Here is a 57,121-nt window from a genome sequence, read left to right as displayed (position 1 = left end):
CCATCAGGGAGGCGCCGCCGGGCAGGCCGGAACCCATCACTTTGGCGGCGCGGACCAGGATGGCGGTCTTCCAGTCGCCCTCGGCGCCGAAGCCGTAGCCGTCGGCCATCAGCCGCTGCACGGCCATGCCGGGCAGCTGGCACAGTTCTCCGAGGTCCTCAAAAGAAGTGGTGAAGGCGGCCGAGCCGTTGGCCTCGAGGAAGCTGCGCAGGCCAAGTTCGATCCGTGCGCTGTAGCGCAGCGATTCGTGCCGCGCTCCCCCGGCCTTCAGCTCCGGCACCACCTCGTAAAGGCGTTCGTACTCCGCTACGAGGGCGTCGACGTCGGCCTCCGCGGCGCCGTGCACGGCGTCGGCGAGCTCGTTGACGGACCAGGTGTTGACCGAGACGCCGAAGCGCAGCTCGGCCTCGGTCTTGTCACCCTCGGTGACGGCAACGTTGCGCATGTTGTCGCCGAAGCGCGTCAGCTTGAGCGTCCGGACGGCGGCCCAGCCGGCCGACGCGCGTTGCCACACGCCTACTTGGCGGGAGACCTCCGGGTTGGACACGTGGCCCACCACGGTCTTGCGGGGAATACCAAGGCGGGACTGGATGTAGCCGAACTCACGGTCTCCGTGGGCTGCCTGGTTCAGGTTCATGAAGTCGAAATCGATGTCTGCCCAGGGCAGTTCCACGTTGGCCTGGGTGTGCAGGTGGAGCAGCGGCTTGCGCAGCAGGTCCAGGCCCTGGATCCACATCTTGGCGGGGCTGAACGTGTGCATCCAGGCGGTCACGCCGATCACGGAATCCTCAGAGTTGGCTTCCAGCGCGGTGCGGCGGATAGCGTCCGAGTCGGTGAGGACGGGCTTCCAGACCACCTTGACCGGGACATCGGAGGACGCATTCAGCGCGGCGGCAATCTCCTGCGACTGCGCTGCGACCTGCTTGAGGACGTCCTCGCCGTAGAGGTGCTGGCTGCCGGTGAGGAACCAGACCTCGTACTGCTCGAGTGACGTGTTGTTGGCGTTGCTCATGGGAATTCTCCTGAAGGAAGCGGGTGGGCTGCGGCGCTACTGGCCGTAGACGTTCTGGTAGCGGGCGTAGAGGGAATCGATGCTGCCCTGGTCGATGGGCAGCGGTTCGCCCAGCTGGCGGGAGATATGGACGGTGCGTGCCACTTCCTCGCACATCACGGCGGCCTTCACGGCGGAGCGGGCATCCTTGCCGATGGTGAACGGTCCGTGGTTCTGCATCAGGACCGCCGGTGACGTGGAGTTCCGGAGGGTTTCCACGATGCCCTGGCCGATCGAGTCGTCGCCGATCAGTGCGAACGGACCAACCGGGATGCTCCCTCCGAACTCATCGCTCATCATGGTCAGCACGCACGGAATCGCCTCGCCGCGGGCGGCCCACGCCGTGGCGTAGGTGGAGTGCGTGTGCACTACTCCGCCCACTTCCGGCATATGCCGGTAGACGTATGCATGAGCCGCAGTGTCCGACGACGGCGAGAACGGCGGGTTGCCCCACTCGCCCTCCGCGGGGACGCCGTAGAGATCGGTGACCACCATGCTCTCGGGCGTGAGGTCGGCGTAGGAGACTCCGGACGGCTTGATGACCATCAGGTCCTCGTCCGGAACACGGGCGGAGACGTTGCCGGCCGTCCAGACCACCAGTTCATAGCGGGTGAGCTCCGCGTGCAGTTCGCAAACCTCGCGACGGACCTTTGCAATGGTTTCCAAAAGGTTGCTCATGCGGACACTTCCTCTGCGGCCGAGTCTGCCGGGACCGCCTTCTGGTGTTGGGCGCCGGTGACACCGGCGGGGGAAGCGGCACCGGCGGGGGTGGCAAACGACGGCCGCGCCGCACGCTGGATGGCCTTGAGTCGGTGCATCACGCTGTTGATGCCGCGGCCGAAATAGTCGTGCAGCGTGCGGTACTCCTGGAAGAGCTTTTCGTAGGCGGCAACATTTTCCGGAATGGGAATATAAATGCTGCCGGGCTCCGAGCCCATGGCAGCCGCGGCGGCACGGATATCCGCGTATTCCCCGGCGGCAACGGCGGCGTGGATGGCCGAACCAAGCGCCGGCCCCTGGGCGGAGCCGATCGTGGACAGCGGCAGACCGGTGATGTCCGCGTAGATCTGCATGAGCAGCCTGTTCTTCAGCAGGCCGCCAGCCACGATGAATTCCCTGACCGGCACGCCCGAGTCGCGGAAGGCGTCCACGATGGTGCGCGTGCCGAAGGCGGTGGCCTCCAGCAAGGCCCGGTAGGTGTCTTCGGGCCTGGTGGCCAGGGTCTGGCCCACCACGACACCGGAAAGTTCGTGGTCCACCAGCACCGAGCGGTTGCCGGAGTGCCAGTCCAGGGCAATGAGCCCGTGTTCGCCGATGGCCTGGCGGGAGGCCAGTTCCGTGAGGTACTCGTGGATGCCCAGGCCTGCGGCTTCCGCTGCCTGGTGGTATTCGGGCGGAACGCCGTTGCTGGTGAACCAGCCGAAGATATCCCCCACGCCGCTTTGGCCCGCCTCGTAGCCCCACAGGCCGTCGACGATTCCGCCGTCCACCACCCCGCACATGCCCGGAACTTCACGCAGCTCCGCACCGTTCATGACATGGCAGGTGGAGGTACCCATGATGGCCACCAGCTGCCCGGGCTCCACTGCCTTGGCTGCGGGCGCTGTAACGTGGGCGTCCACGTTGCCCACTGCGACCGCAATACCCTCGGGCAGCCCGGTCCAGGCTGCGGCCTCAGCCGTCAGGTATCCCGCGGCATCGCCGAGCCGGCCGATGGTGTGTGCCAGCTTGGCGCTGACAAAATCCTTGAAGTCCGGGTTCAGGGCAGCCAGGAATTCCTCCGACGGGTAGCGGCCGTCCTGGTAGATGCCTTTGTACCCCGCAGTGCAGGCGTTGCGGACGTAGTTGCCGCACAGCTGCCACACGATCCAGTCGGCTGCTTCCACCCAGTGGTCCATTTCCGCATAGGTTTCCGGGTCTTCCTCCAGCAGTTGCAGGCCCTTGGCAAACTCCCACTCGGAGGAGATGAGCCCGCCGTAGCGCGGCAGCCAGTCTTCGCCGAGTTCCGCGGCCAGCGCGTTGATGCGATCCGCCTGCGGCTGGGCGGCATGGTGGCGCCACAGCTTCACATAGGCGTGCGGGCGGTTGGCGAATCCGGGCAGTTCGTTCAGCGGCGTGCCGTCCGCCTTGACCGGGACCATGGTGCAGGCCGTGAAGTCAGTGGCGATTCCCACCACGGCGGCAGGGTCGATCCCGGCGTCGGCGACGGCCGCGGGCACCGCCCGGCGGAGGACGTCGCGGTAATCGTTCGGCACCTGCAGGGCCCATTCGCCGGGCAGTCGGGCGGCTGTTCCGTCCGTTGCGTCCGCCAGGTCGGCCGGGAGCGCGTCGGTGACCACGGCGTGGGGGTACTCGAATACGCCGCTGCCCAGTTCCTTGCCGTCCCGAACACGGACCACCACGGCCCGACCTGACAGCGTGCCGTAGTCCACGCCGATCACAAAGCTGTCTGAACCGTCTGCTGTGACGTCCATCAATTCCTCCAATAGTCTCCGCTGCTCTGCGGTTGACCTCAATTGTTAGCGCTAACAAACAACCTGTCAAGACATGGCCTCTACTGCAGGGAATGCCAACGGCAGGAAAGCTCCCGGCCGGACGGGCCGGAGCGTGGGCCGGCTCAGGCCGGCGGTGCCGTGCTTGCCCGCACCACCATGCGTGGGTTGACTACGGTGGTTCCCGCCCCGGCGCCGTCTTCGAGCAAGGCCAGCATCATGTCCATGCACCGGCGCCCCAGCTCTTCGAAGTCCTGCCGGACAGTGGTGAGGGGCGGCATGAAGTAGCCCGCCTCCGGCTGGTCGTCGAAACCCACTACGGAGACGTCCTGCGGCACCCGCACACCCGCTTCGCCGAAGGCCCTGAGGACGCCCAGCGCCATCTGGTCGTTTCCCACGAACACGGCCGTGGCGCTGCGTTCGACGGCGAGCTTCTGGCCGATCCCGTAGCCGCTTCCGGCGCTCCAGTCGCCCTCGACGAAGAGGTCGTCCGCCAGCCCGGCCTCGGTGAGCGCCTCGCGCCAGCCTTCGGCCCGTGCCGCGGCGTCGATCCAGTCCTGGGGGCCGGAGATATGGCCAATGCGCTTGTGGCCCTGCTCAATCAGATGGGCCACGGCAAGCCTGGCTCCAAGCTTCTGGTCCACCATGGCCCCGCTGAACCTGCCTTCTCCGCTCGAGCCGACCACCACAACCGGCACGTCCAGGTTGAGCACCTCCAGCGCCTGCAGCGTTCCCGTGTGCGGCACCAGGGCTACGATCCCGTCCACGCCCTGGTCCATGAAATGGCGTGCGGCATCGGCGATCGAATCAGCGCTGACCTCCCGGAGGGCGGCGATGCTCACGAAATATCCGGCATCGCGTGCCGCCTGCTCCACCCCGAGCAGCGTGTTGGCGGGGCCGTACTGGGACAGCTCGCTGGCCAAAACACCAATGGTGTGGGAACGCCGGGTCACCAGGCTGCGCGCGGCGGTGTTCCGCCGGTACCCCAACTCGGCGACCGCAGCCTCGACGCGCTCCCTGGTTGCCTTGCTCACATTGGGGTGGTTGTTGATTACCCGGGACACTGTCTGGTGGGAGACGCCGGCACGTTCCGCCACGTCTTCAAGTCGCGGAAGGCGCCGCTCGCTGCTGTAGGCCATGAAGCTATTGTGCTCGAGCCTGCAGCGCATCCACGAACACGTTCGGAATATCCTGCGGATTCCTCGCCACATAACTTGTGCCGCCGGTGGCCTCGGAAATCTTCCGGAGCGTCCCTGCGTCGGCGTCGTCAGTGATGCCGATACTGACGATCACCACGGGCTTTGCCGGATCCCGCTCGCGCTCCAGGGCCTCCAGCAGTTCCTCAAGGCTCAGGGAATCCGGGTCTTCATTGGCGCCGTCGGTGAACAGGATCACGCTGTTGACAGCCCGCGCATCGTAATTCGCCTTGACCGTCCGGTACGCGGCCAGGGTCGAGTCGTAGAGTCCCGTGGCGCCGCCGGTCCGCTTATCCAGGCCGGAGATGTCCGCCACCAGCCGCTCCCGCTGGGTGACACCGTCCACCGCTTCCCCCATTTTCCGGACGGGATCGAGCTCCACATAGTCCTGGCTGCCGCCGCCGAGGCCGATCGAGAACGCCCACATCCCCAGCGCGGCGGTGTCGGGAAACAGCTTGCTGCCCGCAATGGCCGCCTGCTGCGTGAGCTGCATGCGGGTCTGGGCACCTGCCGGGAAGTTCATCGAGCCGGAGACATCCATCACCACCAGCGACCTGAAGGGAACGGCCTGGAGGGACCAGCCCTTCAGCGTCCTCTGAGCAGTTTCCGCTGACACGGGCCTGAGGGCGGCAACGCTGCCCACGCCTTGCCGGTCCGGGGTGCGGCTGCCGTCGGCCGGCCGAAGTCCGACGGCGGCGAGCGCCTTTTTTCCGTCCTCGGTTGCCATGGCGGACGCCAGCGCCCGGGCAGCGTCGGCTGCGGCACCGCCCCGCGCCCTGCCCGCGGCAGTGACGGCCACCGGGTAGTCCAGCGACACGGAGCCGGTGTGCGGCATCGATGCTGAAAGCCCGGTCCCGGGAGCCGCCTGCGCGAACGCCAGCCAGGCCTGCTCTGTGACAATCGCGAATCCCCCGGCGGATGCCGCTGCCTCGAGCTGCTTGGCATCGGTCAGCTTTTCTCCCGTGCGCCGGCTCTCGCCCTGGGCGAGCTGGGCAGTCGCGGCCTGGAGCGCCTTCGCGTCCGCGCGGCCGGCCTCCACTTCGGCGAGTGCGCCCAGCAGCGCCACTTCGCCACTGCCGGTCACCAGCGGATCGCTGAACCTGACGCCGGGAGCCTGCAGCGCACTGAGCCATGTGGGGAACCCGGGGACCTCCCCCTGGCGGCCCACAATGACGCCGGGCGTCGAGGCGATGGAGTCCACCGTGATTTCAGGCGCCGCGGCGGTCACGACGCGCTGCACCCGGACTGCCGAATCAGCCACCCACAGGTCCGGGGCATCTTTCCCCGCCGTCACCGAGGCCGCGAGCTCAGGCTGCGTCTGCGTCTCGAAGGTGTACTTGACGCAGGCTTCGGCGGGTACCGCCGCGGCCGCGCTTTGCAGGGCCGGGGCAAGGGCGGCGTCCGCTCCGACGCGGACTTCCACGGGAACGTCACAGCGAGCGCCTGCCAGGGACGGCCGGTTCCCCGTGATCCAGAGGACAGCGCCGGCGGCTACGGCGACGGCCGCCACCACGCCGACAATCATGAGGATCCTCGGCCAGAAGAACGGTGACTTGCGGGGCAAACGGCCGTGACGCTGCGGGCCTGCTGCTCGGCGACCTGACATGGGCGCAATACCTAACTGCTGGGGATCCTGGTGGGCGGTTGGTGTTTGCCGGCCCCTGCCCCTCGCAAGCGGCACCCCAAGATTGGCTGCAAAACCGTCCCAGTATACGTAAGTGAGTGTCCGGCATCACATAGGGACCCCTGCCCGACGCAGGTCTATTAGTTCTTTCAAAAAAATTGGTTGAAGTTTCAAGTAAAACCTCCTAGACTGGAGTCATGACGCAGACACTTGATCGCCCGCCGGTACTATTCCTGAGCCACGGCGCCCCTCCCCTGGCTGACGACGCCCGCTGGACCAGCGAGCTCAGCGCCTGGTCCGGCACCTACGGCAAGCCCAAGGACATCCTGATGGTGTCCGCGCACTGGGAGAATGCGCCGGTGACCCTCAGCGCCACCTCGCGGAATCCGGGTCTGGTCTACGACTTCTGGGGCTTTCCGCAGAAGTACTACGACGTCACCTACGACGCACCCCAGGCTGCGGAACTCGCCTCCGAAGTGGAGAAGCTCGTTTCCATCCACGGCCACCATGTGGAACGTGACGAGGAGCGGGGCCTGGACCACGGCGCGTACGTTCCGCTCGTGGAGATGTACCCGGAGGCCGATATCCCGGTCCTCCAGATGTCCATGCCCACGCTGGATCCCCAGGGTCTGTTCAACCTGGGCAAAACGCTGGCTCCGCTGCGGGACCGCGGAACGCTCATCGTCGGCTCAGGCTTCACCACGCACAACCTGCGCTGGTTCAACCCGGCGGCCGGACCGGACACGGCGCCGCCTTCCGTCTCCAGCGAATTTGACCACTGGGCCGAGGAAACCCTGGCGGCCGGCGATGTCGATTCCATCCTGGACTTCCTGCACAAGGCGCCGGCGGCCCGCGAAGCGCATCCGCGCAGCGAGCATTGGGCGCCGCTTTACGTGGCATTGGGTGCAGCCTACGAATCCGGAGACCTGAACGCCAGGACGGCCATTGACGGCTTCTGGTTCGGCCTGTCCAAGCGCTCCTGGACGCTCACCGGAAAATAGCATCGGCAGCTAGTGCGGGCCAGTAGCGCGAGAGGCAAACTGTTTCCGGACAACAAAAAACCTCCGGCCTCCTGTTACCAGGAAGCCGGAGGTTTTCCACTCTTCGCTAAAAGAGTGGGCCCTGTGGGGATCGAACCCACGACCCACGGATTAAAAGTCCGATGCTCTACCAACTGAGCTAAAGGCCCCAGCTGACTGCCATGAATGCGAGCGGCGAACGCACGCAATCGGACTGTCAGCCAGTCCATTTCTGGACGTTAAATACTGTACCCCACGCCGGGGGCAGCTTTTACACACTTCGGCGCGTGGCGCCGTCGGACATTCAGCTTCGTGTGGCAGCTGCCTCCACTACTCCTTAAGCCGCCCGTCGGCAAGCTCGATAACAGAACAGCACAGGAGTAGCGTGGGGGCATGAGCGAGCAAGCAGGATCCAGGGCCTACGGCGGCGCAAACCGGCATCACAAGCCGAAACCTTTTGCGCCCATCGACTTTGAGCCGTTCGCCGGGGGCGCGGACCCTGCACGCGTTTCCGAGGCAGCGCATCTCGCCGCCCAGGCGCTGGTCCGCCACGGCCGCGACAGCGACGATCCCAAAGTCACCAGGCGCCTCGTCAAGCTCGCGGACGAGCAGGGCCTGGAAGCCATTGCCGAGATGTGGGCCGAAAGCCCGGCACGCTCCCTCCCCGGCGCGTTGTGGCGCCTGTACGCGCTGCGGGCGGCAACCATCCAGGACCCCGAGCGCATCTCCGTGTACTTCAAAGCCGGCAAGGACACGGCGCAGGTGTCCAATGTGGTTGCCGGTGCTGCCGAACCGCCGGGGGCGGACGAAATGAAGACGATGGCGGATGCCATCCTCTCCGGCGCGTTCGACGGCGAGTTCGACGTCGCGCTGGAACGTTCCGCTGCTTTCTGCCGGGTGGTGGCCCTGGGCCAGGCCACCTTGGCCGACGGTGCGGAGCACAGCAACGAGAACCACGCGAGCAAACTGACCCGCAATTCCCACCTCCTGGTGAAGACCGCGGAAGACCTGGAGCACGCGGCCAACGCCTGGCGGCTGGGCGAACTGGACTGACGGCCTGGACGGCGGGGCTCCGCGGCCGCGGCGGCTTCGTAAGTCCACCACTGTTACGCACGGAGGGGCCCGGCTGTCAATGTTGACTTGGTTCAGCCAAAGTAGAAAACTGAAACTGGTGCCGAACCGCGAAACCCCCGGGCTTCAACATTTAGCCGCCTAGAGCGGCCTACCGCCGAGAGGCGTATCCGGTTCGGCACCACTTTTATGCCCGGATACTTCTGCCGGTAAAGTAGTCCCCATGTGCGGGTCAACGTCAAGTCACATGGCCCAGGGGCCACATTCCATGCCTTCGCCTTCCCCCACCGGAACCCGAAGGTGAAGCTCCGACTCTTCCCGCAGGAGCCCGCAGGGCTGCACCTGCTCTCGCAGATGGCCCGCCAGATTGTCCTCGCCACCGGAACGCTGGCTGAAATCCTCGGTGTCCCGGCCACGGAGCACACCCGCCTCGTTGAAGACATGCACGATCACGAGGCCAAGTCCGCTGAGCTGCAGTTCGCGCTGCTGACCCACATGCGCACCAGCTTCGTGAATCCCCTGCCGCGCGAGGACATGTACGCGCTGTCCCGGTACCTCAACGAGGCCATGGAGAAGCTGGACGCCGCCGCGGAGCTGGTGGCCCTGTACAAGCTCGAACGGTTCCCCAAGCGTGCCGCGGACCAGCTGGAGATCATCGCCCGGCAGGCTGAACTCACGGTAGATGCCATGCGCCGGCTGAACAATCTGGACGATCTGGAGGACTACTGGATCGAAATCCTGCGCCTCGCCAAGCGCGCCGAGCGGACGCACCGGGTGTGGGTGGCGGACATGCTCAAGGACATGAAGGGCGCCCCATACGCCCGGAACCGGGACATCGCCAACCAACTGGTGGACGTCACCAAGGACATGCGGCGCATTGCCACCCAGGTAGGCAGCATCATCGTCAAGGAATCCTGACGTGACCGTGTTCTTCTTTGCCGTAGTGGTAGTGGCGACGGCGGGATTCACCTTCCTGAACGGCTTCAGGGACGCGTCAACGTCCGTGGCCCTGGCCGTACGGACCCGGGCGCTGACCCCCACCGTGGCTGTCCTTCTGGCCGCCCTTTTCAACTTCGTGGGCGCGTCGCTCAGCGCGGGCCTGGCGCAGCAGGTGAGCAGAAGCTGGATCTCGCTGCCGGACGGCGAAAACGGCCTGACCATCCTGGTCGCAGGCCTGCTCAGCGCCGTCCTGTGGGGCATCTACACGTGGTGGCGCGGCATTCCGTCCTCGTCTACGCACGCCCTGGTGGGAGGGCTCGCCGGCGCCGGGCTGGCCAGTGTGCTGGTAGGGGGGAACTACGTAGGCGGGGTCAACAACTCCCTGTTGTTCCAGGTGGCGCTGCCACTGCTGCTCTCCCCCGTTATCGCGTTCGTGGGCGCCTACCTGCTGGTGTGGCCGGCCACCTGGGCTGCCCGTTACACACCGCCCAACGTGGTGAACAGCCGCTCCCGCCGGACCCAGGCCATCGCAGCCGGTGCTGTGGCCTTTGGCCACGGCCTGCAGGACGGCCAGCGGACCAGCGCGGTGCTGCTGCTGGCCCTCCTCGCCTCGGGGCTGTCCGACGGCGCCGCCATGCCGGTGTGGGTGGCACTGCTCACCGCCACGATGCTGACCGCCGGAACCCTGGCCGGAGGCTGGCGCATTTCCTACACCATCGGCTACAAGCTCACCCGGATCGATCCGCTGCGCGGCTTCGTAGCCCAGCTCTACAGCTCGGTCATCCTGCTGCTGGGCGCCATCGGGCTGCACTGGCCCGTGTCCACCACGCACACGGTTACGGCTGCCGTGCTGGGCGCCGGCAGCAACCAGGGCTTCCCGGTGACCAACCGCAGGCTGGTGTTGAGGATCCTGGCCTTCTGGGTCTTCACGCCGGTGGTCACGGCGGCGGCCGCCTTCGTGCTGGAGCTCTCGCTCTCTCCCCTTCAGGACCTTTAACGCAGCATCGGTTGCTCCACAGGTGCCGTTTTGAGGTGCCAAAACGGCGGTTACGGAGCAACCGATCGCGCGGGTGGGCCCACGCCGCCAGGGTTCCCTGGCCGAGCTTGCGAGGCTAGGGTGGCGGCGGGTGGGCCCACGCCGCCAGGGTTCCCTGGCCGAGCTTGCGAGGCTAGGGTGGCGGCGGGGATTATCCGAAGCGGCCGGAGACGTAGTCTTCCGTGGCCTTCTGGGTGGGGTTGCTGAAGATGGTGTGGGTCTCGCCCACCTCGATCAGCTTGCCAGGCTTGCCGGTTCCGGCGATGTTGAAGAACGCGGTGCGGTCCGAAACGCGCGCTGCCTGCTGCATGTTGTGGGTGACGATGACCACCGTGTACTGGTCCTTGAGGTCGTTGATGAGGTCCTCGATGGCCAGGGTGGAGATGGGGTCCAGGGCCGAGCAGGGCTCGTCCATCAGGATGACCTGCGGCTCCACGGCGATGGCGCGGGCAATGCACAGGCGCTGCTGCTGGCCGCCGGAGAGTCCGGAACCGGGCTTGGCGAGGCGGTCCTTCACTTCGTTCCACAGGTTGGCGCCCTGCAGGGAGCGTTCCACGAGGGCATCGGCCTCGCCCTTGGACATCTTCTGGTTGTTCAGCTTCACGCCTGCCAGCACGTTGTCCCGGATGGACATGGTCGGGAACGGGTTGGGGCGCTGGAACACCATGCCGATCTGCGAGCGGACGGTCACGGGGTCCACGCCGGGGCCGTACAGGTTGTCCCCGTCCAGCAGGACTTCACCCTCCACGCGGGCGCCCGGAATCACTTCGTGCATGCGGTTCAGGGTGCGCAGGAAGGTGGACTTTCCGCAGCCCGACGGGCCAATGAACGCCGTGACGGACTTGGCCTCGATGTTGATGTTGACGTCTTCAACGGCCAGGAACTTGCCGTAGTAGACGTTCAAATCCTTGACGTCGATGCGCTTAGACATGGTATTCCTTCACTTGCTGGATACGAATTGAATTGTACCGGCGGACTAGCGGCCGGTCTTGGGTGCGAAGGTCCTGGCAATCAGCCGTGCGCCGAGGTTCAGCAGCATGACCAGGATGATCAGCACCAGCGCGGCACCCCAGGCCCGCTGCGAGGAGGGATCCGGGTTTGACGGCGACGTGGGGTTCAGGATCTGGGTGTAGATGAACGTTGGCAGCGAGGCCATCCAGCCGCTGAAGACGTTGCTGTTGATGCTGGTGGCGAAGCCCGCGGTCACCAAAATCGGAGCGGTTTCGCCGATCACGCGGGCAATCGCCAGGGTGACGCCGGACGCGATGCCGGAGATCGCCGTCGGGATGACCACCTTGAGGATGGTCCGCCATTTGCGGACGCCCAGGGCGTACGCTGCCTCGCGGAGCTCGTTGGGCACGATCTTGAGCATTTCCTCGCTGGATCGCACCACCACCGGGATCATCAGGACGGAAAGCGCGACGGCGGCAACGGCCCCCGTTTTGGTCCCGGGTCCCACAACGGCGAAGAAGAAGGCGGCCGCGAACAGGCCGGCGACGATCGACGGGATGCCCGTCATGACATCAACGAAGAAGGTGATGGCCCGGGCCAGCGTGCGGTCCTCGCCGTATTCGACGAGGTAGACGGCGGTCAGCAGGCCCACCGGTACGGAGATGACCGTTGCCAGCAGGGTGATCTGGATGGTGCCGAGGAGGGCGTGGTAGATGCCGCCGAGAACGGGCGCACCCTCTTCAACGCTCTTGTTGTCGAAGGCGCCGGTGACGCCGTTCATGGACGTGGTGAGGAAGCCGGGGTCCAGGAGCCCGGGGAGCCCGTTGACCAGGACCGTCCAGATGACCGAGATCAGCGGCAGCAGGGCCACCAGGAAGGACCCGACCACCAGGCACGTGGCCAGCTTGTCCTTGGCCTTGCGCCCGCCTTCCGCAGCGGCGCTCCAGCCCACTAGGCCGGCCGTGAACAGGATGGCGGAGACAATGCCCCAGCCGAACGCGTTGAAGCCGATCAGGGCCAGGATGGCGGCGCCGATGACCAGGGCGAGGCCCAGGACCACGTACGGGGCGAATTTGGGCAGCTGGCCCTTGGTGAGCGCGGAACGCTTGCGGACCGGGGTGAGGGTGGAGGTCATTTAGTTGGCTCCCGAGAATTCTTTGTGCCGGCTGATGATCCAGCGGGCAATCATGTTGACGCCGAGCGTGATGACGAACAGGACCAGGCCCGCCGCGATCAGCGTGCTCACCTTCAGGCCGCTGGCCTCCGGGAAGTTCAGGGCGATTTCAGCGGCGATGGTCTGGTTGCCGGACTGGATCAGGCTGGTTGTGAGGGCGCCGGAGGAGAGCACCAGGGCCACGGCCATGGTTTCGCCGAGGGCGCGGCCCAGGCCGAGCATCACGGCGCTCACGATGCCCGGGCGGGCGAACGGGAGGACTGCCATCTTGATCATTTCCCAGCGGGTGGACCCGAGTGCCAGTGCGGCTTCCTCGTGCAGCTTGGGGGTCTGCAGGAAGATCTCGCGGCTCAGGGAGGTGATGATGGGAAGGACCATCACGGACAGCACGATTCCGGCGGTGAGGATGGTCTTGCCAGTGGCCGACGCGGGTCCCTGGAATATCGGCAGCCAGCCCATGTTGGCGGCCAGCCAGTCGTAGGCCGGGGAGATTTCCTTGGCCAGGAACGCGGCACCCCAGGCGCCGTAGACCACTGACGGGATGGCGGCCAGGAGGTCGATCACGTAGCCCAGGCCGGAAGCCAGGCCGCGCGGTGCGAAGTGCGAGATGAAGAGCGCGACGCCGATGGCCACGGGGGTGGCGATGACCAGGGCAATGATGGCCGCGATCAGGGTACCGATCACAATCGGCCAGATGTAGGCGAAGAAACCCTCGCCGCCCTGGATCTGGTCCGGGGAGGCCACCAGGGCCGGGATCGCCTGGATTACCAGGAACAGGGCAACGCCAAAGAGCACGGCAAGGATCAGGCACCCTGCGGCCAGGGCGGCTCCGGAAAAGACCTTGTCTCCGGCGCGCCCTGCGCCCCGGGACTGTGTCAGGGAGGTGGTGGTCACAAACGATCCTCTGGGTTCGGATAGAACCGTCTGCCGTATCCGGACCGATCCGGTGTCAGCAGCGGTGAAACTGGTTGTACTTCGGACAAACGCCCAAGTTCCCTGCCCCGCCGGACGGTCTGTGACCGTCCCGTCCGGGACAGGGAACTTGGCTCAGGCTCGTGTTTCCACTATGCCTTGCTGTGCTGCGAATCCCCTAGGACTTGACCTTGATGGTCTCGATGGCCTTGGCAGCCTTCTCCTGGAGGTCCTTGGAGAGCGGAGCCGACTTTGCGGCGTCTGCTGCAGCCTGCTGGCCGGCGTCGGACACTACGTAGGTCTCGAAAGCCTTCACCAGGTCAACGGTTTCCTGGGTGGCATACGTGGAGCAGACAACGTGGAAGGAGACCAGGACAACCGGGTAGGCGCCTTCGATGGTGGTCTTGCGGTCCAGCTTGATGGACAGGTCGTTGGCGGAACGGCCCTCTACCGGCTTGCCGGCATCGACAGCCTTGGCTGCGGCCTCGGCCGAGATCTTGGTGAAGGTTTCGCCCACCTTGATCTGCGCGATGCCAAGCTTGCCGCTGACAGCCGAATCATCGGCGTACGTGACGGCACCGGGGGTGTCGGTGACGGTCTTGACCACACCGGAAGTGCCCTTGGCGTTCTCACCCTTCAGCGAGGCAGGCCATACGCCCGAAGCCTTGTCGGTCCAGGCTTCCGGAGCGGCGGCGGCCAGGTACTCGGTGAAGTTGGTGGTGGTGCCGGAGTCGTCAGAGCGGTTCACCGGAGTGACCTTGAGGTCCGGAAGCGTAACTTCAGGGTTCATGGCTGCGATGGCGGGATCGTTCCAGTTGGCGATCTCTCCGCGGAAGATCTTGGCCACGGTGACGGCGTCAAGCTTCAGTTCCTTGACATCCGGGATGTTGAAGGCAATGGCGATCGGGGAGATGTAGACCGGGATGTTGACGGCACCCTCGGGGCCGCAGGTTTCCTTGGACGATGCGAACTCTTCGTCCTTGAGGAAGGCATCGGAGCCGCCGAACTGTGCGGAGCCGTCCAGCAGGGCCTTGCGGCCTGCACCGGAACCGTCGGGCGAGTACTGGACGTTGGCGCCCTGGTTCGCGGACGCGAAGTTGGTCTTCCACACATCCATGGCTGCGCCCTGGGCGGACGAACCGATGCCGGTCAGCGTGCCGGTGACGTTGGCTCCCGTGGCGGACGGAGCACCGGTCTGGGCCGTGTTCGTGGCGTTGTCGGAACCACAGGCGGTGAGCGCGAGTGCGCCGGCTGCGATGACAGCGAGAGCCGCGTGGCGGCCGAAGCGGAGTGCCTTCACTAGATGTACCCCTTCCAGGGATTTTCTGATGCGTGCCGGACCGGAGACGTCCGAACATAAGAAGTTGCGTACTTTTTGTACCTTTATTGAAGGTATGGGCCCTAGGTAACGGGATGTGGGGACCAAGATGAACGGACGGTTAACGACGGCGGGACATCGGCTTACATGTGCAGCGTCACCATTGCGCACATCACATCTCCGGCCGTAGTGCAACGCCAGTGAATAGACTGGAACGCATGGCCCCCGCGACAGGAATTTCCGCAAGCAGAAGATTCCTCCGAGCCAGGATCCGCACCGGTATGGTCCGGAGCAGGAACTCCCTGGTGCCCGCCATTCAGATGACGGTCTGCGCTGTGGGCGCGTATGCGTTCGCCGAATACGTCCTGGGCCATTCCGGTCCGCTCTTCGCCGCCACGTCCTCACTCATCGCCCTTGGTTTTTCCCGGGACCCGCGGCTGCGCCGGGTCATTGAAGTGGGCCTGGGCTGCACCATCGGCATAGCGGTGGGTGACCTCCTGCTGCACTGGCTGGGAGCCGGGATCTGGCAGGCTGCCGTCGTACTTCTGTTCTCCATCCTGCTTGCCCGCTTCCTGGACAGCGGGACCATCTTCACCACCCAGCTCGGCCTGCAGTCCCTGCTGGTGGTGCTGTTGCCGGCGCCGGCCGGCGGCCCCTTCACGCGGAGCCTTGATGCCGTGGTGGGCGGGATCTTCGCGCTGCTCGTCACCATCCTGGTGCCCAAGGATCCCCGGCGGGAACCGCGGAAGGACGTACAGAAGCTGCTGCATGAGCTTGCCGAGGTGCTGCGTGACTGTTCGTCAGCCCTGGCGAACAGCGATTCCACCGAGGCCTGGCATGCCCTGGTCCGCGGCCGGAACTGCCAGCCGCTGGTGGATGCGATGCGCCAGTCACTGCGTGCTTCCGGCGAGGTGGCCACGCTCGCCCCGGCCTACCGGCGCCACCGCGACGAGATCGACCGGTTGGAGCAGTCGCTGGACTACATCGACCTCGCGCTCCGCAACAGTCGCGTGTTCGCCCGCCGCCTGACCAGCGCCATCAACCACGCCGCGCTCTCCGACGAGGCCACGGAGAACATCGCGGAGGTCCTGCAGGAAACCGCCGCCGCCATCGACGAACTGTCCCTGGGACTGGCCGAAATGCACGAAGGCGCCCGGCGCGCGCACCTTCGGACGTCGCGGCTGGAACTGACCGAGATCGCCGGGCGGCTGCATCCGCGCCTGCTGGACGTCCAGCGCCTCGAAGGCGAAACCGTGGTCATGCTGTTCCGCCCCCTGATGGTGGACCTGCTCGAGGCCACCGGCATGGACTCGAAGGAAGCCCGGGACATCCTCCCGCCGCTGTAACAACGACCGGCGGCCGGGCTCGGCGAAACGGGATCCCGACAGGCCCGATCACCAGTACTGTCAGACTCCCCGGATAGGGTGGAACGCATGGCAACAAAGACTTCCCGGGCGTCCAAGGCGCCCGCCTACAAGTGCGCCGAATGCGGCTGGACCACCGTCAAATGGGTTGGCCGCTGCGGTGAGTGCCAGGCCTGGGGCACTGTTGAGGAAACCGGTGCCGCCGTTGCGCGGACGACGGCGGCAACAACGGTTCTGGAGCCGGCCCGCCGGATCGCCGAGGTGGACGCCACCACGGCAGCGTTTTTGCCCACCGGCGTGGATGAGCTGGACCGGGTTTTGGGCGGCGGGCTGGTACCCGGCGCTGTGATCCTGCTGGCCGGTGAGCCCGGCGTAGGCAAGTCCACCCTGCTCCTGGACGTGGCCGCCAAGTTCGCCCGGACGGCGCAGGACGTCCTCTACATCACGGGCGAGGAGTCAGCGGCGCAGGTGAAGCTCCGCGCCGAGCGGATCGACGCCGTCGCGGATTCCCTGTATCTCTCGGCAGAGACGGACCTGGGCCAGGCCCTGGGCCAGGTGGAGAAGATCGAGCCGAGGCTGCTGATTGTGGACTCCGTCCAGACCCTCAGCAGCGCGGATGTGGACGGCAGCGCCGGCGGCGTGTCGCAGGTGCGCGAGGTTGCCGCTTCCATCATTTCCGCCGCCAAACGGCGCAATATGACCACGCTGCTGGTGGGCCATGTGACCAAGGACGGATCCATCGCCGGCCCGCGCCTCCTGGAGCACCTGGTGGACGTCGTGTGCCAGTTCGAAGGCGAACGGCACTCCAGGCTGCGGCTCCTGCGGGCTGTGAAGAACCGGTACGGCCCCACCGACGACGTCGGCTGCTTCGACCTCAACGAGGACGGCATCCTGGGGCTTACGGATCCGAGCGGGCTCTTTGTGAGCCGCACCAAGGAACCGGTCTCCGGCACGTGCATCACCGTGACGATGGAAGGGCGACGCCCACTGCTGGCCGAGGTGCAGTCGCTCCTCGCTGAAAGCCCCAATTCGCAGCCCCGCCGGGCCACCAGTGGTCTGGACAGTTCGCGCGTGTCCATGCTGCTGGCGGTGCTGCAGCAGCGTGCCGGCTGCCTGCTGCACAAGGACGATTCCTACGTGGCGACCGTGGGGGGCGTGAAGCTCAGCGAACCCGCAACGGACCTTGCGGTTGCGCTGGCAGTGGCCTCTGCGAAGGCACGGAAGCCCTTGCCCATCCGGCTGATCGCGTTCGGCGAGGTGGGCCTGGCCGGGGAGGTCCGTCCCGTTCCTGGCATCAACCAGCGCATCCAGGAAGCCCACCGGCTGGGCTTCACCCATGCCGTAGTCCCGGCCAGCCACAACGGTCCCGGCCCCATCCCGGCGGGCTTCTCCGTTCGGGAAGTTGAGCACCTGACGGAGGCCCTGAGCCTGCTTATCGGCTAGGGGTGGCCTCGCTGGGCAGCTCGGACTTCCGGGGCGCTCCGACTGAGTTTCGCCTGATCAGGCGGGCAGTAAACGTGGGCACCGCTGCGGGTCTGCGGCCTTCGATTTGCCGGATCAGGGCTTCCGCGGCCGCAACGCCCATCTCGTAGACGGGCTGGGCAATGACCGTCAGCGGCGGACTGGTCAGCCGGGTCCAGGCAAAATCGTCGTACATGAGGAATGACACGTCTTCGGGGATGGACAGGTCCATTTCCTGGATGGCCTCGACGACGCTGAGCGCAATGAGGCCGTCCGAGGCGACAACCGCGGTGGCCGGGTCCGGCATAAGCAGGACCTCCCGCGTGATGTTCCGGATGGATTCGGCGTCCCCGGCGTTGAGGCGGACCAGGTCCTCGGGAAGCGTCAGGCCGGAGTCCAGGAAGGCACGGTCCATGCCGTTGACGCGCTCCGCTATCTGCGATGAATCCAACTGGACCCCTTCGCTGTAGGGGACCGCGGACTTAAGCGTGGAGATAAACGCGATCCTCCGGTGCCCGGCTTCAATGAGGTATCGCGTGGATTCGTAGGCCACGTCCGTCATTTCCACGGTCACGGTATCAATCTGGAGACCGTCTGCGGCGCGGTCGAGGAGGACCAGTGGGCGGCCGGAATCCTGGACCCGCTGGAGGTGCTGCGTTTCGGTTGACGAGGCGGGTGCCACAATCAGCCCGTCCACCCGCTTGTCCAGGAGCACCTGGACGGCGTCCACTTCGGCCGCCCGTTCCTCGTCGGTATTGATAAGGATGACGTTGAAGCCGCTCTTCTTGGCCGTGTCGGTGATGCCCCTCGTGGCCAGCCCGAAGTGCGGGTTTTCGATGTCCCCCACCACCACGCCGATGGTGTTCGATTTGCCTGTATTCATGCTGCGGGCGAGTTCATTCGGGCGATAGGAAAGCTCCTCCGCCGCGGCCAGGACACGCTCCCGGACATCTTCGCTCACTGCCCCGTAGTTTCCCAGCGCGCGTGCCGCCTGCGCTTTGGACACGTTGGCGGCCTTTGCCACATCCGCGACTGTTATGTCCCGTCGCCTCGAACCATTGCTGCTCATGTACGCCTTCCGGAGGGGCCTTGACGGCCGGTGTGGCTTGGGTTACATTTTTAGCAACCCACTGTGAGTCCGGTCTCAATCGTAAGTGGTGAGACCGGACTCAGCAAGGGGATTTCGACAAAAGGGCCGATGGCCCCTTGCTCCCAAGATTGGACAATGCTGTGACCAAACGACTGAACTTCCGCCCCGGGGTGATTGTTGCAGCTGCCGTTGCAACCCTCCTTGCGCTCTCCGGCTGCGGCGGATCGACCCCCGCTTCGTCCTCCACATCGGCCGAGAACCCCTACGGCCTGATCCAGCCCGGCACCATCCGGGTTGCCAGCCTGGGCGATTCGAAGCCGTACACCTTCGCTGATGCGCAGGGTAACTTCACCGGCTTCGATGTTGAGCTTTTCAAGGACGTGGCCCACCGCGCCGGCGTAGACAATGTGGTCTTCACCGGCCAGGACTTCTCCGGCCTGCTCGCCGCGGTTGCCAACGGCCAATTCGACGTCGGCGTTGCCGCCATCGGCATTACGGACAAGCGCAAGGAAACCGTGGACTTCTCTGACGGCTACCTCGCCGGGTACCTGACCGTCATCACCACCAAAACCTCGGGCATCACGGATGCCAACGGCCTGTCCGGCAAGCGGCTCGGCGTGGTGCAGGGAACGCTTCAGGAAGCCTACGCGGTCAAGAACTTCACCTCGGCCAACCTGGTGCGCTTCCCGGACAACAACACCGCAATCGCCGCGGTCAACAGCGGCTCCGTCGACGCCCACTTCCTGGACTACGAGGCAGCCAAGGCATACCAGGAACAGCACGGCCTGGTCAGCGCGGCGGACATCCCGTCCTTCGACGCACCGGCCGGGTTCGCCGTCGCCAAGGGGAAGACCGCTTTCAAGGAGGCCCTGAACAAGGGACTCGCTGAAGCGATGGAAGACGGCACCTGGAAGAAGCTTTACCAGAAGTGGTTCCCCGGATCGCCGATGCCCGAGCAGTACCTGCCCAAGGCAGAACAGACGGCTACTCCCGCCCCTAGCAAGTAGTCCGACACAAGCCGATCGCCGGGCACCCTGCCCGGGCAAAGAGTCCGCTGCCAATGACCGGGCTGGCCGCCATCCGCGGCCAGCCCGGGATTCACAAGCTACCTACGTCTGAGAGCAACCATGGACTGGTTCAACACCATCATCCGTACATTTTTCGACTTCGGCGCAATGGCCGAAGTCCTGCCCCAGCTTCTTGGGGTCGGCCTCCTCAACACCCTGATCATCTCGGTCGCGGCGACAATCATCGGGGTTGCCCTGGGCATGATCGTCGCGGTCATGGGCATTTCCCCCTCCAGGTGGCTGCGCGTGCCGGCCCGGATCTACACCGATCTTTTCCGCGGCCTGCCTGCCATCCTCACCATCCTCCTGATCGGACAGGGCTTCGCCCGGCTCAGCCAGTCGATCTTCGGGCCCTCGCCTTACCCGCTGGGGATCATCGCGCTGAGCCTGATCGCCAGTGCCTACATCGGCGAAATCTTCCGGGCGGGCATCCAAAGCGTAGACAAGGGGCAGGGCGAAGCGTGCCGCGCACTGGGCATGAGCTATGCCAAGTCGATGGCCCTGGTAGTGGTGCCGCAGGGCATCCGCAGGGTCCTTCCGGCCCTGGTGAACCAGTTCATTGCCATCGTCAAGGACTCTTCCCTCGTCTACTTCCTGGGCCTGCTGGTCTCAGAGCGGGAACTCTTCCGCGTGGGACAGGATGCAGCCGTACTCTCCGGAAACCTTTCACCGCTGGTCATGGCAGGCATCTTCTACCTGGTGATCACGGTGCCCCTGACCCACCTGGTCAACTACTTCGACAACAGATTCAGGACCGGCCGGCGCCGCCCGTCAGCCCCCAGCAGCGGGCTGAACGAAGTCAAGGAACTCGACGCGGCCTCGCCGCTGATCACCGGGAGCAACACATGAGCCTCGCAAGCAACACCGCCCACACCGCGGCCGCCGCGGGAAGCCAGACATTCCACGGTTCCAGCCTGGAACTGCAGAACCTCACCATGGCCTACGGGGACATCGAAGTACTCCGCAACGTCAGCCTGACAGTTCCCCCCGGAACCACGACCTGCATCATCGGCCCCTCAGGTTCGGGCAAGTCCACGCTGCTCCGCGGCGTCAACCGCCTGCATGAACCCAAAAGCGGCGACGTGCTCCTGGCCGGCGAAAGCGCACTCCAGGTCAAACCTGACCTCCTGCGCGCCCGCATCGGAATGGTCTTCCAGCACTTCAACCTTTTCCCGGACCACACCGCCCTCGAGAATGTTGCCCTGGCGCTCTGGAGCGTGAAGGGCATGTCCAAGACCGAAGCCCGGGAACGCGCCCGCCTCCGCCTCGCCGAGGTAGGGCTCGCGGAGCGCGCCGACCACCGGCCCCGGGACCTCTCCGGCGGCCAGCAGCAGCGCGTCGCCATCGCACGCGCCCTGGCCATGGAACCCGAGGTAATGCTTTTCGACGAAGCAACCAGCGCACTCGACCCCGAACTCGTCAAAGGCGTACTGAACCTCATGGCCGGGCTCGGCCGGCGCGGAATGACCATGCTCGTGGTCACCCATGAAATGGGCTTTGCCCGCAAAGTCGCCGATCAGGTGGTCTTCATGGATGAAGGTGAAGTGGTGGAGTCCGGTACGCCTGCAGATATGTTCGACAACCCCCGCAGCGAGCGCCTTCAACGCTTCCTTTCGGAGGTGCTCTGATGCCTCGTACGCCAACAGCGCCCATCCGGACCGCCGTCGTCGGCTTCGGGGTCTCGGGGCGGGTCTTCCATGCACCGCTGATCGAGGCTGATCGCGGCTACTCCCTCGACGTGATCGTGACAGCGGATCCGGACCGTGCCGCCGAGGCGGCCCGGCGTTACCCGAAGGCCCGCGTCGTCCCGACGCCGCAGGCCATGTTCGCCCTCGCCGCTGACCTTGACCTTGTGGTCCTCGGCACTCCCCCGCTCACGCACCTGGACCTGGCCGCTACGGCCGTAGCGCACGGTCTCCATGTGGTGGTGGACAAGCCGTTCGTCACCACATCGGCTCACGGCGAAGAACTCATCTCCCGGGCGGCCGACGCCGGTGTGCAGCTGACGGTGTTCCAGAACCGCCGGTGGGACGCCGACTTCCTGACGCTCCAAAAGCTTGTGCGGGAGGGTGCCCTGGGTGACATCCGCACCTTCGAGTCGCGCTTTGAATGGTGGCGGCCGGAAGGATTCGGGAACTGGCGCGATACCGCCACGCTGACAGAGGGTGGCGGCATCCTCCACGACCTCGGCGCCCACCTGATAGACCAGGCCATCCAGCTGTTCGGTCCCGTGCAGGACAGCTACGGGGAAACAGCGAGCCACAGTTCCCATCCGGAGGGCGCCGATACCGAAGCGTTCGTGTCCCTGTTCCACGTATCCGGGGTCCGGACAAGGCTGTGGATGAACGGCATGGCCGCCCGAGTAGGACCGCGCTTTCACGTGCTTGGCTCAAGTGCCGGCTACACCAAATGGGGCCTGGACAGCCAGGAGCCGGCACTCGCAGCCGGAATGACGCCGTCGGATCCCTGCTACGGCGTTGACCCCCAGGATTCTTGGGGGATCCTGGGCATTGACGGAGATGCTGCACCCGTACCTGCCGAGCGGGGTGACTACCCCCGCTTCTACGTACAGCTCGCCGCGGCCCTCGCCGGACACGGGCCATTGCCGGTGCAACCCGCCGAATCCCTCGAAGTCCTCAGGATCATCGAAAAAATCCACGCCTTCGCGTAGCTGCGGGACCAACCCGCGCGAACCAACCGCCAACCACCGAAGAAAGGGAAGACGTATGTCCTCCACACCCTCATCCAAACGCGTCGCCGTCATCGGCGGCGGCATCCTCGGAGTCTCCACCGCCGTCCATTTGCTCCGCCAAGGCGCATCCGTGGTCCTGCTGACCGAACGCGGCCTTGCCAGTGAAGCCACCGGCCGCTCGCTCTCCTGGCTCAACTCCGCCGGTGAGCGGTCAACCCCGTACCACCTGCTGCGCCTCGCCGGGGTGGACCGGTACCGCACACTCTTCGCCTCGGATCCCGGCAGGGAATGGCTCCAGTTCGGCGGAGGCCTGATGTGGAATGCGGCCGGACAGCGGGACGAAACCGAAGCCCGCCACGCCTACGAAAAGTCCGTCGGCTACGACTCCAGGCTGCTCGCACCCGAGGATATCGCCGCCGTCACCCCCGGCATCGATTCCAGTGCAATACCGGAAAACGCCATCTTCAATCCCGGGGAAGGCTGGGTCAGCCTCCCGGACCTGGTGGAATTCCTCATGGAGGAATTCCACGCCCGCGGCGGACAACTGGTCCTCAACGCAGGAAAAGTCTCCGTAACGGTCGACGGCGGGCGGGCTACCGGTGTCGAGACAGTGGCCGGCGAGACCTACGCGGCTGATGCGGTACTGGTGGCCTGCGGCGCCGCAACGCCAGCCGTCGTGGCACCGCTCGGCGTCCAGATCCCCAACGGGTCCCCCGTCTCCATGCTGGTGCTGACAAAGCCGGTTGACCACGAAGTCCAGGCCGTTATGAACACCCCGCGGGCCGCGGTCCGTCCCAACCCCGGCAGCACCTTCGCGCTGGATCACGACTGGTACGAGGAGCACATCACCGAGCACGCGGACGGCTCGTTCAGCGTCCCCGACGATGTGGTCCAGGAACTGGCCGACGAAGCCTCCAAACTCATCGACGGCAACCCCGATCTGAAGCCTGCATCATGGAAGATCGGCTACAAGCCGATTCCCGGTGACGGCGAACCTGTCTTTGGCGAACTGGGCCAGGTACCCGGTTGCTTCGTCGCATTCACGCACTCCGGGGCTACACTCGGGCTCATCGCCGGCGAACTCCTGTCGGGCGAGATCATGACAGGGAACAAGCACCCCATGCTGGCCACCTTCCGGCCGGGGCGATTCTCCTAGGGATCGCCTAGCCACAACAAGGGGCGCCTGCCGCATTGGCAGGCGCCCCTTGTTGTCAATCATTCACAGCAGGTTGGGCCTGCTAGGCCTTCTTGGGCGGAAGCGCCAGCTTGAAGACCTTGGCCCAGGTGGAGCCGACCTGCTTCCACATCGGTCCGGTGGTGTACGGCAGGCCATAACGCTTGCAGATCTCCCGCACCTTGGGTGCCACCTCGGCATAGCGGTTGGACGGAATGTCCGGGAAGAGGTGGTGCTCGATCTGGTGCGAAAGGTTACCGGTCATGAGGTGCATGAACTTTGAACCGGAGATGTTGGCCGAGCCGATCATCTGCCGGACGTACCAGTCACCGCGGGTCTCCCCTTCGACCATTTCCTCTGTGAAGGTGTCTGTCCCGTCGGGGAAGTGGCCGCAGAAGATCACCGCGTGCGCCCAGACGTTGCGGACAGCATTCGCGGTCAGGGTGCCGTACAGCGCCTGCTTGCCGGAACCGGTCAGCATTGCCACGGCCGGGGTTGCGGCGTAGTCCTTGGTGAACTGCTTGAGGGCCTTGACCCCGAGGGCCTTGAGGTCCTTGACCAGGGCTTCCTTGGACTTGTTGCCCTCCTTGAAGTCCTGCAGCTCAAGGTCGTAGATCGCAATGCCCCATTCGAAGACCGGGGCCAGGATGGCGTTATAGAGCGGGTTGCCCAGGTTGAAGGGCTTCCATTCCTGGCTGGGGTCCATACGCAGGAGATTGTATCCGACGTCGTTGTCCTTGCCCACCACGTTGGTCCAGCGGTGGTGCAGGTCGTTGTGGGTGTGCTGCCAGGCGCGGGCCGGGGTGACGAAGTCCCATTCCCAGGTGGTGGAGTGGATGTCCGGGTCCCGCATCCAGTCCCACTGGCCGTGCAGCACGTTGTGCCCGATCTCCATGTTTTCCAGGATCTTGGCCAGGCTGAGCAGCGTGGTGCCGGCAACCCAGGCGCCCTTGTTCCGGCTCACCAGCAGCGTGGCGCGGCCGGAGATCTCCAGAGCGCGCTGGATCTTGATCATGCGGCGGATGTACGCGGCGTCCGAGGCTCCGCGCTTGGCCAGGATGTCGTCCTTGATGGCATCAAGCTCCCGGCCCAGCTCGGCCACCTGCTCGTCGGAGAGATGCGCAGCGGCAGGAGGACGCACCAGCGGGCTGCCGGACGTAGCCAGCGCCCCGCGGCGCGTTTTTGCAGCTTGCGCGCCGGTGGCAGCCGCAGCTGCACCGTCCGCTTTCAGGGCTGCGGCGTCGCGCGAGGACGGCACAACGGCGTCTTCCGTGGTCTCGGCTTCGTGGTTAGTAACTATTGCCATGCGGTGGTGCTCCTCAAATGTCGAGGTTAACGGGTCCGGCGGCTGCCGAAACACACGTCTGGATTAGTTGGCCCGGCTCGCCATGGACTTCACCGGTGCGGAGGTCGCGGACATGTCCTGCCCGCAGGGGGGTAAGGCAACTGTGGCAGATGCCCATGCGGCAGCCACTGGGCATCAGCACGCCGGCATCTTCGCCGACGTCCAGGAGCGGAGTGCTTCCGTCCGCCTCCACCTCGCGGTCGGAGGCCTCAAAGGTGACCAGTCCGCCGTCGTGCCCGGCACCCGCGGCCAGGCTGGTGGTGAAGCGTTCAATGATCAGGTTGATCGGGTCGGCCGCGAACGGCCCCTCGGGCTGGTCTGAGTCACCGGCAACTGCGGCCTCGGCGGACCACAGCGCTTCGGCGTCGTCCAGGAAACCTTCGGGACCGCAGGCGTAGGCTGCGCGGTGCCGCCAGTCCGGGCAAAGGTCGTCGAGCGCCGCCGGCGACGAGAAGTCCACCCGCCCGCGTTCGCCGGTGAACCAGTGCGTGACCTTGAAGTTGGGGAACTGGTCGGCAAGCTCGGAGAGTTCCTCACGGAAGATGCTGTCCTCCGGGGTCCGGGCCGAATGGATCAGTACGACGTCGGCGTCCGGGCGGTGCGGCACCAGCGTGCGGACCATGGACATGACGGGGGTGATGCCGCTGCCTGCGGTGAGCATCAGCAGCGGGCGGGGGTGCTCAGGGAGGACGAAGTCGCCCTGCGGCGGGGCCAGGAACAGCACGTCGCCCGGGCGGGTGTTGCGGACCAGGACACCGGACACGGCGCCGACGTCGGTCACGGTGATGGCGGGATCCTGGCCGGCGGGAGCGCTCAGCGAGTAGGAACGCCAGTGCCGCACGCCGTCCAGTTCGACGCCGATGCGGGCCCACTGGCCTGCCTGGTGGGCCTTCCAGCCACGGCCTGGGCGGAAGAAGATGGTGGCGGAATCGGCCGTCTCGGCAACCACCCTGGTGACCACGCCGCGCAACTGGCGGGCGGAAAACACAGGATTGAACAGCGACAGAATGTCTTCTGGAGCTAGCGGGGTGGTCAGTACAGATGCGGCGCGCGCCAGCTTACGGAGCCGGATCATGTTATTAACCTTATGTTGGATCGAGGCATATTTCTTCTCCCAAGGCATACGATCGAACGTTCTAAACTGTTCCCCCGAAACAACTTATGGAAGTCTCTCATGAACCCTCCGGCCTCGAAGAGTCCAGCCGCCCCCGCGTACGACCCGCCGTGGCTCGCCCTGCCCCGGGAGGTCAGTGACCTGCTCCGTCCGATGATGCCCGGCATTGTGGAGGCCATCATCGATGCGGTGCCGCAGCTGGTTCCGGCATACGCCAGGCCCATCGAGGGCCGCTTCGGCCGCGGGCTGCGGCGCGGGGTAGCCGCCGCACTGGAGCGTTTCCTCCAGCTGCCGGGCACCCGGCTTCCTGCACTGTCGGAGGAGAGCCGTGAGCTCGTGGCCGGCCTGGGCAGCGGCGAATTCCGCCAAGGGCGCAGCATGGATGCGCTGCTGAGTGCCTATCGCATGGGCGCGCGCGTGACGTTCCGGGAGATGTCGCGGATCTCCATGGACAAGGACCTGGGCCAAGGCGTGGTGGTGGATCTGGGCGAATCGATCCTGGCCTACATCGACGAACTGTCCGCTGTGAGCGCAGAGGCCTACGCCTTTGAACAGTCCGAGCGAGCCGGTGCCGTTGACCGGCGCCGGACCGAACTCCTGGAGCTGCTGCTGATGGGCCAGGCGGACGAGGCCGCCCTGCGGCAGGCAGCCTCCATGGCCGACTGGTCCCTCCCGGCGCGGATGGTTGTGGTGACCCTGCCGCTGGAGCGCGCAGCCGGACTTCGGCTGCAGCTGGGACCCGGAACGCTGGTGGTTGAACGCGAAACCGACGCCGTAGCGCTGGTGCCCGCCCGCGAATCCGACGGGGGCCGGGCAGCACTGGACAAAGCATTGAAGGGCAGATCCGCGGCCGTAGGTCCGGCAGGCAGCTGGGAAAAGGTGCCCGATTCCCTGCGGCTCGCTGTGGTGGCAGCCTCCGTACTGCCGCCACGGGAGGACCCCGACGCCCCGCCCATCTGGGCCGATGACCACCTGGCGCAGATAATCCTCGGCTCCGAACCGTCGGCCATCACGGAACTGGCGGAGCGCAGGCTTGCGCCGCTGGAAGGACTGCGTCCGGCACAGCGCGAGAGGCTGGCGGAGACTCTCCTCTCCTGGCTGCGGCACTGGGGGCAGCGGACTCCGGTGGCCGCCGAACTCGGCATCCACCCGCAGACCGTTGGTTACCGGGCGGCGCAGCTGCGCGAGCTTTTCGGCGATGCGCTGGAAGATCCGCGGGCCCGGTTCGAGCTGGAGCTCGCCTTGCACGCGGGGCGGCGCTAGGAGCCCGGTCACCTGCCTGCCTCCACCGCGCTCCGGCTTTGCAGCCGCAGTTCAAGATCGTTCATCACGATGGCGGCCAGATCCTCCAGCGTGCGGGCATCCTCTGCGGTGAACTCCCGCGGTTCCCGGTCCAGGATGCAGAAGGTCCCGAGGTTGTAGCCGTCGGGGGTGCGCAGCGGCACCCCCGCGTAGAACTGCAGGCCGAACTCGCCTGCCACCAGCGGATTTGCCAAGGTGCGCGGGTCCGAGACTGCGTCCCGGACCACCCAGGCGTCGTCCTGGAGGATGGCGGAAGCGCACAACCCGGGGTCCCGCCCGATCTCCCCCACGTCGGTGCCGTGATGGGCCTTGAACCAGATCCGGTCATGGTCCACCACACTGACGATGGCTACGGGCACGGAGAACATCCGGGCGGCCAGGCCTGCAATCCGGTCGAACGTGCCGTCCGGGGGCGTATCAAGGATCCGGTATCGCTTGACGGCGCGCATCCGCGCCTCTTCATTCGCCGTAGAGACGTCCGACGGCGGCGCTTCCGCGGGAGCCCGGATGCCGCGGCGGCGCCCGGCGGCGCTGATGACCTCCTGCCGGAGGGCGAGTGAGACTTCCCGGGCACCGGGCCGGGCTGTCGGCTCACGCGACAGCATGGACGTCAGCAGGGCAGCCCATTCGGGCGCGACGCCGTCGGGAATGTGCGGATCCCGCAGTAGCCGCGCCATGGCTGAGGCAATCGGCGCCCCTGGGTAGGCCGGCTTGCCGGTCAGTCCTTCCAGCAGGACCAGCCCCAAGGAGTAGACATCGCTAGCCGGGCCCACCGGTTTTCCGGCGGCCTGTTCGGGGCTGAGGTACTGAGGGGTCCCGGAGCTTTCCGCCGACCCGCTTAGCTGGCCGTCCCCGAGGATCATGGCCACGCCAAAGTCACTGAGCTTGGCGCGCGCCCGGCGGTCATTGCTGTTGTAGTCCACCAGGAGGATGTTGGCGGGCTTGACGTCGCGGTGGACGATGCCGTGGTGGTGAATGTACGCGAGTCCGTCCGCAAGGTCATGGCCGATCAGCGCCAGGTGTGCCGGCGGGATGGGCCCCTGAGCCGTGCGTTCGCGCAGGTCCGGACCGCGGACCAGTTCCATGACCAGATACGTGCGGCGGTGCCGGGGATCACTGAGGTCCGCGCCCGCGTCCAGCAAGGTCACCAGGGCGTGGTGGCTCATTCCCGCGAGGATACGCACTTCCCCGCCTTGGCGGCGCGTGTGGTCCAGGTTGCCGGGGTCGTCGCGGAATAGCTTTACCGCGACTTCGCGCTGCAGGAGTTCATCGAAGGCCCGGTAGACGCCGGACTGGCTCCCCCGACCAATGAGGGCGTCAATCCGGTACCGGCCGCTGAGGAGGTAACCGGGTTCCATGCTCGCAGCCACGATCGCCCTCTCAGCTGTTAGTTTCATAAGCAAGCTTATGATATCCCGGCAGGCGCGGTGACGGCTACAAGGCGCCAGATACGAATGGCAAGTGACCGAGGGCGAGTGGCGAATGGTCCGCTATTTCGCGGGGTTGTGGGTTCCGATCGGCACCAGGGTCAGGTCCGGGTGGTTCTTCTCGATCCGGCGCAACGCCCAGACGTCGTTAAACAGCGCGAGGTATTCGCCGTCGGAGCGCAGCAGCACCTCGGCGCCCGGCACGTTGGCCAGCGCGGGCATGGCATCCGCCGTCGAAATTCTTGCCAGCGAGTACGGGAGCCGTTCCAGGCGCATGGGCGCACTGAAGTCGTGCGCCATGCGGTCCTCCACCACTTCGAACTGCATGGGGCCGACGGCGGCAAGCACCGGCGCCTGGTCTCCGCGGATGTCGGAGCGGAGCACCTGAATGACGCCTTCGTGCTCGAGCTGCTCGATGCCGCGGCGGAACTGCTTGAAGCGGCTGGGGTCCTTGGAGCGGGCCACCTGGAAGTGTTCCGGCGCGAACAGCGGAATCGCGGGGAACTCCACGGGTTCCTCCAGGAACAGGCTGTCGCCCACCCGGAGCGAGGACGCGTTGACCAGGCCAACGACGTCGCCCGGGAACGCTTCGTCAATAACCTCGCGCTCACGGCCGAACACCTGCTGGGCGTACTTGGTGGCGAACGACTTGCCGGTGCGGGTCTGCGTGACCACCATCCCGCGCTCGAACACGCCGGAGCAGACCCGGATGAAGGCCACGTGGTCGCGGTGCGCCTTGTTCATGCCGGCCTGCACCTTGAAGACGAAGCCGGCGAACGGTGCGTCCACCGGGCGGGGATCGCCGTCGACGTCGGGCCGGGGAGCCGCCGGAGGGGCGAAGTCCACCAGGGCGTCCAGGATTTCCTTGACGCCGAAGTTGAGGGCGGCCGAGCTGAAGAGAATAGGAGTGGCCTTGCCCGCGTGGAAGGCGTCGACGTCGAACTCGAGGTTGGATTCGATGACGAGTCCGGCTTCGTCCACGGCGTTGGACCAGTCGTCGCCCTGGCTGGCGGCCGCCTCTTCCGGGGTGAAGTATTCGGTGAGGGCAATGTTGGCGCCGGCGTTGTTGCGCTGGAACCGGGCAAAGCGGTCGTTGCGCAGGTCCCACACGCCGCGGAAGTCTCCCGAGATACCCACGGCCCAGGTCAGCGGCATGGGCTGGAGGCCGGTGCGCTCGGTGATTTCGTCCATGAGCGCCAACGCATCCAGGCCCGGCCGGTCCCACTTGTTGATCACGGTGATGATGGGCAGGTTGCGCTGCTTGCAGACCTCGAAGAGCTTCATGGTCTGCGTTTCGAGGCCCTTGGCGGCGTCAACCAGCATCACGGCGCAGTCGACGGCGGCGAGGACGCGGTAGGTGTCTTCGGAGAAGTCCGCGTGGCCCGGAGTGTCCAGCAGGTTGATCACCGTGTCCCGGTACGCGAACTGCAGGGCGGCGGAGCTGATGGAGATGCCGCGGTCCTTTTCCATCTGCATCCAGTCGGAGACAGTTTCCTTGCGGTTGGCCTTGCCGCTGGAGGCACCGGCCGTGCCGATCACCTTGGCGTGCAGCGCCAAGGCCTCAGTGAGCGTGGACTTGCCGGCGTCAGGGTGGGAAATGACCGCGAAAGTCCGACGCCGGGCCGCCTGTTTGTGAATCTCGTGGACTCGGGCGGGGCTAAGGACTTCTTGAGACACGGTGCTACTTTCGCTGCGGTTTGGGCTGCCCGGGCGCTGACGGCGCCGTTCCGGGCACTGCGCACCGGGGCATTGAAGCCCTGGTGCCGGGAAACAGGCTGGCGGGCAGCCAAGTCCCCAGTTTATCGCAAGGCCGCAACTGGCAGCAGTCCGCCTTACGCCCGCGAATGACCCGCGTCAAGGCCGCGCACGGGTACCCGCCGCCATCAGCGCCCGGCAATCCGTGCCGTGATGATGTGCGAGATGGCAGCGGCGGCGATTCCAGAGCCGACCGCTATCACCCCCCGCAGCACTGCCCCCATGTCCGTGGCGGCTGCCAGGACGATGCTGACGGCAAGAATCACCACCAGGAGGACGATGTTGGATACAACCTTGGGAAGTTTGCTCTTCTGTTCCGCAGACACGCTATTCACCTTACGTACGTTGAATGAACCAATAATCTGATGTGCGGGTAGACCGCACACCGCCGAAGAATGCAGCCGTCACCCCGCTAATGCGTATGGACGACAGCCATGCCGGACTCCAATGCCCGGATGACAACCTGGGTCCTGTCCCTGGCGCCCCATTTAGTCATCACACTGCTCAGGTGCGCTTTCACGGTTGACTCCGAGACGAAGAGCGCCCGGGACATCTCTGCGTTGGACATGCCCTGCATCAGCATTTTGACCACGGCTTCCTCACGGGGAGACAACGCAGCACCTCCGCTTTCACGAAGCACCGAGTAGACAGTCGGAATGCTGCGCACGAAGTTGATGACGTCACGCGAGGCCAGGGGCGACAACACATACTGGCCGCCGTGCACTTTTCGGATTGCCCTAAGGAAGTCATGCGGATTGTCGCTCTTGAACAAGAGCCCGCTGGCACCTGCGCGGACCGCAGCCACGGCCGCTCCCCGGGAGGACGACCTGGCGACAGCCAGCAACATGGCGGCTGGGTCAAAGTCCAGGACTGCAGCTATTGCCAGCGAACCGTCTGTACACCGCAGCCGGATGTCCATCAGCGTGACGTCGGGCCGCAGGACGCGGTACATCTGAAGCGCCTCGCACCCACTACCGGCTTCCCCAACCACAGTCATATCCGTGGCGCCGCTAATGATCCCCGAGAGGGCACGCAGCACCAGGGCCTCCTCATCGGCCACCAGTACCCGGATTTTACTACTTTCAAACAACGCGTCCCCAATTCGCAAGTTCGATGATGCCGTGCTTTGACTGCCAGGACAGCAGGTTCGGACGTGTGCCCCAACGCGGCGGCGCACCTCCAAACAACGGCATCTCTGAACCCAACATTACACGGCGAATGACCAACCTGACCAAAAGTATGAATGCATCGTAGTCAAATAGCCAATGTTGCTAAAGACGCTTTACTAATAGCTTGAATATTGCCGGCAGCCGCATGGCCGCGGTTCAATTAGTAAGGTTACGAAGGAGTTTGAATGTTCGCTTTTCTTAGGTACGTCGCCGGGCTTGTGTGGAAGTACGGCGCGCAGGTTGTTGCCGCCATTACCGGCTGGATCCAGCGAAACTGGGGAACTGTACAGCGCTGGGTTGAAAGCGGCATTGCGTGGGGAACCATCGTGCAGTGGATTCTGCAGGCTCTCGGTCTTGCATAACCAGATTTGAAGCGTGGCGTGCGGCACATTCGGGCCGCACGCCATGCTCAACAGTCCGCTGGTGTAGGCTCTTCCGCGGGGGAAGCGTAATTTTGGAGGGAAAACAATGACCGGCACAGATGCGTCCGGACGGATCCCTTCGTTCCAAAGTTCCGGAAGCGAAAGCTTGCCCAGCGAGGCGCGGGGCTACCTGAATCTTCGTACGTTCATTGACGCCATTGTTATTGCCGGCATGCTCGGCGCCGTCAGCTTCATCCTTTTGCCGCTTGAAATCCGTGCAATTGCACTCACAGCCGAGTTGGTCTTCTTTGGCATTCTGACGGTTTATGAATTCTTGGTGATAAACCGTCTGCGCATGCAATACACCACTTATTCGGTGGAAGCCAGTCACGTACACATAGCCCGCGGAAAGGTGTTCCGCCGCGCGGTCACAATCTCGACAGCGCAGATTCTTAACATAGAGATCCGGCAGGGGCCTTTGCTGCGTCACTTTGGACTCGTGAAAGTGAAATTCATCTGCATTGCCGACGTGGAGACGCTGGGCCCGGTGACCATTACAGCCGCCGAAGGAATCCGCACCACAATTCTCCGTCCACTTGCTGTGGCTGCAGATGCATAAACCCGTCAGCGGAACGTACGGGCACCGTATTTCCTGGAAATTCTACCCGGCCTCCTATCTGGAGAAGCTTCCGAGCATTGCCGGCCTGGTAGGGAGCGGGACCGTTCTCACGGTCCGGCCCGAACTTTGGCCAGGCGCGTGGGCATGGCTCCTGATTGGCCCCCTTCTGTTGGCAAGAATTCTTGCCCCCGTCGTCACGCGAATGACCTTTCGCTGGGAATACTCGGCTGGGGAACTTCGCGTTGGTACAGGCCTCTTCCAAAAGCGGTTCAGGTCAATGCCGTGGGCCAGCGTCCGCACGATAGATGCAAAGGCTCCGTGGTCCTTCCGGCTTTTTGGCCTCTCAAGGGTCGAAGCGCTGCAGGCCGGCGAAGAAAATACACGGATCGCACTGCCTGCAGTGAACGGGGAGGAACTGATAACACTCTCACGGCTCTGGCAGGCAGGAACTCGGCCAGCGCCGTCGGCGGTTCACCAGGTTCCGCTTGCTCGACCCGATGGAACCCTGATTTACAGGAGCAGCGCCAAGGATCTCTTCATCGCCAGTTTCGCCTACGGGCAATTTGCCGTTGTCGGCGCCAGCGGCGTCCTGGGACTTATCGACATGCTGGACGCGTTGGGGACAAACTCCGTGGCCACACTGTCATCCCTGGGACCTGTCTTCCTTGGAACGGCAGCCCTCATAGCCACCATTCTGTTTGGCTTCGTGCTCACGTTCGTGCGCTATTCCGGATTCGAAGCCCGGACGCACCTCCAAGGCGGAGTTGTCATTCGGTACGGCCTCCTGAGCAGGCACGAGCGCTTTCTTGACCGGGAATCCATCGCGGGAGTTGTGCTCCAGAGGAATCTCGCGGAAATGCTGTTGGGGCGGATCCGGCTATCGCTCCTGACTGCTGATTCGACGGCCCAGCTCGGTTCCAATCTCGTGTTGCCGTCATTGCCGCTGAGGGTGGTGGCGCATGTTTCCACCGCAGCATTCGGCGACCGCACCCCCTCAGCCGCGGAAGCCGACTCCCGGTTTCCGGTCGTCCTGTCAAGCGTTCTTTGGATCACCGCAACCTTTGGCATCCCGGCGATAGTGATGCTGGCAGTGGCCGGGACGGCTGACTATCCGGCATATGTAGTGCTCGCATGCGGTGCACTCATGCTGGCTGCGGTATACGGGTTGGGCCGCACTCTCACGTCCCGTCTCGCGGTGCATGACCGGCCTGGATTGGTCACTGTCGCAACAACCCATATCTCGGAGCGCCGGACCAGTGTCAGCATGCCTGCAATCCACCTGGTGACCACGTCAAGCGTCCCGGGGATTGCCAGGATGGTCCGGATCTATTTCTATGCGGGCATGTCGCGCCGGCTGACCTGCGTATTTTTCACCACTGAAGATGTGCTCAAGATACAGCGGCGACTGGTGGAGTTGTCTCCGTCAGTCGCCCTCACAAAGCGTGAAAGGACCAGGGGACGTGATTGAAGCATTCAACCTGAGTAAGGAATATGCGGGCAAGAGGGTGGTTTCGGATGTTTCCCTCGTCGCCAATGCCGGAGAAGTTACGGGCTTCGTCGGTCCCAACGGGGCGGGAAAATCAACTGTGTTGCGAATGATCGCAGGAATAACGGCGCCGTCTTCCGGCTCCGTGAGGGTGGGCGGGGTTAGCCATCATCTGGCAACCCATCCAGCTGCAAACCTGGGAGTATTTCTGTCGGCCGAGTGGATTCCCGGATCCATGACGGCGGCGTCGTTCCTGTCCTATGTATGTGAAACGCAGGGACTTCGGCGGCAGCGGGTGACTGAGCTGCTGGACCTCGTCGGCCTGTCCGATGTTGCACACCGTAAAGTCAAGAACTTTTCCCTGGGTATGAGGCAGCGGCTGGGCATCGCCGCAGCTTTCGCGGGGAACCCCCGGAACGTAGTGCTGGATGAACCAATCAACGGCCTGGATCCGGACGCCATCCAGTGGATCAGGCGGCTCCTCCGGCAAGCTGCTGACGACGGGAAGGCTGTGCTTCTTTCGTCCCATCACATGGGTGAACTGGCAAAAGTTGCGGACCATATAGTCCTGATCGACCACGGGGTCGTGGCGCGGCAAGGTCCGCTTGCATCCTTTGTGGCACCAACCGAATCCAACGTCTACATCGAGTCCGGCACACCGGCTGACGTTGCCGCTCTGCTGAGAAGCGCGGGCTACGCCGTCGAGCCCCATGGGAATGGCTTTCTGGTTCAGAACGCGGAACCGGCTGAGATAGGGCGTGCCGTTTATGGGGCAGCTTACGGGCTTACGCATCTGAGCCTTCTGACGCGCTCCCTTGAGGAAACCTATTTCGACACCGTCTCGCCCAGGGACATCTTCTCCGAAGGGAACACCCGATGATTTCAGCAATCAGTCCAGCCCGGACAATGCCCGCCCAGTCCTTCCGAGTTGTTCTCATGGCAGAACTTCGGCGGGGGTTCCGAGCCGGCGGGTTCCGGCCGGGGGTTGCGGTGGCACTGTGCTGCAGCGTTCTCCTGGGCGTGGGGTCGGGGCTCCTGATCCGATACCTCGAACAGGGCGCGACCACCGGCGTTTCAGCTGACAGCGCCCTCCCGGTGACGCTCGCGGTGGAAACGTCTGCCGGCGTAATTGGCATCCTGCTGGCCATACTCGTTGCCAGTTACGTGGCGAGAGACGCCCCCTCCGGCCTGGTATCCACCGCCCTCACGTTGGTACCGCGAAGGTCGCGCCTGCTGGCCGCGAGGGGAGCAGCGGTGGCCCTGATGGGGGTATGCGCGGCGCTGGTGAGCACCGTGCTGACTGCGGTAGCTGGCATCGCCGGCAACCCGTCAACCGGCGCACTGGCTTCCGCTTCAGTGGGTTTTGCGGCCTCGGCTCTCGCGGTGGGACTCCTCATATCCATTTCATTCTTCGTAGCCACGCTCGCAAACCGCCCTGTTCCGACAGTGCTCATAGTGCTTGGACTGCTGGTGGTGGCACCGCTGGCTCTTTCGGCTGTCCAGCTGAGCCTTCCCCCTAGCGTGGGCAACGTGGTTGGGACCGCAGTCGAGTGTTCACCGGCCCCACTGTTCTTTCGCGCCATTGGAATAACGGCTACTGCTCAACTGGGATTCCAACCCATGATTACCGCTCAACTTGGCCTCCTGGCCTGGGCAACGGTGCTGGGCTCACTGTCACTGGCAGTCTTCAAACGCCGCGACGGCTAGAACCTCCTAAGTACCCCTTCCTGCACCAGCTGATCAGCGGCTTTGCCTGCCACCGCGCGGTGCCACCTAAAGGGGCACTTTAGGGCTTGTCCGTGCGGAAGTTGCGGTTTCTTACCTCTATCATTGAGCTTGCGGGAATCTGCGCACTTTCGGGACCCGCCGCCGGGGTGCAAACCGGCGTACCTGCGGGCGGCAGTCCGCACCTTTGAAGGGAAAACCTATGGCTCGGAGCCCTGAAGATTCGCTTAAGGCGACTCTGGGCAGAGTGGCTCCAGGCACCGCTCTGCGCGACGGCCTGGAACGTATCCTCCGCGGGCGCACGGGCGCGCTGATCGTCCTGGGATCGGACCGCACCATTGAGTCCATCTGCTCCGGCGGATTCGATATAGGGATCGACTTCTCTCCCACACGTCTCCGCGAACTCGCCAAGATGGACGGCGCCATCATTTGCGACAAGGACGCCGGCAACATCCTCCGGGCCGCCGTACAGCTGGTTCCGGACTCGAGCATCGAAACCCAGGAATCCGGCACCAGGCACCGCACCGCCGAACGGGTCGCCATCCAGACCGGCGTCCCGGTGATCTCGGTCAGCCAGTCCATGCAGATCATCGCCCTCTACGTAAACGGTCTGCGGCACGTCCTGGAAGGTTCCGAAAAGGTCCTTGCACGCGCAAACCAGGCGCTGGCCACCCTCGAACGCTACCGTTCCCGCCTCGACCAGGTCACCAGCTCGCTCTCGGCGCTGGAAATTGAAGCCATGGTGACCGTCCGCGACGTCGCCGTCACGCTCCAGCGGCAGGAAATGGTGCGCCGAATCTCCGAGGAAATCTCCCAGTACGTCCTTGAACTCGGCGAGGACGGGCGCCTGCTTTCGCTTCAGCTGGATGAGCTCACGGTGGGCCGCGGACCCGGCAGCGATGTGATCATCCGCGACTATGCCGGCCCGAACGCCTCCCCGGAGGACATTGACGGCGCGGTCAGCGCCCTGCTCAACCTGGGTCCCACCGAGCTGATCGACCTCAGCAGGATCGCCGGCATCATCGGCTTCGCGGGAGGCGTGGACACGCTCGACGCCGTGGTGCAGCCGCGCGGGTACCGGCTGCTGTCCGGACTGAAGGCAGTGCCCAAGGCCGTGGCGGACAGGCTCGTTGACCACTTCGGCGGCCTCCAGTACCTGATGGCGGCCACCATCGATGACCTCATGACCGTCGACGGCATCGGCGACCAGCGCGCCCGGACCGTCCGCGAGGGCCTGAGCCGGATGGCCGAAGCCAGCCTGCTGGACCGGTTCCTCTAATCCCTTGCCGACTGCTCCACAACTGCCGTTTTGGGCGTCCATAAGGGCTCCGACGGAGCAATCGGTGCAGCACAGAGTGCTCAGTTGAGCTGGAAGACGGCCTTGGTGCTGGATTTGGTCCCCAGCCTCGCGACGAACATGTAGTAGGCGCCGCCGGCCCCCGGTTTGGCGGACACCGCTCCGCAACCGGGCACGGTCCTGTTGCGCTGCCACGGGAAATTGGCGGTTTCGCTCTGTCCCGGGGCGAGGGTCTTCACGAGGTCGCTGCTCTCCGCCTGGCAGTCGACGGAGGAGAAGATCCGGTCCGAGCCGCTGGTCACCGTGTACTCCATTTGGGACGTGCCCAGGTTTACCTCACAGGCCACTTTCCCGCCGTTGGTGACCTTCAGGGTGAGCAGCGGATTCTCGCCGGCGGCGTAGGATGCCTTGTCGGTCGAGGCGGACACCGTCACCAGGCTCTGGTCGCAGGTGGGTGTCGCCGGGATGCTCGGGGTTGCCGAAGCTGACGGTGTTGCTTTGGCAGCCCCGCCATCCGACCCGTTCCTGTCCGTGGAGGAGGCCTGTTCGGACGCCCGCATGGCGCCGGACACGGCGGCGAAACCGCCCAGTGACACCGAAACGATGAGAAGCAGCACCAAGCCAACGAACAGCCTGCGACGGCGGTACACGGCTTTGAGCGGCGGCCGCCCCGTCTGCCGGCCGGCGGTGCCCTTCGGTTTCGAACCGCTCTTTCCTGAAGTGCCTTGCCTGACCATCCTTCTAGGCTAGAGAACCCCGGGCACATTGGCGCACCACCACGCCGGGAAGGCGGACGCCCGGCCAGTATCCACTACAGTATTTGCATCGAAGCCTTAGCCCTGCCCACTGCCATGTCCCCGGCGAGTCGCCCCACTCCGCCGTCGCTGGCCGCACTCCACGAAACCCTTGACACCTGGTTCGGGAGCGCCGCCAGGGACCTGCCGTGGCGGGAACCTGAATGCTCCGCTTGGGGTGTCCTGGTCAGCGAGATCATGCTGCAGCAAACCCCTGTGGTCCGGGTTCTTCCCGTCTGGGAAGACTGGCTGCGCCGCTGGCCCTCGCCGGCACACCTGGCCGCCGAAGCCTCCGGCGAGGCCGTCCGGCACTGGGGCAGGCTTGGCTACCCGCGCCGGGCACTGCGCCTCCACGCCGCCGCCGTCGCCATAGTGGAACGGCACGACGGCGAGGTCCCCGGAGATTATGCCGGGCTGCTGGAACTTCCCGGCGTGGGCAGCTACACGGCAGCCGCCGTCGCGGCGTTCGCCTTTGGCCGCCGCGAGACAGTGGTGGACACAAACATCCGCCGCGTCCACGCGAGGCTTTTTTCCGGCACGGCATTGCCGTCGCAGTCGCTGACAGCCGCGGAGATGCGGCTTGCCGCCGAACTGCTGCCGGCCGACGTCGGCCTCTCGGTCCGCTGGAATGCTGCAGTCATGGAACTGGGGGCGCTGGTATGCACGGCACGGGCGCCAAAATGCACTGATTGCCCGGTGCGCGCGGAGTGTGCGTGGCTGGCGGCAGGCGAGCCGCCGCCGTCGTACACCCCGAAGGGCCAGTCGTGGCACGGCACCGACCGGCAGGTCCGGGGTGCCGTGATGGCGGTCCTCCGCCTCGCGGACTCCCCGGTGGCGCCGGAAATGTTCCACCAGCCCCCTGCGGACCTCGGCTTCGGAGCGGACGGCATCGGCGTCCCGCTTGCTGCCCTGCACCGCCTTAATTCCGCGCCCGAGCAGCTCGAGCGCGCGCTGGCAGGGCTGGTCAGCGACGGCCTGGCGGAGCTGCACCTGGGCGGCCTCAGGCTCCCTGCCTGACGCCCGTTACCCATTCGTTCCGGGACTGAAACCACCCTGTGCTGGCGCCGCCCCACCTGGCAGATCTAGGCTGAAGCATGCGCAGCTTGGGCGTGCTTCTGGCAGTGGTTACGACGTCCCTCATCCCGTCCGCATGCCTGCCCGAGGCAGTGCCTTGCCCGGCCATCGCGCAGGCTCCCGTAGTATCGCTGACCGTGGCGGCCAGCTATGCGCCCACAGTCAAAGCCATCCACTTGAAGGCCTGCCAGGACGGCACGTGCCGGGAAGCCGACCTGGAGCTGATGCCGGGCAGCACCACAGTCGATCTGGGCTGCGAACCCGCGGCAGGCCCTGACGGCACCTGCTCCGCGACGTCGTCGCCTGACGGCACCCTCACGGGCATGCTGATGATGGATGCTTTGACCGAATCGCGCATCGATGCGACCGCCGCCGGCACCTCCACGGCGGGGGCGCCGTTGCCCGAGCGCCAGGTGAGCTTCATGCCGAAGGCGGAATACCCGTACGGCGAGCAGTGCGGAAAGTTCGTCACAGCCAGCCTGCTGCTGGACGCCGACGGCCTTCGGCAGGCCGGCTGAGCCCGTCAGGGCTCCCCGAACCCCGCTTCCACCAGCCCGCCGACGTACTTGACCGCCCTGGCCGCGTCCGGCCCCCAGGCCTTTACATGAAGGACCGATCCCTGCCCCGCCCCCAAGGTCATCAGGCCCGTCATCGAGGCCCCGTCCACGCCGTTGACCGTCACCTCCGCGTCCAGGGCCGAGAGTCCCCCGGCGATCTTCGCTGCGGGCCGGGCGTGCATGCCCGCCTGGTTTACCAGCTCGAAATCGCCCATAGCTTCCGGCGGCCCCTGCGCTTCCTCCTCAGCGGCGGCCCCTGGCGCCGGGAGTGCGGGAGCGCGGCCGACTGCCTCGGCCGCCTGTTTCACCCCCACCGCGTCCGCCCCCGCCTGCGCCGCGACGGCGGCAGCCACCAGCCCCTCAACCAGCGGCGCATCGGCCAACAGGACCAAGCTCGGGTCCGGCAGGAACTCGACGGCTGACTCGGCAGTCATCACGGCAGAGCCGAGGTCGGTGAGCACCACAGTGCCGTCTTCGCCGGCGGCCTGTTCCAGCGCGGCCATGACCTTTTCGAGGCTGGTGCCTATCCGTCCGTCGTCAGTGCCGCCTGCCGGGAGGATCACGACGTCGGGCGCCATTTGGGCGGCCAGCTCCACAGCACCTTCGGCGATCTTTTCGCTGTGGGACACCACCACCAGGCGGACCGTCATTCGGCCGCCCCGGCCGCGGCGCGCAGGATGAGGGCGGTGGAGACTGCGCCGGGGTCCCGGTGTCCCGCGCTGCGCTCCCCCAGGTAGCTGGCACGCCCCTTGCGGGCGATGAGCGGATCGGTGGCGACGGCACCGGCCTCGGCAGCTTCGGCAGCTGCGAGGAGGACCTTGAGGACATCGCCGCCCCCTTCCGCCGCAGCCGCAGCCGCAGCCTCCACGGCCGGGGTCCAAGCGTCCACCATGGTCTTGTCGCCGGGTTCGGCCTTGCCGCGGGCCACCACACCGTCGCGCGCGGCCTGGAGTGCAGCGGCCAGGGCCGCGGGATCGATGTCAGGCACGTCGCCCAGCGACGTGGAGGCCCGCAGGAAGGCCGTGCCGTAAAGGGGTCCTGCCGCGCCGCCCACCTTGGACATCAGCGCCATGGCCGTAAGTTTCAGGGCCGCTCCCGGCGTGGCGGGCGGCACCTCAGCGAGCTTGTCCATAACCGCTTTGAAGCCGCGATCCATGTTTTCACCGTGATCCGAATCCCCGATGGCCCGGTCCAGGTCAATCAGCTCCACCCGGTGGTCCGCCATGGCCTGCGCGGACAGGGTAAGCCACCGCACGGCCCACTCAACATCAAGCCCCACGATCAGATGCCCCATCGCAGCGCGGCGGTGTGGACCGGGGCGTCCCAGAGGCCGGTGAGTTCGTCGTCGAGACGCAGGACGGTTACTGAGCACCCCTGCATCTCGAGTGATGTGATGTAGTTGCCCACCAGGGAGCGTTCCACCGTGACGCCCTTGTCCGCGAGCAGCTGCGCTGCACGGCGGTACACGATGTACAGCTCGCTTTGCGGCGTCCCGCCCATGCCGTTGACGAACAACAGCACCTTGTCACCGGAGGCAACACCCAGGTCGCCCAGGATGGGCTCAAGGAGGCGGTCGGTAATGGCATCGGCATTCTCCATGGGGATCCGGTGCCGCCCGGGCTCGCCGTGGATCCCGATGCCGATCTCGATTTCGTTCTCTTCCAGGTCAAAGCTGGGCACGCCGGCATGCGGAACCGTGCAGGCCGACAATGCGACGCCCATGCTGCGGACGTTCCGGTTCACCCGGTCCCCGATGGCGGCCACCGCGTCCAGGTCGTCACCGCGCTCAGCGGCCGCGCCGGCGATCTTCTCCACGAGGACGGTGCCGCCCACGCCACGACGGCCGGCCGTGTAGAGCGAGTCTTCCACGGCGACGTCGTCGTTGACCAGGACGGTCCGGACCTGGACGCCTTCGGCCTCAGCCATCTCCGCGGCCGTTTCGAAGTTGAGCACGTCGCCGGTGTAGTTCTTGACGATATGCACGACGCCGGCGCCCGAGTTCACGGCAAGCGTCGCCGGAATGATCTGGTCAGGCGTCGGCGAGGTGAAAACAGCCCCCGGCACCGCGGCGTCGAGCATCCCCATCCCCACGAATCCGCCGTGGAGCGGCTCGTGTCCGCTGCCGCCGCCGCTGACCAGTCCGACCTTCCCGGCTACCGGAGCGTCCTTTCGGGTGATGAATTTCGGCTCGGAACTGACGGTCACGAGGTCCGCATGCGCAAGGCCGAAGCCTTCCACGGACTCGTCCACAACAGCGCGGGGATCATTGATCAGCTTCTTCATTGGAGTACTCCCTGGAGTGTCCTGGCGGCTTTGTCTTGACCCTACTACCGCCGTCCCGGCTACGGTAGCGCCGTGTCGCATCGCCCGGCCAACGTCCCGCTAACGCCTGTCTACCAGGGCAAGAGAAAAGGGACAGCCCCCAATTGACTGTCCCTTTCCAATCCCAGGCCCGGGCCCCCCGGCCAGCGTCAGTGCTTTCCCCAGGCGACCGGGAGGAAATCCGGCCACGCCGCGGCGCCTATGTGGAATGCCGACGCCTCGCGGGGCCGGCTTAGCGGATCGCTGCAGTTCATCGCTGAAGGCAGATCCATTTGAAACGCCGAAAAATCCGGAAAAATGGCGTGCTCGCGCATTTCTGTCCTTTGATGTGGTTCGGGATTCGGGTGCTACAAAGCAAGCTCTTGCAATTTTATACATCGATTCGATATATGGGAAGACCTTGAAGTCAGACATAATCCGGAAACGCCGGAAGGGCTCTAGAGGAACTTGATCATGCGCGTGTTTCCCAGCGTGTTCGGCTTAACGCGGGCGAGGTCCAGGAACTCCGCAACGCCCTCGTCATGGGAACGCAGCAGCTCGGAATAGACCTCGGGGTCCACCGCGGTCTGGTCGGCCATGACGTCGAAGCCGTGCTTCTTGAAGAAGTCCACCTCGAAGGTCAGGCAGAACACGCGTGAGACACCCAGCGCCCGGGCTTCCTCGAGGAGGCTTTCCACCAACACATGGCCCACGCCCTTGCCGCGCCACGCGTCTGATGCAGCCAGGGTCCGCACCTCGGCCAGGTCCTCCCACATGACGTGCAGCGCACCGCAGCCGATGACCTCGCCGTCGGCCGATTCCGCGATCCTGAACTCCTGCAGGCTTTCGTAGTAGGCCACCGTCTCCTTGGCCATCAGGATCCTCTTGTCCGCCAGCGGAGCCACAAGCCCCTTGATGGCAGCTACGTCGCTGGTGCGGGCAGGGCGGATGCGGAAGGTCTCAGTCACAGCCCCAATCTTACGGCCAGCCTCCGAGCCTCAGGCGCCTAAAGCCCGAGGTCAGCGGGCAGGGGCAGCTCCTGATCCAGCACGTTCTTTGCCAGGAAGTGTTCGACTACGCCGTACCAGACCTTGGCGTGCTGCGGCTGGAGTATCCAGTGATTCTCGTCCGGGTAATACAGGAAGCGGTGTGGCGTCTGGCCGTTGTCATCGGCGGCCAGCTGCGATTTGGACAGCAGTTCGTACCAGAGCCGGAGGCCTTCACCGATGGGCACGCGGTAGTCCTTGTCGCCATGAATCACCAGCATGGGCGTGCTGATTTTCTCCACGTGCAGGTGCGGTGAGTTCGCCAGGGCCATCTCTGCCGTCATTTCCTTCAGCCAGTACTGCGACGCATCGGTAGTGGGTCCGAACTGATCCAGTGCCCACAGGCTGGCATGGGTGACGATCGCGTTAAAGCGGTCCGTCTGGCCAGCCACCCAGTTGGCCATGTAGCCGCCAAAGGAGCCGCCCATCGCAGCAGTCCGGGATGCATCAATGTCCGGGCGTTCCGCCGCGGCATCAGTGATCTCCATGAGGTCGGTGTACGGCGCGCTGCCCCACCCGCCCCAGCCGCGCTGGATGTAGGACTGGCCGTAGCCCGTTGACAGCGCCGGATCGGGCAGGAGCACGGCATAGCCTTTGGCCACGAGCAGCCACGGGTTCCAACGCCACGTCCAGGCGTTCCATGAGCCGAGGGGGCCGCCGTGGATCCACAACAGCAGCGGTGCCGGACTATGTGCGGAGGCCCCGTCCGGCAGGGCCAGGTACGCGGGAACCCGGGAACCGTCGGCAGCGGCGGTCTCCAGGCGCTCCAGGCGGCCGTGGATGCGGGGCCGCTCCGCCGGCGCCGGAAGCCTGGTAACGTCGCCGCTCGGCAAGTCGATCCTGACCACTTCCGGCGGAAATTCATAGGAGCTCCGCAGCGCGTAGGCGGTCAGGCCGTCCGGTGAAACCACGACGTCGGTGTAGGCCGCCGCGTCCCGCGTCACCCGGGCGACTTCCGCGCTTCCGGCCCCGAGCCCAGTCCCCGCGGAACTGATCCGGAAAACCGGGGAGGCGCCGTCGTCGTCGGCTGTGACCAGGAGGCCGGAGCCGTCCGGCAACCACGCCGCCCTGATGGCCCAGCGGTCCCAGTCGTGGGCCAGCGGCCGGAGCCCGGCTTCCGGCTCCTCGCCGGAGCTGACATCAAGAAGGTTGAGCTTGACCTGCGGCGCCTGATGGGGAGTGGAATCGGATTCGCTCAGCACCACGAGCGTGCGGTTGTCAGGGCTCACCGGGCCCGCGAAGTAGCTCATGCCTTCACGGTCCAGCAGGATCCGGTGCGTGGCGGTGGCAACGTCGATGGCCACCAAGACGGAACGTGAGTCGGCCTTGGCGAGGGGCTTGTTGAAGCTTGTGTAGATGGTCTTGCCGTCGGGGCTGACCACCGAGTCGGAGTCGCGCAAAAGGCCGGCCGCGTCCGGCGTCAGGTTGCGGAGCTTGAGCGGGGCGGAGGCGTCAACCGTCGCCGGCTTGCCGGGCTCCTTCTCCTCCCCCGGTTCCACAGCGAAAATTCGCGGCTGGTCGGGACCCAGGTCTGCATCCCAGTAGCGCACCGGGTACCCGCTGTGGAGGATTGCGGATACCTTGTGCTCCTTGCGGCTCTTCCGCCGTTCCTCGTCGGCTTCCTCATCCGGGGAACCGGCCAGGATGGACGCGGTGACGAAGGTGGCACCGGTATCCCTGGCCGACATCACCTGGCTGATCCCGCCGGCCCGCGAAAGGACCACCCGGGCTTCACCGCCGTCGGCCGGCAGTTGCCAGAGCGCATTGACGGGATCGCCCTCGGGGCTTTCGGGATCAGGGCGCGCCGACGTGAAGTACAGGTCCCCGTTGGAGGCAAAGGCAGCTCCGGCCTCGCCCTTCGCGCTGCGCGTGATGCGGCGCGCGTGCTTCTCCCCCGCGGGGTCCAGTTCCCACAGCGCGGTCACGTATTCGGTGCCCTTGCCGTTGAGCGTGGAGACAGTGGTCACCAGGCGCTTTCCGTCCGGACTCAGCGCGAGACCACTCACCCGCGGGATGGCGAGGTAGTGGTCCACGTCGTGGAAGGGGGTCGCAGGGTGTTCGCTCAGGATCGCTGAGTCTTCAGAAGCCATGAGGAGATTCAACACCGACTGTGCCGTGGATCACAGCAGGTTCACTACCGGTGAAACAGTGCTTTCCTCCCGGACCCACCGCCCAGGCAGCGCCGGACATGACAAAGGCCCGCCCACTCCCTTCGGAGCAGGCGGGCCTTTGGGTTGGTGCTTAGACGCTCGGAGCGATCTCGGGAATCCGCGGCTTGGCGTTCCCTTCGAAGGTGAACTTGGCGTCGTCGCCTTCGCCGTCCACATCCACCACAACGATGTCGCCGGCGTGGATCTCGCCGAACAGGATCTTCTCGGAGAGCTGGTCCTCGATCTCGCGCTGGATGGTACGGCGCAGCGGCCGTGCACCCATGGCGGGGTCGTAGCCACGGGTGGCCAGGAGCACCTTGGCGGCCTTGGTGAGCTCGATGCCCATGTCCTTGTCCTTGAGGCGCTTCTCGAGGCGGGCCACGAACATGTCCACGATCTCGATGATCTCGTCCTGGGTCAGCTGCGGGAACACCACAACGTCGTCAACACGGTTCAGGAACTCGGGGCGGAAGTGCTGCTTGAGTTCCTCAGTGACCCGGGCGCGCATCCGGTTGTAGCCGGTCTGCGTGTCCGTGCCGGACTGGAAGCCCGTGGCAACGCTCTTGGAAATGTCCCGCGTTCCAAGGTTGGTGGTCATGATGATCACGGTGTTCTTGAAGTCCACCACCCGGCCCTGGGAGTCGGTCAGGCGGCCGTCTTCCAGAATCTGCAGCAGTGAGTTGAAGAGGTCCGCGTGGGCCTTTTCCACTTCATCGAACAGCACCACGGAGAACGGACGGCGGCGGACCTTTTCGGTCAGCTGGCCGCCTTCCTCGTATCCGACGTAGCCCGGAGGGGCACCGAAGAGGCGCGAAACCGTGTGCTTCTCGGAGTACTCGGACATGTCCAGCGTGATGAGGGCGTCCTCTTCACCGAACAGGAACTCCGCGAGGGCCTTGGCGAGCTCGGTCTTGCCGACGCCGGTGGGGCCGGCGAAGATGAACGAGCCACCCGGGCGCTTGGGGTCCTTCAGGCCTGCACGGGTACGGCGGATGGCCTGGGACAGGGACCTGATGGCCTCGTTCTGGCCGACGACGCGCTTGTGCAGTTCGTCTTCCATCTTCAGCAGGCGCGAGGACTCTTCCTCGGTCAGCTTGAAGACCGGAATGCCGGTGGAGTTCGCCAGCACCTCGGCGATGAGATCCTCATCCACCTCGGAGATGTCGTCCATGCCGCCGGTCTTCCAGTGGCGTTCCTTCTCGGCCCGCTCGGCAATGAGCTTCTGCTCCTTGTCGCGCAGCGAGGCGGCGCCTTCGAAGTCCTGCGCGTCAATCGCGGACTCCTTCTCCATCTTGAGCTCGGCGATGCGCTCGTCCATCGCCTTGAGCTCCGGCGGAGCCGTCATGCGGCGGATGCGCAGCCGTGCGCCGGCTTCGTCGATGAGGTCGATCGCCTTGTCCGGCAGGAAGCGGTCCGAGATGTAGCGTTCGGACAGGTTGGCTGCCGAGGCGAGGGCGCCGTCGGTGATGGTTACGCGGTGGTGTGCCTCGTAGCGGTCACGCAGGCCCTTGAGGATCTCGATCGCGTGCGCAACCGAGGGCTCCTTGACCTGGATCGGCTGGAAACGGCGCTCCAGCGCGGCGTCCTTCTCGATGTGCTTGCGGTATTCGTCCAGCGTGGTGGCACCGATGGTCTGGAGCTCACCGCGGGCCAGCATTGGCTTCAGGATGGAAGCGGCATCGATTGCACCTTCGGCGGCACCGGCACCCACCAGGGTGTGGATTTCGTCGATGAACAGGATGATGTCGCCACGGGTGCGGATCTCCTTGAGGACCTTCTTCAGGCGCTCTTCGAAGTCACCGCGGTAGCGGGAGCCTGCCACCAGGGAACCAAGGTCCAGCGTGTAGAGCTGCTTGTCCTTGATGGTTTCCGGGACGTCTCCGCGGACAATCGCCTGGGCGAGGCCCTCGACGACGGCGGTCTTGCCGACGCCGGGTTCGCCGATGAGGACGGGGTTGTTCTTGGTGCGCCGGGAAAGGACCTGCATGACGCGTTCCATTTCCTGCTCGCGCCCGATGACCGGGTCCAGTTTGTTCTCGCGCGCAGCCTGGGTGAGGTTGCGGCCGAACTGGTCCAGGACCACGGAGCCGGCGGGGGTGCCCTCCGGCTGGCCGGCACCGACGCCCGCGCCGGTGGTCTCCTTGCCCTGGTAGCCCGAGAGCAGCTGGATCACCTGCTGACGGACCCGGTTGAGGTCAGCTCCGAGCTTCACCAGCACCTGGGCAGCCACACCTTCACCCTCGCGGATGAGTCCCAGCAGGATGTGCTCCGTGCCGATGTAGTTGTGGCCCAGCTGCAGCGCCTCGCGGAGCGAGAGCTCCAGCACCTTCTTGGCGCGGGGAGTGAAGGGGATGTGGCCGGACGGGGCTTGCTGGCCCTGACCGATGATCTCCTGCACCTGCTCGCGTACGCCGTCGAGCGAAATGCTCAAGGACTCCAGAGCTTTGGCGGCAACGCCCTCACCCTCATGGATCAGACCCAAGAGGATGTGTTCGGTACCGATGTAATTGTGGTTCAGCATGCGTGCCTCTTCTTGGGCAAGCACAACTACGCGACGGGCACGGTCCGTAAATCGCTCAAACATTTCGCCACACTCCTAGCTACGACGTACTTTGATGCTACGTGCCGGACCCGGACTTGTGGAGCGTGTTCGCCACGGGGGAAACCGGGGATCAGATTCCCCGGTTGACGCCACCGGCCGTTCCCGCCTTCCGGAAGAGCGTCTCCGTGTCTGCTGACCGGTTTCCGGGCCCGAATACGCCCTCCCGGAGAAGGTGGAACAACACCGGAATCCCCACAAACAATGGCTTTTGTTGTCCGTCCGGAATCCGCACGTCACGGGGACCCCATTTGCGCCGCACTTGCCCGCAGGCTATCCCGGCCGCAATAACCCGGAATAGCCGGGCGCACTTTTACCGCCACATGCCTCCTCCGCCGGCAGCGCATTCAAAAGGCAATGCCCCCACCGTTTGGCAGGGGCATTGCTTTTCCACGCAAAACGGCGGCAGTGCTAGGAATTTGCCTTCTGGTAGGCTTCCTGAATTTCAGCCTGGATGCGGCCGCGGCTGTTCACCGCATAGCCATTCTCCCTGGCCCACTGGCGAATCTGTGCAGAGTCCTGGTTCCGACCGCTTGAGACCTTGGTGCGGGTGGCGCGGCCGGTGGACGTCTTGCGTGCGCTTGAAACAAACCGCTCCAAGGAGGAGCGTAGTTCTGCAGCATTGGCACCGGACAGGTCAATTTCATAGCTGACGCCGTCAAGGCCAAATCGGACAGTTTCGTCCGCGGTTCCCCCATCCAGATCATCTACAAGGATGATTTTCACTTTCTGTGCCATATAAATTCTCTCTTTTGGAAAGGACGGGTATGCAGAAAAGCAGGATGTATCTGTATAAAGTATCCCCCGCTTTATGGCAACGCGTCAAAGCGCCAAAAGGTTCCTGTGAATGGTGGGCAGGAATAAGCAGGAAGTATTAGTTTGTGCTGTTCCCGTTGCCGGCATTGGTGTCCGTATTCGGCGCACCATTCGTTCCCCGCTTGGATTCAGCGTCGCGGGCGGCCGCCTCGGCGTGGGCCTGCGCCTCAGCCTGGCGCTCCGATTTGTCCGCGTTGAAGATCGACTTCATGGCAAACCAGAACAGGAGGCCCACCACGAGGGACGGCAGAAGGACGGCAACGTACTCCACGGTCAGTGCCCTTCAGGCTTAAGGAGCGGGAAGAGGATGGTTTCGCGGATGCCGGCTCCGGTAAACAGCATCACCAGGCGGTCGATGCCCAGGCCGATGCCGCCCATGGGCGGGGCGCCGTACTCGAGCGCGCGGAGGAAGTCCTCATCGAGCTGCATGGCCTCCACGTCACCTGCAGCGGCGTGCATGGACTGCTCGGTAAGGCGTTCCCGCTGGATCACGGGGTCGATGAGCTCGGAGAAGGCCGTGCCACGCTCCATGCCGCCGATGATCAGGTCCCAGGCTTCGATCAGGCGGTCGTCGTCGCGGTGCTGGCGCGCAAGGGGCTGCGCGGACGGCGGGTAGTTGTACACGAACGTGGGGTTCAGCAGGGTGGGTTCCACAATTTCGCCGAACAGTTCAACGGCCAGCTTCTCGGCATCCCATCTGGGATCGACCTTGACGTCGTGCTTGGCCGCCAGGGCCCGCAGTTCCTCCACGGTGGTGTCAGGCGTGATTTCCTGACCCACGGCGTCGGAAAGTCCGGGGTATACAGCAAGCCAGGCCCATTCGCCGTCGAGGTTGATTTCCCCGGCTTCGGTCTGGATGGTGCGGCCCACACCGGCCGCGTCAGCGGCGTCGAGGATGATCTCCTTGATGCGGTCTGCCATGACGAACTGGTCGGCCCAGGCCTCGTAGCACTCCAGTGTGGTGAATTCCGGGCTGTGCGTGGAGTCCACGCCCTCGTTGCGGAACACCCGTCCCATGTCGTAGACACGGTCGATCCCGCCCACCACTGCGCGCTTGAGGTACAGCTCGGTGGCGATGCGCAGGGTCATCTTCTGGTCGAAGGCATTCATGTGGGTCTCGAACGGCCGGGCCAGGGCGCCGCCATGGACCAGCTGGAGCATCGGGGTTTCCACCTCGACGTAGTTGCGGCGGTGCAGGCTCTCCCGGATTGAGCGGGTGATCGCGGCTCGGGTGTACACCATCTCGCGGGCCTCATCGCGGACCATCAGGTCCACGTAGCGCTGGCGGACGCGGGTTTCCTCGTTCAGGCCGGCGTGCAGCACAGGCAGCGGGCGCAGGGCCTTCGATGCCATAGACCAGGAATCGGCCATCACGGACAGTTCGCCGCGGCGGGAGGAGATGACCTCGCCCTTGATAAAGACGTGGTCGCCCAGGTCCACCAGGGCCTTCCATTCGGCCAGGGATTCCTCACCGACGTTGGCAAGGCTCAGCATGGCCTGGAGGCGGGTGCCCTTACCGTCCGTACCGCCCTCCTGGAGCGTCGCGAAGCACAGCTTGCCGGTGTTGCGGATGAACACGATGCGGCCGCTGACGCCAACAACGTCCCCGGTGGTCTCATCGGCCTCGAGGTGGGCGTACTTCTCGCGGATCTCGCTCAGGGAATGCGTGCGCTCCACACCCACCGGGTACGCCTCGCCGCGTTCAATCAGCTTGGCGCGCTTCTCCATGCGGATGCGCATCTGCTCGCTGGCGTCCGCCGGTTCGGCAGCATTGGTCGGAGTGGGGGTGTTTTGGGAAGTCACAATCCCTAAGTTTACCGGGAGTTCCGCGGCATGTTTTTCCGGCGGACCATGATTCCCCTCACCGCCGGGTTTTTGGCCGGATAATGCCCGCTACGGCCCGTTTATCCCTCATTTTCCGGACAAAAAACTCCGGAGGAGGAGGGGATGAGGCTGCTGCGGGGAGAGGCATAGACTCGGGGCTGTGGAGACTCGGACGATCAGGACGGACGACGGCGACAGTCACCTTGAAGTGCACTCCTTCAGGCCGGCGGTGTCCCCCGCCTTGCCGGCAGCGGACGGCCGCCCGAACGGCAGCCCGGACGGTGACCGGGACAGCGCGGGGCAACCCGGCGTCGTCGTCATCCACGGGACCCTGGTGACCGACGCGCTCTACCGCCCTTTTGCCATGAAGATTGCCCGCCTGCTGGGCCGGCCGGTCCATACCTACAACCGCCGCGGCCGCGCCGGGTCCTCCGGCCAAGGCGACGACTATTCAGTGGCAACCGAGGTCCGCGACCTGGCGTCCGTCATGCGGGCTACCGGTTCCGCGGACGTGGTGGCCCACAGCTACGGCGGTTTTGTGGCGCTGCAGGCTGCCCGGACCGAGCACATCGGCCGGCTCGTGACCTACGACGCTGCAGTTTCCCTGTCCGGCAGCCTGGAACGCCGGTGGCGGCCGGAACTGGAGCACTCCATGGCAGCCGGCCAGCTCGATCACGCCTGGGCACACCTGGTGCAGGGTCTGGAAACGGCCGGCCCGGTATCCAAACTTCCGCTCGGCGCACTGCGCATGCTGAGCATCCTGTCCGCCCGGACGCGGCTCGGAGGAGAGATGCGGCAGCTGCTGCCCACCGCCGTCGCCGAGATGCGGGCCGTACTCAACGCAGACGCCGAGCTTGCGGAGTTCGCCGCCGTCACCACACCCACCCTGATGCTCAGTGGCGGATGGAGCCCGGCATACTTCGCCGAGACCGGCCGCCAGCTCGCGGCTGCCGTGCCGGCCATTGACTTTGCGCTGGTCCCCGGTCAGCTCCACGAGGGGCCACTCCGACCGGGCCACCGCCTGGCCCTCACTACGGCACGGTTCCTGGCAAACGACGTCGGCCTGCGGCTCCAGCGGATCCGCGCCGCGCGGCACCCGCTGGGCAGCCGCTTTAGGATTGGTCCGTGAAGGAAGCCTTCAAGGACAAGGAATCAGTGGCGCAGCAGGTGGTCGCCACGCACGACGGCGGCAGGCTGGCTTTGTACAGCTACGGCACTGTGGATGCGCCCGGCGAGCGCCGCGTGGTGGTGATCGGCGGCGCCTTCCTGACGGCGCTGATCTACCGGCCGTTTTCCGAGGCGCTGTCCAAAGGCCTCGGCGAGGGCTGGGCCGTGGACGTCTATGACCGGCGCGGCCGCGGCGATTCCACGCCACAACCGGCGGACTACTCGATGGCCACCGAAATTGCCGACGTCGGGACCATCATGGACGCTACCGGAGCCCGCAACCTGTTCGGACATAGCCTGGGCGGCTCCGTGGCACTCAACGCGGTCCAGGAGTTCACGGGCACCCCCTATGTCCCCGACAAGCTCGCCGTGTACGACGCCGCCGTGAACATCGACGGCAGCATCGACACCGGCTGGCTGAACGGTTTCGAACGGGCGGTCAACAGCGGCAACATAGGCCATGCCCTGGCCCACATGAAGAAAGCCACGAAACCAGGCACCGCGATGGCCAGGATCCCGGAACCTCTGCTTGCCGGTTTGATGGCGCTGGTGTCCCGCACCAGGCTGAACAGGATGTTCAGCGAAGTCATGCCCAGCGCAGTGGGCGAGCTGCGGGCCGCATACAACGAGGCCGACCACGCCCGGGACTTCAGCGTGCTCCCCGCCTCCACCCACTTCATGGCGGGCGGCAAGAGCCCGAGCTATTACAAGGTGACCGCCCAGCGCCTCCACGCCGCCGTGCCGGGAAGCACCTACGAGCTGTCGCCCAAGTGCTTCCACGGCTCCATCCCCGCCGCTGTGAAGGAACTCGTCTCGGACATCTCCGAATACTTCAAGGGCTGACCGTCCGCCGCGTATTTCCTGCTGCTTTCCTGTGTGCCCCCGCCCCGCTGCTGTGCGGTTCCTGCCGCCCCGGGTAGGCTCGGAACATGACGCGCGAGAACATCAAAACACCCGACGGCGGAACGCTGGAGCTTTACACCACGGGAGCCGAGCTGGCCTCCGCAGGCTCGGGCGTCGTCGTCGTTCAGGCCTCAATGGTTACCGCCGCGGACTACACGCGGTTTGCCCAGAAGCTGAGCGCCTCGCTGGGCCGGCCGGTGCACACGTTCAACCGGCGCGGGCGCGGCGAATCGTCGCCGCAGCCGGAGGACTACACGCTGGATGTGGACATCCGCGACCTTGACACGGTGATGAAGCACACGGACAGCACGGACGTGTTCGGCCACAGCTTCGGCGGCGCCGTGGCGCTGCACGCGGCCCGCACCCTCCCGGTGGAACGGTTGGCGGTTTACGATCCCGCCGTGTCCGTGAACCACAGCGTCAAGGCGGACTGGATTTCCGAATACGAACGCGCGACGGCGGCCGGCGATGACGACCGGGCCCTCGCCGTGCTGGTCCGGGGGCTCGAGACGGGCGGCGCCCTGTCCTCACGGATGCCGCTGTCGATGCTCACGCTCGCCAACAAACTCACGGCCGGGACGCCGGTGGGCAAGCAGCTGCGTGAGCTGATGAAGGCCGGTGTCCGCGAGATCAAGGCGATCATCGCCGCGGATATGCCGGCCGAGCCGTTCCTGGCCCTGCCGCTCGAGACCCTCATCATCGTGGGCGAAAAGAGCCCGGCCTACTTCGGCATCGCGTGCGGCCAGATCCACGATGTCCTTTCCGGTTCCAGCTACACCATCCTGCCCGGCGCCGGCCACGACGGCGTCAATCGGGCGCCGGACAAGCTGATCACCGAACTCAGCGAGTTCTTCGCCGGCTGACGTTCCCTCGGGCCCAGTCCCGCTCTAAGCGCGAACGGACACTTGAGGCCCCGCTTTTTTGGGGCCTCAAGTGTCCGTTCGCGCTTAATGGCACGCTTAGTAGCGCGCTGGTTGGGAGGTTAGTGGGCTGCGGGTGCCGGGTGCCCGGCCCCGGCGGTCTTGCGCATCATCGCGGACAGCACGACGGCGGCGACGGCTATGACGGCCGCCGTCAGGAAAGCGGCGTGCATGCCGGCGACGATGCCCGATCCTGCGGCCACTACGGCGTAGATCGACACCAGCAGCGCCGTTCCGGCGGCACCGGCCACCTGCTGCAGCGTGCTCATGATGGCTGATCCGTGCGAGTAAAGGTGCGGCGGCAGCGGATTGAGTCCGGTGGTGAACGCGGGAGTGAACAGGAGCGCCAGGCCGAGGCTCAGCACCACGTGCAGCGTCACGATCCACCAGACGGCTGTTCCGGCATCCAGCATGGAGAACTGCCAGAGGGAAAGCACCATCATGACGGAACCGGTGACGGTCAGGGGCAGCGGGCCCACCTTGTCGAACCAGCGGCCGATGACAGGTCCCAGGAGACCCATCGCCAGGCCGCCCGGAAGCAGCGCCAGGCCGGTTTCGAGGGATTTCAGGCCGCGGATTTCCTGCAGGTACAGCGGCAGCAGGATGACGGCGCCGAACAGGGCGATCATGGCCACCACCATCAGCAGCACCGACACCGTGAACATGCGGAAGTTGAACGCCCGCAGGTCCAACAGCGGGGCGTCCTTCTTCTGCAGCTTCAGCTGGCGGAACACGAAGGCCAGCATTGCCACCACGCCCACGGCCAGCGCCACGATTGCGGCGGTGCCGGGTCCACTCTGTCCGCCGTGGCCTCCGCCGATCTGGCTGAGGCCATAGACGACTCCGCCGAAGGCCGGAACGGTCAGCAGCACGGACAGGAAGTCCAGTTTGGTCTTCTCGGATTCGCCGATGTTTGTCAGGAAGCGGGCGCCGATGGCGAAGGCCGCGAGGGCAACCGGCAGGACGAAGACGAACATAAAACGCCAGGTGAAGTGCTCGAGGATCAGCCCGGAAACGGTGGGTCCCATGGCCGGCGCCACCGAGATGGCGATGCTCACGTTGCCCATGACGGCCCCGCGCCGTTCGATCGGGACCAGGGTGAGGATGGTGGTCATCAGGAGCGGAAGCATGATGGCCGTACCGCCGGCCTGGACAATGCGCGCAAGCAGCAGCACTTCGAATCCGGGCGCCAGCGCGGCCAGGAGTGTACCGCCGGAGAAGAGCCCCATGGCCAGCATGAACACAGCCCGGGTGGACAGGGTCTGCAGGATGAAGCCCGTGGTGGGGATGACCACGGCCATGGTGAGCATAAAGCCCGTGGAGAGCCACTGCACTGTGGGAGCGTCAACCCCGAGGTCCACCATGAGCCGCTGGAGGGCGACGTTCATGATGGTTTCGTTCAGGATGACCACGAAGGTGGCAACCAGCAGGGTGACGATGATGGTGACGGACTCACGGGACATCTTCACCGGGCCCGCGGCCTGCCCTGTTGCGGTTGCAGGGGCCACGGGATCGCCGTGGGCGTTGGAAGAGACGTCTGTAGACATGGGGATTCCCCTTAGGGAGCTGCGTAGTGTGGTTTCCGGCGAGCGTCGTCGCTGCAGATTGCAACAGTGTATCCCCCGGGGTAATTCCCGTCATTAGAAAAAATGCATTCGATGATTCAGACGGTTCCGGAAATGCAGCAGGTCAGGAGTTCAGCGGCACGTTGTCAATCAGCCGGACCGGCCCCACCTTTGCCGCGATGATCGCCAGGCCTTCGCCGCGGAACGGCGTCTCCTTGCAGTTCTCGGCCAGGGGTTCCAGGGTGGCTTGGTCCACCACGTCGAAGTATTCCAGTCCCACCAGCGGCTGGGATTCCACCAGCGCCTGGGCTGATTCCAGGTCAAGCGGTTCGTGGGCATTGGCGCGTTCCTCGAGGAGCCGCAGCGCCCGGGACAGGACCAGGGCGGCCTCGCGTTCCTCCGCGGAAAGGAACCTGTTCCGGCTGCTCAGGGCCAGGCCGTCGGCGGACCGGACCGTGGGAACCGCGACGATCTCCACGGGGAAGTTCAGGTCGGCCACCATTCGACGAACCAGGGTCAGCTGCTGGGCGTCCTTCTGGCCAAAGTAGGCGCGATACGCGGGCAGGCCGGCACCCGCGCCGGTCACGAAGGCGCCCCCGCCGGGCAGGCCGCTGCCAGGAAACCCGTAATGCAGCAGCTTGGCCACCACGGTGAGCGCACCGTCGAAGTGGCCGGGACGGGAAGCCCCCTCCCATTTTTCAGCAAGGCGGCCCGCGGTGACACGCACCAGGGGTTCGCCGCCCGGATAGACCTCCTCCACAGACGGCGCGAACACCAGGTCCACCCCTTCGGCGTCTAGGAGCTCCATGTCCGCCTCGAGGGTCCGGGGGTACCGGTCCAGGTCCACGGCCTCGCCGAATTGCAGCGGATTGACGAAGATGCTGGCCACCACAACATCGTTTTGTTCGACTGCGGTGCCTGCCAGCCTGGCGTGGCCCTCATGCAGGGCGCCCATGGTGGGTACGAGGCCCTGCGACGAACCCTGTTTTTCCGTCAGCAGCCGTGCGCTTTCGGCCCGCAGCTGCGCCGCGGTGGTCACGAGTTTGATCGCCAAGTCAGTTTCCTCCAGTGGCCTGCGGCCCGTCGTTGTCCGTTCCGTCCAGGACAGCCCGGATGGCATCCAGCTGGTCCGGCTTCAGCAGCCCCCGGCTCGCGGCGCGGCGTGCGGTGGCCCGTGCCATGGAAAGGTAGGCCTCCAGAATATCGCCGCCGGCACCGGCGTCCTGTTCCCGCAGGGCCTCGGCGTGCGCGGCAACCGTGCCTACATCGCCGCGGGCCACGGGGCCAGTCAGGGCACTTTCGCCGGAAGCAAGGGCATTCTCCAGCGTGGCCCGGAGCAACGGCCCCAGCATGCGTTCGGGGTTGTCCACGCCCACTTCGCGGAGCAGCTGCGAGGCCTGGGCCACGAGGGTTACCAGGTGGTTCGAGCCGTGCGCCAGGGCTGCGTGGTACTGCGTTCTGTCACCTTCGGCGATGGCCACCGGCTCCGCGCCCATCTCCACCACCAGCGCCTGGGCGATGGGCAGCATGGCGGCATCCGCCGTAACGCCGAACGTGCAGTCCAGCAGCCGGGTGAGATCAAGGCTCATGCCGGTGAATGTCATGGCAGGGTGCAGTGCGAGCGGGACGGCGCCGGCGGCCCGCACCGGATGCAGGATGCCCACGCCGAAGCGGCCCGACGTATGCGCCACAAGCTGTCCGGGCTGCCAGGCCCCGAGCTTGGCGAGGCCCTGCACCAGTCCGCCGAGGGCGTCGTCCGGCACGGCCAGCAGCACCAGCTCGGACCGTTCCACAATGTCCTGCACGTCGAGGACCGGAACGCCGGGCAGCAGGGTTTCGGCGCGTTCCTTGCTCTCGTCCGAGACGGCGGAAACCCCGACGACGGCGTGCTCGGCAGCGCGGAGCGCCGCACCGAGGACTGCGCCCACTTTGCCGGCACCGATGATTCCGACGCCAAGGCGTCCTGGCTTAGCCATGCTGCGGGCCCTCCTGGTGTTTCTGTGGGAATTGCGGTTCGCCCTGGCGGTCGATTTCGGAGTCCGGTTCCGGGGTTTCGCTCCCCGGCTGCTCCCTCGCCTCGCGAGCTCGGTCAGGATGCTCAACCGCCTCCGGCGCGACCTGCGCCAGCCACTGCTCGCTGGTTTGGCGTTTTCGGGCTTCCCTGGCGCGGGCG

Annotated in this window: 54 protein-coding genes and 1 tRNA gene (2 of these 55 only partly in view); 23 read left to right on the top strand and 32 right to left on the bottom strand. The window is 65.5% G+C overall.

Going from position 1 to position 57,121, the window contains the following annotated elements:
* The 5 genes from araA to J2805_RS02405 all read right to left on the bottom strand — a co-directional run.
* Positions 1–1,012, bottom strand: the 5' portion of a protein-coding gene (gene araA, locus J2805_RS02425) for an L-arabinose isomerase (protein ID WP_309968590.1). Its footprint begins 509 nt before the window's first position; 1,012 of the gene's 1,521 nt are visible here — the first part of the coding sequence; it begins with the start codon at positions 1,010–1,012; its stop codon lies beyond the left edge, outside the window.
* Positions 1,013–1,048: 36 nt separating this feature from the next.
* Positions 1,049–1,729, bottom strand: a complete 681-nt coding sequence (locus J2805_RS02420) for an L-ribulose-5-phosphate 4-epimerase (RefSeq protein WP_309968587.1) — start codon at positions 1,727–1,729, stop codon at positions 1,049–1,051.
* Positions 1,726–3,525, bottom strand: a complete 1,800-nt coding sequence (gene araB, locus J2805_RS02415; protein WP_309968584.1) for a ribulokinase — start codon at positions 3,523–3,525, stop codon at positions 1,726–1,728. The genes J2805_RS02420 and araB overlap by 4 nt, the downstream gene beginning before the upstream one ends.
* A gap of 143 nt (positions 3,526–3,668) precedes the next feature.
* A complete protein-coding gene (locus tag J2805_RS02410; protein ID WP_309968581.1) occupies positions 3,669–4,682 on the bottom strand; it encodes a LacI family DNA-binding transcriptional regulator in 1,014 nt (337 codons plus the stop codon).
* Positions 4,683–4,686: 4 nt separating this feature from the next.
* Positions 4,687–6,264 carry a substrate-binding domain-containing protein gene (locus tag J2805_RS02405; protein WP_309968579.1) on the bottom strand — a complete coding sequence of 526 codons (1,578 nt, stop codon included), beginning with the start codon at positions 6,262–6,264 and terminating at the stop codon, positions 4,687–4,689.
* A gap of 296 nt (positions 6,265–6,560) precedes the next feature.
* On the opposite strand from J2805_RS02405, the gene J2805_RS02400 reads away from it, so the two are divergent.
* Complete coding sequence (locus tag J2805_RS02400; RefSeq protein ID WP_309968576.1) at positions 6,561–7,364, top strand: dioxygenase family protein; 804 nt, start codon at positions 6,561–6,563, stop codon at positions 7,362–7,364.
* A gap of 115 nt (positions 7,365–7,479) precedes the next feature.
* Here J2805_RS02400 and J2805_RS02395 read toward each other — a convergent pair.
* Positions 7,480–7,552: transfer RNA gene (locus J2805_RS02395), tRNA-Lys, on the bottom strand.
* A gap of 223 nt (positions 7,553–7,775) precedes the next feature.
* Here J2805_RS02395 and J2805_RS02390 point away from each other — a divergent pair.
* The 3 genes from J2805_RS02390 (at position 7,776) to J2805_RS02380 (ending at position 10,389) form a co-directional block, all read left to right on the top strand.
* Positions 7,776–8,435 carry a hypothetical protein gene (locus J2805_RS02390; RefSeq protein ID WP_214841962.1) on the top strand — a complete coding sequence of 220 codons (660 nt, stop codon included), beginning with the start codon at positions 7,776–7,778 and terminating at the stop codon, positions 8,433–8,435.
* Positions 8,436–8,753: 318 nt separating this feature from the next.
* Positions 8,754–9,371, top strand: coding sequence for a DUF47 domain-containing protein (locus J2805_RS02385; protein WP_309968569.1), 618 nt, complete (start codon positions 8,754–8,756; stop codon positions 9,369–9,371).
* Position 9,372: 1 nt separating this feature from the next.
* Positions 9,373–10,389, top strand: a complete 1,017-nt coding sequence (locus J2805_RS02380; protein ID WP_309968566.1) for an inorganic phosphate transporter — start codon at positions 9,373–9,375, stop codon at positions 10,387–10,389.
* Positions 10,390–10,579: 190 nt separating this feature from the next.
* On the opposite strand, the gene pstB is transcribed toward J2805_RS02380, so the two are convergent.
* From pstB to pstS, 4 genes are all read right to left on the bottom strand, one after another.
* Positions 10,580–11,359: a phosphate ABC transporter ATP-binding protein PstB gene (pstB, locus tag J2805_RS02375; RefSeq protein ID WP_307048391.1), complete on the bottom strand. Its 780-nt coding sequence runs from the start codon at positions 11,357–11,359 to the stop codon at positions 10,580–10,582.
* A 45-nt stretch (positions 11,360–11,404) separates the two neighbouring features.
* Positions 11,405–12,514, bottom strand: coding sequence for a phosphate ABC transporter permease PstA (gene pstA, locus J2805_RS02370; RefSeq protein ID WP_309968562.1), 1,110 nt, complete (start codon positions 12,512–12,514; stop codon positions 11,405–11,407).
* Positions 12,515–13,447: a phosphate ABC transporter permease subunit PstC gene (gene pstC / locus J2805_RS02365; protein ID WP_309968559.1), complete on the bottom strand. Its 933-nt coding sequence runs from the start codon at positions 13,445–13,447 to the stop codon at positions 12,515–12,517.
* Between the two features lie 196 nt (positions 13,448–13,643).
* Positions 13,644–14,765, bottom strand: coding sequence for a phosphate ABC transporter substrate-binding protein PstS (pstS, locus tag J2805_RS02360; RefSeq protein ID WP_309968556.1), 1,122 nt, complete (start codon positions 14,763–14,765; stop codon positions 13,644–13,646).
* A gap of 236 nt (positions 14,766–15,001) precedes the next feature.
* On the opposite strand from pstS, the gene J2805_RS02355 reads away from it, so the two are divergent.
* Both J2805_RS02355 and radA read left to right on the top strand, forming a co-directional pair.
* Positions 15,002–16,129 (top strand): FUSC family protein, encoded by a 1,128-nt coding sequence (locus tag J2805_RS02355; protein WP_309968553.1) that lies wholly within the window; start codon positions 15,002–15,004, stop codon positions 16,127–16,129.
* A gap of 87 nt (positions 16,130–16,216) precedes the next feature.
* Positions 16,217–17,590: a DNA repair protein RadA gene (gene radA, locus J2805_RS02350; RefSeq protein WP_307048401.1), complete on the top strand. Its 1,374-nt coding sequence runs from the start codon at positions 16,217–16,219 to the stop codon at positions 17,588–17,590.
* On the opposite strand, the gene J2805_RS02345 is transcribed toward radA, so the two are convergent.
* Positions 17,580–18,677 carry a LacI family DNA-binding transcriptional regulator gene (locus J2805_RS02345; protein ID WP_309968549.1) on the bottom strand — a complete coding sequence of 366 codons (1,098 nt, stop codon included), beginning with the start codon at positions 18,675–18,677 and terminating at the stop codon, positions 17,580–17,582. The two genes, radA and J2805_RS02345, sit on opposite strands and share 11 nt — an antisense overlap.
* A gap of 161 nt (positions 18,678–18,838) precedes the next feature.
* Between J2805_RS02345 and J2805_RS02340 the strand changes: the two genes are divergently transcribed.
* The 5 genes from J2805_RS02340 (at position 18,839) to J2805_RS02320 (ending at position 23,613) form a co-directional block, all read left to right on the top strand.
* Positions 18,839–19,705, top strand: a complete 867-nt coding sequence (locus J2805_RS02340) for an ABC transporter substrate-binding protein (protein ID WP_396134187.1) — start codon at positions 18,839–18,841, stop codon at positions 19,703–19,705.
* A gap of 120 nt (positions 19,706–19,825) precedes the next feature.
* Positions 19,826–20,614, top strand: coding sequence for an amino acid ABC transporter permease (locus J2805_RS02335; protein ID WP_309968542.1), 789 nt, complete (start codon positions 19,826–19,828; stop codon positions 20,612–20,614).
* Positions 20,611–21,393, top strand: a complete 783-nt coding sequence (locus tag J2805_RS02330; RefSeq protein ID WP_309968539.1) for an amino acid ABC transporter ATP-binding protein — start codon at positions 20,611–20,613, stop codon at positions 21,391–21,393. Before J2805_RS02335 ends, J2805_RS02330 begins: the two co-directional genes overlap by 4 nt.
* Positions 21,393–22,436 carry a Gfo/Idh/MocA family protein gene (locus J2805_RS02325; protein ID WP_309968536.1) on the top strand — a complete coding sequence of 348 codons (1,044 nt, stop codon included), beginning with the start codon at positions 21,393–21,395 and terminating at the stop codon, positions 22,434–22,436. The genes J2805_RS02330 and J2805_RS02325 overlap by 1 nt, the downstream gene beginning before the upstream one ends.
* A gap of 55 nt (positions 22,437–22,491) precedes the next feature.
* Complete coding sequence (locus J2805_RS02320) at positions 22,492–23,613, top strand: NAD(P)/FAD-dependent oxidoreductase (RefSeq protein WP_309968532.1); 1,122 nt, start codon at positions 22,492–22,494, stop codon at positions 23,611–23,613.
* 82 nt (positions 23,614–23,695) lie between these two features.
* Here J2805_RS02320 and J2805_RS02315 read toward each other — a convergent pair whose 3' ends face one another.
* Positions 23,696–24,937: a fatty acid desaturase family protein gene (locus J2805_RS02315; protein WP_309968530.1), complete on the bottom strand. Its 1,242-nt coding sequence runs from the start codon at positions 24,935–24,937 to the stop codon at positions 23,696–23,698.
* Positions 24,938–24,950: 13 nt separating this feature from the next.
* Positions 24,951–26,051, bottom strand: coding sequence for a ferredoxin reductase (locus tag J2805_RS02310; RefSeq protein WP_309968526.1), 1,101 nt, complete (start codon positions 26,049–26,051; stop codon positions 24,951–24,953).
* A 99-nt stretch (positions 26,052–26,150) separates the two neighbouring features.
* Here J2805_RS02310 and J2805_RS02305 point away from each other — a divergent pair, with 99 nt between their 5' ends.
* Positions 26,151–27,353, top strand: a complete 1,203-nt coding sequence (locus J2805_RS02305) for a PucR family transcriptional regulator (RefSeq protein WP_309968523.1) — start codon at positions 26,151–26,153, stop codon at positions 27,351–27,353.
* 8 nt (positions 27,354–27,361) lie between these two features.
* On the opposite strand, the gene J2805_RS02300 is transcribed toward J2805_RS02305, so the two are convergent.
* From J2805_RS02300 to J2805_RS02285, 4 genes are all read right to left on the bottom strand, one after another.
* Positions 27,362–28,789, bottom strand: coding sequence for a GAF domain-containing serine/threonine-protein kinase (locus J2805_RS02300; protein WP_309968521.1), 1,428 nt, complete (start codon positions 28,787–28,789; stop codon positions 27,362–27,364).
* A 93-nt stretch (positions 28,790–28,882) separates the two neighbouring features.
* On the bottom strand, positions 28,883–30,496 hold the full coding sequence (locus J2805_RS02295) for a peptide chain release factor 3 (RefSeq protein ID WP_309968518.1): 1,614 nt from the start codon (positions 30,494–30,496) through the stop codon (positions 28,883–28,885).
* Between the two features lie 206 nt (positions 30,497–30,702).
* Positions 30,703–30,900, bottom strand: a complete 198-nt coding sequence (locus J2805_RS02290; RefSeq protein WP_309968516.1) for a hypothetical protein — start codon at positions 30,898–30,900, stop codon at positions 30,703–30,705.
* 86 nt (positions 30,901–30,986) lie between these two features.
* Complete coding sequence (locus J2805_RS02285) at positions 30,987–31,634, bottom strand: response regulator transcription factor (protein ID WP_309968513.1); 648 nt, start codon at positions 31,632–31,634, stop codon at positions 30,987–30,989.
* 294 nt (positions 31,635–31,928) lie between these two features.
* Between J2805_RS02285 and J2805_RS02280 the strand changes: the two genes are divergently transcribed.
* The 6 genes from J2805_RS02280 (at position 31,929) to disA (ending at position 37,214) form a co-directional block, all read left to right on the top strand.
* On the top strand, positions 31,929–32,105 hold the full coding sequence (locus J2805_RS02280) for an aureocin A53 family class IId bacteriocin (protein WP_309968509.1): 177 nt from the start codon (positions 31,929–31,931) through the stop codon (positions 32,103–32,105).
* 106 nt (positions 32,106–32,211) lie between these two features.
* Entirely contained in the window at positions 32,212–32,724 is a 513-nt protein-coding gene (locus tag J2805_RS02275) for a PH domain-containing protein (RefSeq protein ID WP_309968505.1), read from the top strand.
* A gap of 277 nt (positions 32,725–33,001) precedes the next feature.
* The gene (locus tag J2805_RS02270) at positions 33,002–34,192 is read left to right on the top strand and encodes a YdbT family protein (protein WP_309968502.1); all 1,191 of its coding nucleotides are present in this window, start codon (positions 33,002–33,004) and stop codon (positions 34,190–34,192) included.
* Positions 34,185–35,090, top strand: a complete 906-nt coding sequence (locus J2805_RS02265; RefSeq protein WP_309968499.1) for an ABC transporter ATP-binding protein — start codon at positions 34,185–34,187, stop codon at positions 35,088–35,090. Before J2805_RS02270 ends, J2805_RS02265 begins: the two co-directional genes overlap by 8 nt.
* 56 nt (positions 35,091–35,146) lie before the next feature.
* Positions 35,147–35,917: a hypothetical protein gene (locus tag J2805_RS02260; protein WP_309968496.1), complete on the top strand. Its 771-nt coding sequence runs from the start codon at positions 35,147–35,149 to the stop codon at positions 35,915–35,917.
* A 220-nt stretch (positions 35,918–36,137) separates the two neighbouring features.
* Positions 36,138–37,214 (top strand): DNA integrity scanning diadenylate cyclase DisA, encoded by a 1,077-nt coding sequence (gene disA, locus J2805_RS02255; protein ID WP_214951760.1) that lies wholly within the window; start codon positions 36,138–36,140, stop codon positions 37,212–37,214.
* Between the two features lie 80 nt (positions 37,215–37,294).
* Here disA and J2805_RS02250 read toward each other — a convergent pair whose 3' ends face one another.
* Positions 37,295–37,969: a hypothetical protein gene (locus tag J2805_RS02250; protein ID WP_309968489.1), complete on the bottom strand. Its 675-nt coding sequence runs from the start codon at positions 37,967–37,969 to the stop codon at positions 37,295–37,297.
* 114 nt (positions 37,970–38,083) lie between these two features.
* Here J2805_RS02250 and J2805_RS02245 point away from each other — a divergent pair, with 114 nt between their 5' ends.
* Both J2805_RS02245 and J2805_RS02240 read left to right on the top strand, forming a co-directional pair.
* On the top strand, positions 38,084–39,043 hold the full coding sequence (locus J2805_RS02245; protein WP_309968486.1) for an HhH-GPD family protein: 960 nt from the start codon (positions 38,084–38,086) through the stop codon (positions 39,041–39,043).
* Between the two features lie 77 nt (positions 39,044–39,120).
* The gene (locus tag J2805_RS02240; RefSeq protein WP_309968483.1) at positions 39,121–39,618 is read left to right on the top strand and encodes a hypothetical protein; all 498 of its coding nucleotides are present in this window, start codon (positions 39,121–39,123) and stop codon (positions 39,616–39,618) included.
* 5 nt (positions 39,619–39,623) lie between these two features.
* Here J2805_RS02240 and dhaM read toward each other — a convergent pair whose 3' ends face one another.
* The 10 genes from dhaM to lysS all read right to left on the bottom strand — a co-directional run bounded on the left by dhaM (position 39,624) and on the right by lysS (position 50,372).
* On the bottom strand, positions 39,624–40,307 hold the full coding sequence (gene dhaM / locus J2805_RS02235; protein ID WP_309968480.1) for a dihydroxyacetone kinase phosphoryl donor subunit DhaM: 684 nt from the start codon (positions 40,305–40,307) through the stop codon (positions 39,624–39,626).
* Positions 40,304–40,936 carry a dihydroxyacetone kinase subunit DhaL gene (gene dhaL / locus J2805_RS02230; RefSeq protein ID WP_309968477.1) on the bottom strand — a complete coding sequence of 211 codons (633 nt, stop codon included), beginning with the start codon at positions 40,934–40,936 and terminating at the stop codon, positions 40,304–40,306. The genes dhaM and dhaL overlap by 4 nt, the downstream gene beginning before the upstream one ends.
* A gap of 2 nt (positions 40,937–40,938) precedes the next feature.
* Entirely contained in the window at positions 40,939–41,940 is a 1,002-nt protein-coding gene (gene dhaK, locus J2805_RS02225) for a dihydroxyacetone kinase subunit DhaK (protein WP_309968474.1), read from the bottom strand.
* Positions 41,941–42,128: 188 nt separating this feature from the next.
* Positions 42,129–42,293 (bottom strand): hypothetical protein, encoded by a 165-nt coding sequence (locus J2805_RS02220; RefSeq protein WP_309968471.1) that lies wholly within the window; start codon positions 42,291–42,293, stop codon positions 42,129–42,131.
* A gap of 123 nt (positions 42,294–42,416) precedes the next feature.
* Positions 42,417–42,926: an amino-acid N-acetyltransferase gene (locus tag J2805_RS02215; protein ID WP_309968468.1), complete on the bottom strand. Its 510-nt coding sequence runs from the start codon at positions 42,924–42,926 to the stop codon at positions 42,417–42,419.
* A gap of 38 nt (positions 42,927–42,964) precedes the next feature.
* On the bottom strand, positions 42,965–45,094 hold the full coding sequence (locus J2805_RS02210) for a S9 family peptidase (protein ID WP_309968466.1): 2,130 nt from the start codon (positions 45,092–45,094) through the stop codon (positions 42,965–42,967).
* Between the two features lie 151 nt (positions 45,095–45,245).
* Positions 45,246–47,738, bottom strand: a complete 2,493-nt coding sequence (locus J2805_RS02205) for an ATP-dependent Clp protease ATP-binding subunit (protein WP_309968463.1) — start codon at positions 47,736–47,738, stop codon at positions 45,246–45,248.
* Positions 47,739–48,164: 426 nt separating this feature from the next.
* The gene (locus tag J2805_RS02200) at positions 48,165–48,491 is read right to left on the bottom strand and encodes a histone-like nucleoid-structuring protein Lsr2 (protein ID WP_309968460.1); all 327 of its coding nucleotides are present in this window, start codon (positions 48,489–48,491) and stop codon (positions 48,165–48,167) included.
* A gap of 136 nt (positions 48,492–48,627) precedes the next feature.
* Positions 48,628–48,840 (bottom strand): hypothetical protein, encoded by a 213-nt coding sequence (locus J2805_RS02195; protein WP_309968457.1) that lies wholly within the window; start codon positions 48,838–48,840, stop codon positions 48,628–48,630.
* A gap of 2 nt (positions 48,841–48,842) precedes the next feature.
* Complete coding sequence (lysS, locus tag J2805_RS02190; protein ID WP_309968454.1) at positions 48,843–50,372, bottom strand: lysine--tRNA ligase; 1,530 nt, start codon at positions 50,370–50,372, stop codon at positions 48,843–48,845.
* Positions 50,373–50,634: 262 nt separating this feature from the next.
* Between lysS and J2805_RS02185 the strand changes: the two genes are divergently transcribed.
* From J2805_RS02185 to J2805_RS02175, 3 genes are all read left to right on the top strand, one after another.
* On the top strand, positions 50,635–51,522 hold the full coding sequence (locus tag J2805_RS02185) for an alpha/beta fold hydrolase (protein ID WP_396134199.1): 888 nt from the start codon (positions 50,635–50,637) through the stop codon (positions 51,520–51,522).
* Positions 51,519–52,403 (top strand): alpha/beta fold hydrolase, encoded by an 885-nt coding sequence (locus tag J2805_RS02180; RefSeq protein WP_396134183.1) that lies wholly within the window; start codon positions 51,519–51,521, stop codon positions 52,401–52,403. The genes J2805_RS02185 and J2805_RS02180 overlap by 4 nt, the downstream gene beginning before the upstream one ends.
* An 86-nt stretch (positions 52,404–52,489) precedes the next feature.
* On the top strand, positions 52,490–53,326 hold the full coding sequence (locus tag J2805_RS02175) for an alpha/beta fold hydrolase (RefSeq protein ID WP_309968448.1): 837 nt from the start codon (positions 52,490–52,492) through the stop codon (positions 53,324–53,326).
* 119 nt (positions 53,327–53,445) lie between these two features.
* On the opposite strand, the gene J2805_RS02170 is transcribed toward J2805_RS02175, so the two are convergent.
* The 4 genes from J2805_RS02170 to J2805_RS02155 form a co-directional block, all read right to left on the bottom strand.
* Positions 53,446–54,930, bottom strand: a complete 1,485-nt coding sequence (locus J2805_RS02170; protein ID WP_309968444.1) for a DHA2 family efflux MFS transporter permease subunit — start codon at positions 54,928–54,930, stop codon at positions 53,446–53,448.
* Between the two features lie 142 nt (positions 54,931–55,072).
* The gene (locus tag J2805_RS02165; protein ID WP_309968440.1) at positions 55,073–56,002 is read right to left on the bottom strand and encodes a 4-phosphopantoate--beta-alanine ligase; all 930 of its coding nucleotides are present in this window, start codon (positions 56,000–56,002) and stop codon (positions 55,073–55,075) included.
* 1 nt (position 56,003) lies between these two features.
* The gene (locus J2805_RS02160; RefSeq protein ID WP_309968438.1) at positions 56,004–56,924 is read right to left on the bottom strand and encodes a Rossmann-like and DUF2520 domain-containing protein; all 921 of its coding nucleotides are present in this window, start codon (positions 56,922–56,924) and stop codon (positions 56,004–56,006) included.
* Positions 56,917–57,121: the end of a PH domain-containing protein gene (locus J2805_RS02155; protein WP_309968435.1), read on the bottom strand. 1,433 nt of this gene lie beyond the right edge of the window; 205 of the gene's 1,638 nt are visible here — the last part of the coding sequence; its start codon lies off the right edge, out of view; it ends in the stop codon at positions 56,917–56,919. Before J2805_RS02155 ends, J2805_RS02160 begins: the two co-directional genes overlap by 8 nt.

The organism is Arthrobacter oryzae, assembly GCF_031454875.1.
Taxonomy (GTDB): Bacteria; Actinomycetota; Actinomycetes; order Actinomycetales; family Micrococcaceae; genus Arthrobacter; species Arthrobacter oryzae_D.
This window is presented reverse-complemented; position numbering and strand designations above follow the sequence as displayed.

Bases quoted from the DNA above. Each gene is read 5' to 3' on its own strand.
- J2805_RS02210 (WP_309968466.1), bottom strand. From the start codon at position 45,094: ATGGCTTCTGAAGACTCAGCGATCCTGAGCGAACACCCTGCGACCCCC.
- J2805_RS02400 (WP_309968576.1), top strand. From the start codon at position 6,561: ATGACGCAGACACTTGATCGCCCGCCGGTACTATTCCTGAGCCACGGC.
- J2805_RS02355 (WP_309968553.1), top strand. From the start codon at position 15,002: ATGGCCCCCGCGACAGGAATTTCCGCAAGCAGAAGATTCCTCCGAGCC.
- J2805_RS02260 (WP_309968496.1), top strand. From the start codon at position 35,147: ATGGCAGAACTTCGGCGGGGGTTCCGAGCCGGCGGGTTCCGGCCGGGG.
- J2805_RS02205 (WP_309968463.1), bottom strand. From the start codon at position 47,738: ATGTTTGAGCGATTTACGGACCGTGCCCGTCGCGTAGTTGTGCTTGCC.
- J2805_RS02250 (WP_309968489.1), bottom strand. From the start codon at position 37,969: ATGGTCAGGCAAGGCACTTCAGGAAAGAGCGGTTCGAAACCGAAGGGC.
- J2805_RS02310 (WP_309968526.1), bottom strand. From the start codon at position 26,051: ATGATCCGGCTCCGTAAGCTGGCGCGCGCCGCATCTGTACTGACCACC.
- dhaK (WP_309968474.1), bottom strand. From the start codon at position 41,940: ATGAAGAAGCTGATCAATGATCCCCGCGCTGTTGTGGACGAGTCCGTG.
- J2805_RS02305 (WP_309968523.1), top strand. From the start codon at position 26,151: ATGAACCCTCCGGCCTCGAAGAGTCCAGCCGCCCCCGCGTACGACCCG.
- J2805_RS02335 (WP_309968542.1), top strand. From the start codon at position 19,826: ATGGACTGGTTCAACACCATCATCCGTACATTTTTCGACTTCGGCGCA.
- J2805_RS02175 (WP_309968448.1), top strand. From the start codon at position 52,490: ATGACGCGCGAGAACATCAAAACACCCGACGGCGGAACGCTGGAGCTT.
- J2805_RS02160 (WP_309968438.1), bottom strand. From the start codon at position 56,924: ATGGCTAAGCCAGGACGCCTTGGCGTCGGAATCATCGGTGCCGGCAAA.
- J2805_RS02325 (WP_309968536.1), top strand. From the start codon at position 21,393: ATGCCTCGTACGCCAACAGCGCCCATCCGGACCGCCGTCGTCGGCTTC.
- pstA (WP_309968562.1), bottom strand. From the start codon at position 12,514: ATGACCTCCACCCTCACCCCGGTCCGCAAGCGTTCCGCGCTCACCAAG.
- J2805_RS02240 (WP_309968483.1), top strand. From the start codon at position 39,121: ATGCGCAGCTTGGGCGTGCTTCTGGCAGTGGTTACGACGTCCCTCATC.
- dhaM (WP_309968480.1), bottom strand. From the start codon at position 40,307: ATGACGGTCCGCCTGGTGGTGGTGTCCCACAGCGAAAAGATCGCCGAA.
- disA (WP_214951760.1), top strand. From the start codon at position 36,138: ATGGCTCGGAGCCCTGAAGATTCGCTTAAGGCGACTCTGGGCAGAGTG.
- J2805_RS02220 (WP_309968471.1), bottom strand. From the start codon at position 42,293: ATGCGCGAGCACGCCATTTTTCCGGATTTTTCGGCGTTTCAAATGGAT.
- J2805_RS02280 (WP_309968509.1), top strand. From the start codon at position 31,929: ATGTTCGCTTTTCTTAGGTACGTCGCCGGGCTTGTGTGGAAGTACGGC.
- J2805_RS02275 (WP_309968505.1), top strand. From the start codon at position 32,212: ATGACCGGCACAGATGCGTCCGGACGGATCCCTTCGTTCCAAAGTTCC.
- J2805_RS02410 (WP_309968581.1), bottom strand. From the start codon at position 4,682: ATGGCCTACAGCAGCGAGCGGCGCCTTCCGCGACTTGAAGACGTGGCG.
- J2805_RS02330 (WP_309968539.1), top strand. From the start codon at position 20,611: ATGAGCCTCGCAAGCAACACCGCCCACACCGCGGCCGCCGCGGGAAGC.
- J2805_RS02315 (WP_309968530.1), bottom strand. From the start codon at position 24,937: ATGGCAATAGTTACTAACCACGAAGCCGAGACCACGGAAGACGCCGTT.
- J2805_RS02200 (WP_309968460.1), bottom strand. From the start codon at position 48,491: ATGGCACAGAAAGTGAAAATCATCCTTGTAGATGATCTGGATGGGGGA.
- radA (WP_307048401.1), top strand. From the start codon at position 16,217: ATGGCAACAAAGACTTCCCGGGCGTCCAAGGCGCCCGCCTACAAGTGC.
- J2805_RS02405 (WP_309968579.1), bottom strand. From the start codon at position 6,264: ATGATTGTCGGCGTGGTGGCGGCCGTCGCCGTAGCCGCCGGCGCTGTC.
- J2805_RS02345 (WP_309968549.1), bottom strand. From the start codon at position 18,677: ATGAGCAGCAATGGTTCGAGGCGACGGGACATAACAGTCGCGGATGTG.
- J2805_RS02170 (WP_309968444.1), bottom strand. From the start codon at position 54,930: ATGTCTACAGACGTCTCTTCCAACGCCCACGGCGATCCCGTGGCCCCT.
- J2805_RS02390 (WP_214841962.1), top strand. From the start codon at position 7,776: ATGAGCGAGCAAGCAGGATCCAGGGCCTACGGCGGCGCAAACCGGCAT.
- J2805_RS02270 (WP_309968502.1), top strand. From the start codon at position 33,002: ATGCCGTGGGCCAGCGTCCGCACGATAGATGCAAAGGCTCCGTGGTCC.
- J2805_RS02300 (WP_309968521.1), bottom strand. From the start codon at position 28,789: ATGAAACTAACAGCTGAGAGGGCGATCGTGGCTGCGAGCATGGAACCC.
- araB (WP_309968584.1), bottom strand. From the start codon at position 3,525: ATGGACGTCACAGCAGACGGTTCAGACAGCTTTGTGATCGGCGTGGAC.
- J2805_RS02420 (WP_309968587.1), bottom strand. From the start codon at position 1,729: ATGAGCAACCTTTTGGAAACCATTGCAAAGGTCCGTCGCGAGGTTTGC.
- pstB (WP_307048391.1), bottom strand. From the start codon at position 11,359: ATGTCTAAGCGCATCGACGTCAAGGATTTGAACGTCTACTACGGCAAG.
- J2805_RS02320 (WP_309968532.1), top strand. From the start codon at position 22,492: ATGTCCTCCACACCCTCATCCAAACGCGTCGCCGTCATCGGCGGCGGC.
- J2805_RS02245 (WP_309968486.1), top strand. From the start codon at position 38,084: ATGTCCCCGGCGAGTCGCCCCACTCCGCCGTCGCTGGCCGCACTCCAC.